At 28.9% G+C, this 57,671-nt stretch carries 56 protein-coding genes, 1 tRNA gene, 3 pseudogenes, 1 riboswitch and 2 other annotated features (2 of these 63 cut by a window edge); of the genes and pseudogenes, 51 read left to right on the plus strand and 9 right to left on the minus strand.

Annotation, left to right across the window (positions count from 1 at the left end; translation table 11 throughout):
- From HF850_RS02350 to HF850_RS02400, 11 genes are all read left to right on the plus strand, one after another.
- Window positions 1–610 carry the 3' portion of an endonuclease/exonuclease/phosphatase family protein gene (locus HF850_RS02350; protein WP_169103879.1) on the plus strand. Its footprint begins 167 nt before the window's first position, so 610 of the gene's 777 nt are visible here — the last part of the coding sequence; its start codon lies off the left edge, out of view; its stop codon occupies window positions 608–610.
- Window positions 611–923: 313 nt separating this feature from the next.
- Window positions 924–1,565 (plus strand): 3D domain-containing protein, encoded by a 642-nt coding sequence (locus tag HF850_RS15475; protein WP_206151565.1) that lies wholly within the window; start codon window positions 924–926, stop codon window positions 1,563–1,565.
- A gap of 241 nt (window positions 1,566–1,806) precedes the next feature.
- The gene (locus HF850_RS02360) at window positions 1,807–2,436 is read left to right on the plus strand and encodes a DUF305 domain-containing protein (protein ID WP_169103880.1); all 630 of its coding nucleotides are present in this window, start codon (window positions 1,807–1,809) and stop codon (window positions 2,434–2,436) included.
- 37 nt (window positions 2,437–2,473) lie between these two features.
- On the plus strand, window positions 2,474–3,043 hold the full coding sequence (locus tag HF850_RS02365) for a nitroreductase family protein (RefSeq protein WP_169103881.1): 570 nt from the start codon (window positions 2,474–2,476) through the stop codon (window positions 3,041–3,043).
- A 229-nt stretch (window positions 3,044–3,272) separates the two neighbouring features.
- A complete protein-coding gene (locus HF850_RS02370; RefSeq protein WP_169103882.1) occupies window positions 3,273–4,073 on the plus strand; it encodes a potassium channel family protein in 801 nt (266 codons plus the stop codon).
- A gap of 74 nt (window positions 4,074–4,147) precedes the next feature.
- Entirely contained in the window at window positions 4,148–4,354 is a 207-nt protein-coding gene (locus tag HF850_RS02375) for a heavy metal-associated domain-containing protein (protein ID WP_169103883.1), read from the plus strand.
- 506 nt (window positions 4,355–4,860) lie between these two features.
- Complete coding sequence (locus HF850_RS02380; RefSeq protein ID WP_169103884.1) at window positions 4,861–5,778, plus strand: ABC transporter permease; 918 nt, start codon at window positions 4,861–4,863, stop codon at window positions 5,776–5,778.
- A 12-nt stretch (window positions 5,779–5,790) separates the two neighbouring features.
- Window positions 5,791–6,732, plus strand: coding sequence for an ABC transporter permease (locus HF850_RS02385; RefSeq protein ID WP_169103885.1), 942 nt, complete (start codon window positions 5,791–5,793; stop codon window positions 6,730–6,732).
- Between the two features lie 12 nt (window positions 6,733–6,744).
- Entirely contained in the window at window positions 6,745–7,752 is a 1,008-nt protein-coding gene (locus HF850_RS02390; protein ID WP_169103886.1) for an ABC transporter ATP-binding protein, read from the plus strand.
- Entirely contained in the window at window positions 7,752–8,750 is a 999-nt protein-coding gene (locus tag HF850_RS02395; protein ID WP_169103887.1) for a dipeptide ABC transporter ATP-binding protein, read from the plus strand. Before HF850_RS02390 ends, HF850_RS02395 begins: the two co-directional genes overlap by 1 nt.
- Before the next feature lie 163 nt (window positions 8,751–8,913).
- The gene (locus tag HF850_RS02400; protein ID WP_169103888.1) at window positions 8,914–10,596 is read left to right on the plus strand and encodes a peptide ABC transporter substrate-binding protein; all 1,683 of its coding nucleotides are present in this window, start codon (window positions 8,914–8,916) and stop codon (window positions 10,594–10,596) included.
- Window positions 10,597–10,809: 213 nt separating this feature from the next.
- On the opposite strand, the gene dapB is transcribed toward HF850_RS02400, so the two are convergent.
- Both dapB and dapA read right to left on the minus strand, forming a co-directional pair.
- Window positions 10,810–11,568 (minus strand): 4-hydroxy-tetrahydrodipicolinate reductase, encoded by a 759-nt coding sequence (dapB, locus tag HF850_RS02405; protein WP_169103889.1) that lies wholly within the window; start codon window positions 11,566–11,568, stop codon window positions 10,810–10,812.
- Between the two features lie 12 nt (window positions 11,569–11,580).
- Window positions 11,581–12,459 (minus strand): 4-hydroxy-tetrahydrodipicolinate synthase, encoded by an 879-nt coding sequence (gene dapA, locus HF850_RS02410; RefSeq protein WP_169103890.1) that lies wholly within the window; start codon window positions 12,457–12,459, stop codon window positions 11,581–11,583.
- Window positions 12,460–12,882: 423 nt separating this feature from the next.
- Between dapA and HF850_RS02415 the strand changes: the two genes are divergently transcribed.
- The 7 genes from HF850_RS02415 to HF850_RS02445 all read left to right on the plus strand — a co-directional run bounded on the left by HF850_RS02415 (window position 12,883) and on the right by HF850_RS02445 (window position 19,726).
- Window positions 12,883–13,149, plus strand: a complete 267-nt coding sequence (locus tag HF850_RS02415; protein ID WP_169103891.1) for an alpha/beta-type small acid-soluble spore protein — start codon at window positions 12,883–12,885, stop codon at window positions 13,147–13,149.
- A gap of 115 nt (window positions 13,150–13,264) precedes the next feature.
- On the plus strand, window positions 13,265–14,002 hold the full coding sequence (locus HF850_RS02420) for a class I SAM-dependent methyltransferase (protein ID WP_169103941.1): 738 nt from the start codon (window positions 13,265–13,267) through the stop codon (window positions 14,000–14,002).
- A gap of 108 nt (window positions 14,003–14,110) precedes the next feature.
- The gene (gene hslO / locus HF850_RS02425) at window positions 14,111–14,989 is read left to right on the plus strand and encodes an Hsp33 family molecular chaperone HslO (protein WP_169103892.1); all 879 of its coding nucleotides are present in this window, start codon (window positions 14,111–14,113) and stop codon (window positions 14,987–14,989) included.
- A gap of 233 nt (window positions 14,990–15,222) precedes the next feature.
- The gene (locus HF850_RS02430; protein ID WP_169103893.1) at window positions 15,223–16,506 is read left to right on the plus strand and encodes a Na+/H+ antiporter NhaC family protein; all 1,284 of its coding nucleotides are present in this window, start codon (window positions 15,223–15,225) and stop codon (window positions 16,504–16,506) included.
- A gap of 347 nt (window positions 16,507–16,853) precedes the next feature.
- Complete coding sequence (locus tag HF850_RS02435; protein WP_206151567.1) at window positions 16,854–17,588, plus strand: hypothetical protein; 735 nt, start codon at window positions 16,854–16,856, stop codon at window positions 17,586–17,588.
- A 261-nt stretch (window positions 17,589–17,849) separates the two neighbouring features.
- Window positions 17,850–18,890 (plus strand): LacI family DNA-binding transcriptional regulator, encoded by a 1,041-nt coding sequence (locus tag HF850_RS02440; RefSeq protein WP_169103895.1) that lies wholly within the window; start codon window positions 17,850–17,852, stop codon window positions 18,888–18,890.
- A gap of 32 nt (window positions 18,891–18,922) precedes the next feature.
- On the plus strand, window positions 18,923–19,726 hold the full coding sequence (locus tag HF850_RS02445) for an AAC(3) family N-acetyltransferase (protein WP_169103896.1): 804 nt from the start codon (window positions 18,923–18,925) through the stop codon (window positions 19,724–19,726).
- Window positions 19,727–19,876: 150 nt separating this feature from the next.
- On the opposite strand, the gene HF850_RS02450 is transcribed toward HF850_RS02445, so the two are convergent.
- Complete coding sequence (locus tag HF850_RS02450) at window positions 19,877–20,752, minus strand: CPBP family intramembrane glutamic endopeptidase (RefSeq protein ID WP_169103897.1); 876 nt, start codon at window positions 20,750–20,752, stop codon at window positions 19,877–19,879.
- 438 nt (window positions 20,753–21,190) lie between these two features.
- Window positions 21,191–21,293: riboswitch (purine riboswitch) on the plus strand.
- Window positions 21,294–21,323: 30 nt separating this feature from the next.
- Between HF850_RS02450 and HF850_RS02455 the strand changes: the two genes are divergently transcribed.
- The 6 genes from HF850_RS02455 to HF850_RS02480 all read left to right on the plus strand — a co-directional run bounded on the left by HF850_RS02455 (window position 21,324) and on the right by HF850_RS02480 (window position 25,646).
- Window positions 21,324–22,754, plus strand: a complete 1,431-nt coding sequence (locus HF850_RS02455; RefSeq protein ID WP_169103898.1) for an FAD-dependent protein — start codon at window positions 21,324–21,326, stop codon at window positions 22,752–22,754.
- Between the two features lie 158 nt (window positions 22,755–22,912).
- Complete coding sequence (locus tag HF850_RS02460) at window positions 22,913–23,176, plus strand: hypothetical protein (RefSeq protein WP_169103899.1); 264 nt, start codon at window positions 22,913–22,915, stop codon at window positions 23,174–23,176.
- Between the two features lie 95 nt (window positions 23,177–23,271).
- Window positions 23,272–23,652, plus strand: coding sequence for a VOC family protein (locus tag HF850_RS02465; protein ID WP_169103900.1), 381 nt, complete (start codon window positions 23,272–23,274; stop codon window positions 23,650–23,652).
- A gap of 141 nt (window positions 23,653–23,793) precedes the next feature.
- Window positions 23,794–24,651 carry a hypothetical protein gene (locus HF850_RS02470; protein WP_169103901.1) on the plus strand — a complete coding sequence of 286 codons (858 nt, stop codon included), beginning with the start codon at window positions 23,794–23,796 and terminating at the stop codon, window positions 24,649–24,651.
- Between the two features lie 93 nt (window positions 24,652–24,744).
- On the plus strand, window positions 24,745–25,308 hold the full coding sequence (locus tag HF850_RS02475; protein ID WP_243159366.1) for a GrpB family protein: 564 nt from the start codon (window positions 24,745–24,747) through the stop codon (window positions 25,306–25,308).
- 32 nt (window positions 25,309–25,340) lie between these two features.
- Window positions 25,341–25,646 carry a GNAT family N-acetyltransferase gene (locus HF850_RS02480; protein ID WP_243159367.1) on the plus strand — a complete coding sequence of 102 codons (306 nt, stop codon included), beginning with the start codon at window positions 25,341–25,343 and terminating at the stop codon, window positions 25,644–25,646.
- A 285-nt stretch (window positions 25,647–25,931) separates the two neighbouring features.
- Here HF850_RS02480 and HF850_RS02485 read toward each other — a convergent pair whose 3' ends face one another.
- Window positions 25,932–27,383, minus strand: coding sequence for a carbon starvation protein A (locus tag HF850_RS02485; protein ID WP_169103902.1), 1,452 nt, complete (start codon window positions 27,381–27,383; stop codon window positions 25,932–25,934).
- 348 nt (window positions 27,384–27,731) lie between these two features.
- Here HF850_RS02485 and HF850_RS02490 point away from each other — a divergent pair.
- The 9 genes and pseudogenes from HF850_RS02490 to HF850_RS02525 all read left to right on the plus strand — a co-directional run.
- A pseudogene (locus HF850_RS02490) lies at window positions 27,732–27,917 on the plus strand (DUF4097 family beta strand repeat-containing protein); the annotation flags it as partial.
- A 465-nt stretch (window positions 27,918–28,382) separates the two neighbouring features.
- The gene (locus tag HF850_RS15965; RefSeq protein WP_279285824.1) at window positions 28,383–28,508 is read left to right on the plus strand and encodes a hypothetical protein; all 126 of its coding nucleotides are present in this window, start codon (window positions 28,383–28,385) and stop codon (window positions 28,506–28,508) included.
- Window positions 28,509–28,797: 289 nt separating this feature from the next.
- On the plus strand, window positions 28,798–29,646 hold the full coding sequence (locus HF850_RS02495; protein WP_169103904.1) for an AraC family transcriptional regulator: 849 nt from the start codon (window positions 28,798–28,800) through the stop codon (window positions 29,644–29,646).
- 88 nt (window positions 29,647–29,734) lie between these two features.
- Window positions 29,735–32,080, plus strand: a complete 2,346-nt coding sequence (gene yicI / locus HF850_RS02500; RefSeq protein WP_169103905.1) for an alpha-xylosidase — start codon at window positions 29,735–29,737, stop codon at window positions 32,078–32,080.
- 32 nt (window positions 32,081–32,112) lie between these two features.
- Window positions 32,113–33,859: pseudogene (locus HF850_RS02505) on the plus strand (glycoside hydrolase family 3 C-terminal domain-containing protein).
- Between the two features lie 225 nt (window positions 33,860–34,084).
- Window positions 34,085–34,360, plus strand: a complete 276-nt coding sequence (locus tag HF850_RS02510; protein ID WP_169103906.1) for a hypothetical protein — start codon at window positions 34,085–34,087, stop codon at window positions 34,358–34,360.
- Between the two features lie 242 nt (window positions 34,361–34,602).
- Complete coding sequence (locus HF850_RS02515) at window positions 34,603–35,235, plus strand: TetR/AcrR family transcriptional regulator (RefSeq protein ID WP_169103907.1); 633 nt, start codon at window positions 34,603–34,605, stop codon at window positions 35,233–35,235.
- Between the two features lie 15 nt (window positions 35,236–35,250).
- A complete protein-coding gene (locus tag HF850_RS02520) occupies window positions 35,251–35,517 on the plus strand; it encodes a hypothetical protein (RefSeq protein ID WP_169103908.1) in 267 nt (88 codons plus the stop codon).
- 155 nt (window positions 35,518–35,672) lie between these two features.
- Window positions 35,673–36,071 carry an FMN-binding protein gene (locus HF850_RS02525; RefSeq protein ID WP_169103909.1) on the plus strand — a complete coding sequence of 133 codons (399 nt, stop codon included), beginning with the start codon at window positions 35,673–35,675 and terminating at the stop codon, window positions 36,069–36,071.
- 236 nt (window positions 36,072–36,307) lie between these two features.
- Here the strand turns inward: HF850_RS02525 and HF850_RS02530 are convergent, their stop codons facing one another.
- Window positions 36,308–36,742: a hypothetical protein gene (locus tag HF850_RS02530; protein WP_169103910.1), complete on the minus strand. Its 435-nt coding sequence runs from the start codon at window positions 36,740–36,742 to the stop codon at window positions 36,308–36,310.
- 420 nt (window positions 36,743–37,162) lie between these two features.
- Here HF850_RS02530 and modA point away from each other — a divergent pair, with 420 nt between their 5' ends.
- Genes modA through HF850_RS02545 form a run of 3 tightly spaced genes read left to right on the plus strand, consistent with a single transcriptional unit; the run spans window position 37,163 to window position 39,690 of the window.
- A complete protein-coding gene (modA, locus tag HF850_RS02535; RefSeq protein WP_347564384.1) occupies window positions 37,163–37,858 on the plus strand; it encodes a molybdate ABC transporter substrate-binding protein in 696 nt (231 codons plus the stop codon).
- 18 nt (window positions 37,859–37,876) lie between these two features.
- A complete protein-coding gene (gene modB / locus HF850_RS02540; RefSeq protein WP_243159368.1) occupies window positions 37,877–38,566 on the plus strand; it encodes a molybdate ABC transporter permease subunit in 690 nt (229 codons plus the stop codon).
- Window positions 38,566–39,690, plus strand: a complete 1,125-nt coding sequence (locus tag HF850_RS02545) for an ATP-binding cassette domain-containing protein (RefSeq protein WP_169103913.1) — start codon at window positions 38,566–38,568, stop codon at window positions 39,688–39,690. The genes modB and HF850_RS02545 overlap by 1 nt, the downstream gene beginning before the upstream one ends.
- Window positions 39,691–39,797: 107 nt before the next feature.
- On the opposite strand, the gene HF850_RS02550 is transcribed toward HF850_RS02545, so the two are convergent.
- From HF850_RS02550 to HF850_RS02560, 3 genes are all read right to left on the minus strand, one after another.
- A tRNA-Cys gene (locus HF850_RS02550) sits at window positions 39,798–39,872 on the minus strand.
- A 117-nt stretch (window positions 39,873–39,989) separates the two neighbouring features.
- Window positions 39,990–41,042 carry a calcium/proton exchanger gene (gene cax, locus HF850_RS02555; RefSeq protein WP_169103914.1) on the minus strand — a complete coding sequence of 351 codons (1,053 nt, stop codon included), beginning with the start codon at window positions 41,040–41,042 and terminating at the stop codon, window positions 39,990–39,992.
- Between the two features lie 158 nt (window positions 41,043–41,200).
- Window positions 41,201–41,905, minus strand: a complete 705-nt coding sequence (locus HF850_RS02560; protein ID WP_169103915.1) for a DUF6873 family GME fold protein — start codon at window positions 41,903–41,905, stop codon at window positions 41,201–41,203.
- A 175-nt stretch (window positions 41,906–42,080) separates the two neighbouring features.
- On the opposite strand from HF850_RS02560, the gene ytxC reads away from it, so the two are divergent.
- From ytxC to HF850_RS02595, 7 genes are all read left to right on the plus strand, one after another.
- The gene (gene ytxC / locus HF850_RS02565; RefSeq protein ID WP_169103916.1) at window positions 42,081–42,989 is read left to right on the plus strand and encodes a putative sporulation protein YtxC; all 909 of its coding nucleotides are present in this window, start codon (window positions 42,081–42,083) and stop codon (window positions 42,987–42,989) included.
- A gap of 19 nt (window positions 42,990–43,008) precedes the next feature.
- Window positions 43,009–43,138: a sequence feature (ribosomal protein L20 leader region), on the plus strand.
- Between the two features lie 15 nt (window positions 43,139–43,153).
- Window positions 43,154–43,675, plus strand: coding sequence for a translation initiation factor IF-3 (infC, locus tag HF850_RS02570; protein ID WP_169103917.1), 522 nt, complete (start codon window positions 43,154–43,156; stop codon window positions 43,673–43,675).
- A gap of 21 nt (window positions 43,676–43,696) precedes the next feature.
- Window positions 43,697–43,894 (plus strand): 50S ribosomal protein L35, encoded by a 198-nt coding sequence (gene rpmI / locus HF850_RS02575; protein WP_169103918.1) that lies wholly within the window; start codon window positions 43,697–43,699, stop codon window positions 43,892–43,894.
- A 31-nt stretch (window positions 43,895–43,925) separates the two neighbouring features.
- A complete protein-coding gene (gene rplT / locus HF850_RS02580) occupies window positions 43,926–44,285 on the plus strand; it encodes a 50S ribosomal protein L20 (RefSeq protein WP_169103919.1) in 360 nt (119 codons plus the stop codon).
- A 190-nt stretch (window positions 44,286–44,475) separates the two neighbouring features.
- On the plus strand, window positions 44,476–45,822 hold the full coding sequence (locus HF850_RS02585) for a TrkH family potassium uptake protein (protein ID WP_169103920.1): 1,347 nt from the start codon (window positions 44,476–44,478) through the stop codon (window positions 45,820–45,822).
- Window positions 45,823–45,845: 23 nt separating this feature from the next.
- Window positions 45,846–46,508 (plus strand): TrkA family potassium uptake protein, encoded by a 663-nt coding sequence (locus tag HF850_RS02590; RefSeq protein ID WP_169103921.1) that lies wholly within the window; start codon window positions 45,846–45,848, stop codon window positions 46,506–46,508.
- Window positions 46,509–46,527: 19 nt separating this feature from the next.
- Window positions 46,528–47,322: an RNA methyltransferase gene (locus HF850_RS02595; protein ID WP_169103942.1), complete on the plus strand. Its 795-nt coding sequence runs from the start codon at window positions 46,528–46,530 to the stop codon at window positions 47,320–47,322.
- A gap of 121 nt (window positions 47,323–47,443) precedes the next feature.
- On the opposite strand, the gene trpB is transcribed toward HF850_RS02595, so the two are convergent.
- The gene (trpB, locus tag HF850_RS02600; protein ID WP_169103922.1) at window positions 47,444–48,622 is read right to left on the minus strand and encodes a tryptophan synthase subunit beta; all 1,179 of its coding nucleotides are present in this window, start codon (window positions 48,620–48,622) and stop codon (window positions 47,444–47,446) included.
- 251 nt (window positions 48,623–48,873) lie between these two features.
- Here trpB and HF850_RS02605 point away from each other — a divergent pair, with 251 nt between their 5' ends.
- The 8 genes and pseudogenes from HF850_RS02605 to HF850_RS02635 form a co-directional block, all read left to right on the plus strand.
- Entirely contained in the window at window positions 48,874–50,178 is a 1,305-nt protein-coding gene (locus HF850_RS02605; RefSeq protein WP_169103923.1) for an MATE family efflux transporter, read from the plus strand.
- Between the two features lie 10 nt (window positions 50,179–50,188).
- Window positions 50,189–51,019 carry a MerR family transcriptional regulator gene (locus tag HF850_RS02610; protein WP_347564382.1) on the plus strand — a complete coding sequence of 277 codons (831 nt, stop codon included), beginning with the start codon at window positions 50,189–50,191 and terminating at the stop codon, window positions 51,017–51,019.
- Between the two features lie 98 nt (window positions 51,020–51,117).
- Window positions 51,118–51,341 (plus strand) — a binding site (T-box leader).
- Window positions 51,342–51,494: 153 nt separating this feature from the next.
- Window positions 51,495–52,514 carry a phenylalanine--tRNA ligase subunit alpha gene (gene pheS, locus HF850_RS02615; RefSeq protein WP_169103925.1) on the plus strand — a complete coding sequence of 340 codons (1,020 nt, stop codon included), beginning with the start codon at window positions 51,495–51,497 and terminating at the stop codon, window positions 52,512–52,514.
- Window positions 52,515–52,765: 251 nt separating this feature from the next.
- A complete protein-coding gene (gene pheT, locus HF850_RS02620) occupies window positions 52,766–55,144 on the plus strand; it encodes a phenylalanine--tRNA ligase subunit beta (protein WP_169103926.1) in 2,379 nt (792 codons plus the stop codon).
- A 603-nt stretch (window positions 55,145–55,747) separates the two neighbouring features.
- Window positions 55,748–56,032, plus strand: a complete 285-nt coding sequence (locus HF850_RS02625; RefSeq protein ID WP_169103927.1) for a hypothetical protein — start codon at window positions 55,748–55,750, stop codon at window positions 56,030–56,032.
- A 231-nt stretch (window positions 56,033–56,263) separates the two neighbouring features.
- Window positions 56,264–56,542, plus strand: a pseudogene (locus HF850_RS15560) (cell division/cell wall cluster transcriptional repressor MraZ); the annotation flags it as partial.
- 79 nt (window positions 56,543–56,621) lie between these two features.
- The gene (gene rsmH, locus HF850_RS02630) at window positions 56,622–57,554 is read left to right on the plus strand and encodes a 16S rRNA (cytosine(1402)-N(4))-methyltransferase RsmH (protein ID WP_169103928.1); all 933 of its coding nucleotides are present in this window, start codon (window positions 56,622–56,624) and stop codon (window positions 57,552–57,554) included.
- 33 nt (window positions 57,555–57,587) lie between these two features.
- Window positions 57,588–57,671: the 5' end (the start) of a cell division protein FtsL gene (locus HF850_RS02635; protein ID WP_169103929.1), read on the plus strand. The gene runs 417 nt beyond the window's last position; only the first 84 of its 501 coding nucleotides appear in the window; its start codon is at window positions 57,588–57,590; its stop codon lies off the right edge, out of view.

The raw sequence follows: 57,671 nt of genomic DNA on the forward strand, positions 1-57,671 counted from the left end.
AGAAAATTATAATATAGTGGGAATGCCTAGAAGTAAAAAGGTATCTGATGAAAGAAATGATATACTCATAAGTAAGCAATATGAAATTGAAGAATATAAGACATTTTGGTTGTCTGATACTCCAGAAAAAATAGGTAGTTCTAAGTGGTATTCTCTATATCCTAGAATATGTACTACAGCTGTTATAAACGTTGAGAAAGGTAAAAAGGCACGAGTATGTAATTCACATTTGGACTGCTTTTTACCTCAAGCACGTGAATATGGACTAAAAAAGCTTATTGAAGTTATAAAAAAGGAGCAGGAAAAAGAAGAAATGCCATTAATAATAATGGGAGATTTTAATGCTACACCTAACAGTAAACTGATACAGAATTTTAGAAATGGAGTATACACAGATAAAAAGATGGTAGCAGTTCAAGACTTTAATGCTTCAATATACCGAGAGAGAACTAGAGGGAATTTTAAGGGGAGAAAAAGAGGGCTACATATTGACTATATATTTGTAAGTGAAGAATTTGAGATACTTCATGCAGAAATAATAAAGTATAATCAAAATGGCAGGTATCCCTCAGATCATTATCCTGTATTTGCAGAGATAAAGCTTAAATAAATTATAGGAATAATATTTAGAATGTATATTTTTGATAAATTATAATTTAAAAAATAAATCACTATTTTTAGAATTTTTCAAGAAAAAAATAATACAAATTTGCTGAAAATTTATTGGATTTGAGGTAAATAATATGGTGATTTTGCTTGGACTACTACATAAATATTTCATATTATAGAATGGTTTTATTTATTATGAAAATACTGACTTTGAAATGATAAAATCTATCTCGTATAATAGCCTCATGCCATATCGCAAACGAACAATAAGCATAAGGTTATGTTTATGCTTAAAGTAAACGAGGAGTGGTTTTTTGAAAAATTTTAAACAGTATTTATTTGAAGCATGTGCGGTACTTGGAATTTGTAGTACCATACTTGTGAACAGATATGTAATAGTTCAAGCGAAGACTATAAATGAAAATAATGCAAATAGCATTGAAAATACTATTGTAGAAGAAGAATCAGCAGAATTAGTTGTGTTAAAAGAAATGAATGATATAAGCAGTGATATGGTGAAAACAGCTGATTTAAATGTTGTAACAAATGATGATTCTAAAGAATATATAAAAAATGAAGAAGCATCAGAGTCACAAGAAGTACAGGAGAATACAGCTAGTGAAAGTTCTAAAATAAATGGAACTCCTATAAAAGTGGAACTTACAGCATATTGCAGTGATGAAGAGTGTTCAGGTAGCTGGGGAAACCAGACGGCTATGGGAACTAAGGTAAGAAAAGGTGTTGTTGCAGCACCATCAAATATAAAACTTGGAAGCAAATTATATATTCCAGAGTTAGAATACTATAAATCAGATGGTATTTTTGATGTAGAAGACAGAGGGGGAGCTGTTAAAGTCAAAGAAGATGGAACATATGTTATTGATGTATGGTTTCCCACCCATGAAGAGACAATTGAGTTTGGAAGAAAGAAGACTATAGTATATTTAATGGAATAATGAATATATGTAAAAAGTCATATGTCACTAAAATAATGATGTATGGCTTTTTATATTTTCTGAGATTTTATTATGCAGAAATTTTTTACTGAAGGATTTTATGAAAAGTATAAATTTATTAATTTACATTGTAGTAAAGTTAAATAAATTACCTATATTATATTTTAGCTTTTTGTATAAAACATAAAAGTAATTCTAATAATAAATTTGATTTATTATTTAAGGAGTGAATTAATATATTATGAAAAAGTTTATACAAAAACTATTATGTATTATCGTAACTATAGTTACTTTTACTTCACTATCTATTAATGCTTCTGCAAAAGCAGATTCAAAAAAGGCAGAATTTATACATAATCATTCTGAAGTTTTAGAATCACTAAAAGAATGTAATAAGTGTTGGAAGAAAAATGGTGATGTAAGAATGGACTTCTTAGAGCAGATAATTCATCATAATGAAATAGAAATATGTATGTGTGAAAATATAATAAAATATACAGATAATAAGGATGTTATGAATTTAGCTAAGAAGTTTATAAAAGCTTCTATGGAATGTAATTCAGAGCTCAATGAATTGTTGGATGAAATAAGAAAAGAGCCAATGAAAGATAAAAATAATGAAGAAAAATATGCTGTAGAATATGATCAGAAATATGGAAGTATGTTATTGCAGTTGCAGATAGATAGAGATGATGATAATATAGATAAGATATTTTTATGTTCATCTAAAAAACATCATGAATACATGGCAAGTATATGTGAAATTATAAATAAATATACTAAAGATGAAAAAATTAATAAGCTTTCAAAAGATATAAGTGAAAGAATGAAAAAGGAAATAAAAAAATTAAATAGAACTTATAAAATGTAAGCTGATTTTTTAACTTAATTAGAAAAGGGGGATTTTTGTGGTTAAAGATCTTGTAATTAAAAATAGATCCTATAGGAGATTTTTTGGAGATAGGGATATATCTAGAGAAACTTTATGTGAGCTAATAGATATTGCAAGACTGTGTCCAAGTGGAAGAAATATTCAAGGATTAAGATATATGATTTTTAATGATAAAGAAGAAAATATGAAAGTCTTTGAAAACTTATTCTGGGCAGGATATCTTAAAGAATGGAATGGACCTTGTGATGGGGAAAGACCAAGTGGATATATAATAATGCTTAAAGATAACAGTCTTGGAGCAGTTTCACCTATAGATGAGGGGATTGCGGCTCAAAGTATTCTTCTTGGAGCAGTTGAAAAGAGATTAGGCGGATGTATTATTGCTAATATAAATAGAAAAAGCCTTAAGGAATATTTAAAGCTTGATGATAAATATGACATAGAATTAGTCATTGCATTAGGTTATCCTAAAGAAGAAGTTATTATAGATGAACTTAAGGATGATGGTGATATAAAATATTGGAGAGATGAAAATAAAGTACATCATGTTCCTAAAAGAAAGCTAGAAGATATATTGATAAAATAAATATTAATATGATAAAAAAGATGATTCTAAGCTTTTATGCTGAAATCATCTTTTTACTTTATATAAAATTATATTTGTAAAGAATTTATGGATTATCTCTATATACTTAACAAAATTATATGTTAAAAATATGGTTTAAACAAAAGTTTTAATGAATTATGAGTAAATATTAAAATTTTGGATAATATCGATAAGAGAAGTATTTTTATAATTGGAGCGATATTTTATTATGAGGGATATAGAGTTTTTTAAAAGTGAAAAAGTAGAATTTATTTATGATGTATGTGCAGGCATAATGTCTATAATAGCAGTTATAATAGTCATGGTTGGATATTCAGCAGGATTATCTAATAGAGATTCTAGAATTATAAGGACATTAGATTGTATGGTGTACTGGATCTTTGTAGCTGACTATATTGTTAGATTCATATTCTGTAAAGATAAAAAGAAATTTTTAAAATATAATATTATTGATTTGATTGCAATAATGCCCTTGATGTATATATCCTCATTAAAATATGGAAATGCATTCAAGCTTATAAGGGTTATAACCTATGTAATAAGATTGTTATCTGATATGAAAGAAATACTATTTACCAATGGATTTATATATGCATTGAGTATAATTACTATTATTACACTGCTTGGAGCTATAGGAGTGTATTTCTGTGAAGTTAATGTAAATGAAGGCATAAGTAAGTTTGAAGATGCTCTTTGGTGGAGTATAGTGACAGTTACTACAGTAGGATATGGAGATGTTATAGTGATTACTAGAATGGGAAGGGTAATAGCAATTATGCTTATGTTTACAGGGGTAGGTTTTATAAGTATGTTTACAAGTACTATGTCAACATATTTCTTTGCAAAATTAAAGGAATATGACAATAGGAAAGTAATTGTTTTAGATAATTGTAGTTGCAAAGATGATATTGATTTGTCAAAGCTTACTGAAGAAAAGAGAAAGAGCGTAATTAATTATTATAAATTTTTATTAAGTTCAAAAGAGGAAAATGATAAGAAAAATAGTTGAGCTTCAAAAAGGGTAAAAAATAATTTTTTTGAACATACTATATTTGTAATTTAATTACGAAAGGAAGAGTATGTATGGAAAGAGATCATTATTTAGTAGATGGAATAGGAAATTCAAATATGAAAACTCAAATAAAAAATGCCCTTGAAAATATAGAAGGAGTAAACAATGTATGTGTTGATATGGCGAGAGGTAGTGTTGAAGTAATATATAATAACCCTGCAACAAGTTCTGAAATAAGGAGCTGCATTGAAAATACCGGACATAGAATAAGAGAATAAAAGTAATGTATTTTCTTATATAGTAAAAACAATATCTGTAAAAATCTCATGTATTACGTGGATACATGAGATTTTTTTATTTCTATAATATAATATTTGTTTTTTATTTTTTTAGTATATAAATTCATAAATCTAATAATAAGATATGGTGGAATAAAGTTGATGAAAAATCATAATAATTAAATATTCATGCTAATTATTAAAAAAATAGCCAAATATAATTTAGTGAAATATGGAGAGATTATATAATATTAAAGTTGTATACGAGTAAAATACATTTGTGTTTTGAGAAAAGATAGCAAAATATAGATGTAAACGATTGTAAAAACTTTTTAATTATCTTATTTATAAAAAAATATCAATTTGCTTGATAAATTGTTAAAAAAATTAAGGCGAAAAAGTTGAGTTGATAAATCTATATTTTGACAAAAAAGAGTAAAAAGTGTAATATGTATAAAAAGTTTAAAAATGTAAAAAAATTAAAATGTAGTTGGGGGAGAAATCATATGATAAGGTATATTGGAAAAAGACTAGTAGCAAGTGTACTAACAATATGGGTTGTAATTACATTGACATTTTTCTTAATGAGACTTATGCCGGGCGGACCATTTGATAGTGAAAAATTAACGCCTCAAGCAAAAGCAAATATGGAAGCTAAGTATGGAATAGATAAACCGCTTAGTGAACAATACACAATGTATTTAAAAAATGTTTTACATGCAGATTTTGGTGAGTCAATGGTATTCCCAGGAAGAAGTGTAACAGATACTATAAAAACTTCGTTTCCAGCATCTGCAAAAGTTGGACTAGCTAGTGTATGTACATCTGTTTTTGTCGGTGTGGTATTAGGAATAATATCTGCATTGAAAAAAGGAAAGTGGGCTGATTCATTAATAATATTTGTTGTAACATTGGGAATAACAATTCCTAGCTTTGTAACCAGTGCAGTTCTTATTTATGTATTAACTGTTCAATTAGGATTATTACCTGCAACTGGGCTTTCAGGACCAGAAAACTATGTTATGCCTGTAATTGCTCTTTCTATGGCATCAACAGCGTTTATTACAAGATTAACAAGAAATAAATTGCTAGATGTATTGAAATCGGATTATATAAGAACAGCAAAAGCAAAAGGGCTTGGAAGAGGAAAAATAGTATTTAAACATGCACTTAGAAATTCAATGATTCCTATTGTGACTTATATAGGGCCATTAATAGCAAGTATTTTAACAGGAAGCTTTATTATAGAAAAAATATTTGCAATACCAGGTTTAGGTAATGAATTTGTACAATCAGTAACAAATAGAGATTATTCAATGCTTCTTGGAGTTACAGCATTCTACTGTACAATGCTTGTTATATTAGCATTTATTGTAGATTTATTATACGTAGTAATAGACCCAAGAATTAAGTTAGATAAATAGGAGGAACGTAAAATGGAAAAGTTAGCAATAGATAAAAGTAAATTTACGCCTCTAAGTGCTGAAGAAAAAAGAGTTGAAGTAGCAGTAAGACCAAGTATTGGTTACTGGAAAGATGTTTGGAACAGACTTAAGAGCAATAAGATGGCTATAGGAGGACTTGTAGTAATTATAGCAATAGTACTTGCAGCAATATTTGTGCCTATATTTTCATCTTATACATATGATTTAAATGATTTAAGTATGGCAAATTCAAGGCCTTCAAGTGAACATTGGTTTGGAACAGACCAACTTGGAAGAGATATATTTGTAAGAGTATTCTTTGGAGCTAGATATTCTTTAATTATAGCTGTTGTTGCAGCAATAATTAATTTAATTATTGGTGTAGCTTATGGAGGAATTGCAGGATATTTTGGAGGAACAGTAGATAATATCTTAATGAGATTAGTAGATATTATTTCTTCTATACCATTAACTATATATGTAATTATTTTCATGGCTATCCTTTCTAAGCCAGGTGAAGGCGGAAGTGGTCTAGGTACCATAATTTTAGCATTGTCAATTTCTTATTGGATTAGCATGGCTAGAATAGTAAGAGGAGATGTTCTTCAATTAAAACAACAAGAATTTGTACTTGCAGCTAAATCTTTAGGTGTATCAGATTTCAAAATTTTAATAAAGCATCTTATACCAAACTGTGTAGGCTCAATAATGGTAACACTTACATTATTAATACCTGAAGCAGTATTTACAGAAGCATTTTTAAGCTTCATAGGATTAGGACTTACACCACCAATTGCTTCTCTAGGAACATTAGCAAATGATGCAATGAATTCTATATACACTTATCCATATCAGTTAGTTCCACCAGCAGCTGCAATTTGTTTAATAATCCTAGCATTCAATTTATTCAGTGATGGATTAAGTGATGCATTAGATCCTAAGAACAAAAGATAGGAGTTGGAGTTTGTGGAAAAGATATTAGAAGTAAAAAATTTAGAAACTTCCTTTAAAACTAATGTTGGTGAAGTACATTCAGTAAGAGGAGTATCATTTTATTTAAATCAAGGAGAAGCTTTAGGAATAGTTGGTGAGTCTGGATGTGGTAAAAGTGTAACTATGATGTCCATAATGAGACTTATAGATAGTAATGGGAAGATAGTCAATGGAGATATAATCTTTGATGGCAAAGATATTTCAAAAGCAAAAGATTCAGAAATGAATAGTATCAGAGGAAATGATATCGGAATGATATTCCAAGATCCTATGACATCTTTAAATCCAGTATACACTATTGGAGATCAGCTTATGGAACCTTTACTTAAACATAAAGGAATGAGCAAAGAAGAAGCTAGAAAAGAAGCTATAAAAATGCTTGGATTAGTAGGAATACCAAGCCCTGAAAAGAGAATGAAACAATATCCTCATGAATTTTCAGGAGGTATGAGACAAAGAGCTATGATAGCAATGAGTCTTATTTGTAAGCCAAAGCTTATTATTGCTGATGAACCTACAACAGCACTAGATGTTACAATTCAAGCACAAATACTTGATTTAATGAAGGATTTAAAGAATAAATTAAATACATCAATAATTCTTATAACTCATGATTTAGGGGTAGTAGCAGATCTTTGTACAAGAATTAATGTAATGTACGGTGGAATAATCGTTGAAACAGGAACAACAGAAGACATTTTCTATAGAGGAAAACATCCTTATACATGGGGACTACTTGCTAGTGTTCCAAATCCAAAGGCTGATATTAAGGAAAAGCTAAAGCCTATAGAAGGACAACCACCAGATTTATTAAAACCACCAGTTGGATGCCCATTTGCAGCAAGATGTGATTATGCAATGAAAATATGTATAGAAAAGCAACCTCCTCAATTTGAAGTAGGAGAAAACCATAAATGTGCATGTTGGTTATGCCATGAAGATGCACCTAAAGTTGAATCACCTATAGGGAGGGACAAGTAATGCAAAAGAATAATGAAGAAAAGTTAGAAAATGATGTAATACTGGAAGTTAAAGATCTTTGTAAGTACTTCCCTGCAAAATCAGGACTGTTTGGAAAAAAGAGCTACGTTAAAGCAGTTGATAAAGTTTCATTCACATTAAAGAAAGGTGAAACTTTAGGATTAGTAGGTGAATCTGGATGTGGGAAGACTACAACAGGAAGAACAGTATTAAAATTGTACGAACCAACTTCAGGAAAGATAATTTTTAAAGGAAAAGATATTACTAATTATTCTGAAAAGCAGATGGTTCCATTAAGAAAGAATTTACAGATGATTTTCCAAGATCCATATGCTTCTCTAGATCCAAGAATGACAGTTGGTGATATTATTGGTGAAGCAATTGATGTTCATAAATTGTTTGTAGGAGAAGAAAGAACTAAAAGAATACAAAGTCTTTTAGCAAGGGTTGGACTTATGCCTGACCATATAAATAGATATCCACATGAGTTTTCAGGTGGTCAAAGGCAAAGAATTGGTATTGCAAGAGCATTAGCAGTTGAACCAGATTTAATAGTCTGTGATGAACCTATTTCTGCACTTGATGTATCTATTCAAGCACAGGTTATAAATATGCTTGAAGAGTTACAGGAAGAATTAGGACTAACATATTTATTTATTGCTCATGACCTTTCAATGGTTAAACATATCTCAACTAAAATTGGAGTTATGTACTTAGGAAGAATGGTTGAACTTGGTGGAAGTAATGAGGTATATAGTGAAGCACTTCATCCATATACACAGGCACTTTTATCAGCTGTTCCAATACCAGATCCAGATGAAGCGAAAAAGAATCAAAGAATAGTTCTTGAAGGAGATATACCATCACCTATAGATCCACCACCAGGATGTAGATTTAAGGGGAGATGTAGATGTGCTAAGCCAATCTGTGGTGAAGTAGATCCAGAATTAAAGGAAGTAAAACCTGGACATTTTGTAGCATGTCATTTATTTGACTAATAAAAGCAGGAATTAAAGGTTGATTAATATTAATTAATGAGATTTAAAAGATTTGTTTAATAGGGGATTATATATTTATATATGATCAATTATATATGTAAATTGTTAGCTTTACATAAGCACATGTAAATAGCTTCAATAGATAAAAAGGGGGAAATAAAATATGAAAACTAGTAAAATTAAAAAGCTATGTGCAGTTGTTATGGCAGCTACACTAGCAATGTCAACATTAGTTGGTTGTGGGGCTTCAAAAAACGTGGGGGCTGGAAAGACAGCTAATATTCAAGAAATAACTTTTAACTTAGGGGCAGATCCTAAAACAATGGACCCAGCCTTAAACCAAGCTGTAGATGCTGGTACATTAATTTCAAACTGCTTTGATGGTCTTTATAAGTTAGATGAAAATGGAAAGCCACAACCAGCAGTAGCAGAAAGTTACGATTTATCTGAAGATAAAACAGAATATACTTTCCATTTAAGAAGCGATGCAAAATGGACAAATGGAAATCCAGTAAAAGCAAGTGACTTTGAATATGCTTGGAAAAGAGTATTAAATCCAGAAACTGCAGCAGAATATGCATATCAAATGATGTATTTAAAGGGTGCAAAAGAATATAATGCAGCTAAAGGTACACCAGAAGAAATTAAAGCTAAAGAAGATGAAGTTGGGGTTAAAGCAATAGATGATAAGACATTAAAAGTTACATTAATTGCACCATGTCCTTATTTCTTAGATTTAACTGCATTCCCATGCTACTTCCCAGTAGATCAAAGTGTAGTTGAAGGAAATCCTAACTGGACAAATGACCCTAAAACTTATGTTTCTAATGGAGCATTTAAATTAACTGATTACAAGATTAAAGATGGTTGTACATTAGAAAAGAATGATAATTATTATAATAAGGATCAAGTTACTCTTGATAAATTAAATGTTAAATTTGCTACACAAGATACTTCATCTTGGGCAAACTTAAAAACTGGTCAATTTGATGTTACTGATTTAGTTCCATTATCAGAAATTCAAAGTGGAGTTAAAGAAGGGTTAGTAACAATACATCCACAAATTGGAACATATTTCTATTCGGTTAATGTATCAGAAAAAGCTAAAGATGTTAATCCAGAAGCAGCTAAAGCTTTAAGTGATGCTAGAGTAAGAAAAGCATTAAACTTAGCAATTGATAGAGTATCTATAGTTGAAAATGTTACAAAGGGTGGACAAACACCAGCAACAGCTTTCGTTTCTACAGGAATTAAAGATGAAAATGGAAATGAATTTGCAGGAAAAGAATATTTTCCAGCAAAAGGTGATGTGGAACAAGCTAAGAAATTATTAGCAGAAGCAGGATATCCAGATGGACAAGGATTCCCTTCATTAGTATTATTATTTAATCCAGAATCGGGACATGGTAATATGGCTCAAGCTATACAAGATATGTGGAAAAATAATTTAGGTATTAATGTAGAACTTCAAAGTCAAGAATGGAAAGTATTCCAACAAACTAGAAATAATAAACAATACCAAATTGCTAGAGATGGATGGGTAGGTGATTACTCAGATCCAATGACATTCCTTGATATGCTTGAAAAAGTATCTGGTCAAAATAACTGTGGTTATGCAAGTGATAAATTTGATGCTTTAGTTGATGCAGCAAAAGTTGAAACAGATACAAATAAGAGATTAGAATTACTACATCAAGCAGAAGATCAGTTAATGGAAGATATGCCTGTAATTCCACTTTACTACTATACTAAAGCAGTAGGTATGAACAGTAATGTTAAGGGCTTAAGAGTAACTAACTTAGGATTCTACTTCTTTGATAAAGTTACTAATGAAAAAACAAAATAGTTTATTAAATTAAGAATAGAATAATAATATTTAAGACTACAAGTATAATAAGCTTGTGGTCTTTTTTGGTTATATGAAAATTAGAGCAGGGGATTTTTGGTGAATTAATATAAGTTTTTTAGGACAAATTCTAAGTTTTTGAGAATAAAAAATAAGCTTCAAGTAAAAATCAAGGTAGTGATTCTTATTGAAGCTTATTTTTGTTAATTAAAATTAGATATTAAGATTTATAACATCATCCATATCATATAGTCCTGGTTTAGTTACTGTTCCCATGAATTCACATGCTTTTAATGCACCTACAGCAAATACTTCTCTAGATATTGCTTTATGGCTAAGTTCAATTACTTCGCCAGTTCCAGCAAAGATTACATCGTGGTCACCAACAATTCCGCCGCCTCTTACTGCATGGATACCAATTTCATTTTCTTCTCTCTTAGCATGACCTTGTCTGCCATAAACATACTTAGTTTCGTCTTTAAGAGAATCTTTAATTGTATCAGCAAGTAATAGTGCAGTACCACTTGGAGCATCTACTTTTTGATTATGATGTTTTTCAATTATTTCAATATCATAATTTCCATAAAGTATTGGTGCAACTTTTCTAAGTAATGCATTAATTAAATTGATTCCGACAGACATGTTTCCTGATCTGAATAAAGGAAGAGTTTTACTCTTTTCTTTTATTAATTCTACTTGTTCATCTGAGAAACCAGTTGAGCATATTACTAGTGGCTTTTTAGTTTTTTCAGTTAATGCTAATAAGTCGTCTAAAGCATCAGCTCTTGAAAAGTCCAATAAGACATCATATTCAACATTTAATTCATCTGTAGATTTGAATACTGGGTATGAAGATTCGCATCCAAATTTATCGATACCAGCAACGATTTCTACATTTTTAAAATTTTTGGCGCATTCAGTAACCATTTTACCCATCTTACCACCGCAGCCATTTAAAACTATTCTAATCATATCTATATCACCTTACATTAATTTATTTGCTTTTAATACATCCTTTAATGCATTTTCATTTTTATCTTCCATTTCACAAAGTGGAAGTCTTAGTGGTCCAACTTCCATTCCCATAAGATTCATAGCTGTCTTTACAGGAATAGGATTTGTTTCTATGAATAAAGTATTTGATAAAGCTAAAGTATCAAGCTGAATTTGAAGAGCATCTTGGAAATTACCATCTAAGCAGTCTTTAGCCATTTTATGAACTTCTGCTGGAATTACATTAGCTAAAACAGAAATAACTCCTTTTGCACCAAGTGACATTATAGCAACTGTTTGATCATCATTACCTGAGTAGATATCTATAGAATTTCTAAGTAAGGCTTTGATTTCAGCAATTTGGCTTATATCTCCACTAGCTTCTTTAATTGCTACAACGTTATTTAATTTAGCAATTTCAACAAGTGTAGATGGTTTAATATTTACACCTGTTCTTGAAGGTACATTATAAAGTATTATAGGAGTTTTTACTTCATTGTTAATAGCTTCAAAATGCTTTACAAGTCCCTTTTGTGTAGTCTTATTATAATATGGAGTTATTACAAGTAATCCATCAACTCCAACACTTTCAGCATATTTACTCATTTCTATGGCAGAAGAAGTGTTGTTAGAACCTGTTCCTGCAATTACAGGAATTCTTTTATTAACTACATCAACTGTAAATTTAATTGTTTCCTTCTTTTCTTTTTCTGTCATTGTAGTAGCTTCACCAGTTGTTCCACAGATTATTATCGCATCTGTGCCTTGTTCAATATGCCACTCTAATAAAGTTCTTAGCCTTTCAAAATTAACACCATTTTCATTAAAAGGTGTCACTAATGCAACACCAGAACCTTCAAATATTGACATTTTAATTCCTCCAATATAACTATTAATTTCATGCATTACTGTTGTTTAATGATTTATAGAGCATATACCTATTATTATCATATACATAAATAGGTTTAGTGTTTCTAAATATTAATACTGCTTTATAAATTTAAAAATCAGCTAAGCATATATAAATGTGCAGTGTCCCCAAAATTTTATTATAGCCCCCCCTTAAAATTTTAATTATTAATACATCTATTACTTATACATATAACTTTATAGGATACATTATGACAAGTAATAGTATATACAATAACTATAGATAAATATTTAAGAAATATCAAGTAACTAATCTAAATATAAGAAAAAATCAACTGTAAATAAATTCAGAATACTAAATTATTAATTGGAAATAATAAAAATAATTGATAGTGTATTAACAAAAAGAAAGAGTGATTAAATATGAGCAATACTCCGTTAAAAAAGATAATCAAATCTAAGCTAAAAGGAAATAAAGAACTTACGGAAGCTGAAAAGGTAAGAGAAAAGATGAAATATGAAATAGCAGAAGAGCTTGGATTAAGTGATAAAGTAAAAAAGGATGGCTGGGGAGGTCTTTCAGCAGAAGAAACAGGAAGAATAGGAGGTCTTATGACAAAGCGTAAAAAACTATTAAAAATGCCTTCAAACAATGAAATATTAGGAAGAGTAGATAAAGATAAAAACTAGTAATTTGCACTGTCTCTTATTAATGTATACTAAAATATTTGACTAAGTTAAGTTTAAGATATAATATATAATGTAATACAAATTAAAAGTACATATTAAGGGCGTGGTAAAGTACATGGCATATGGTGAATTTGCAAATATATATGATGACTTAATTCATGAAGATATAAATTATGAAAAAGTTGCAGAAAAAATTATTAACATATGTAAGGAAAACAACATAAATTTTGATGATTACTTAGATTTAGCGTGTGGTACTGGTAATGTGGCAATAGAAGTATGTAAGCATTTCAAGAGTACTTATGCAGTAGACTTATCAGATGATATGCTTAACATTGCATTTGAAAAATTTAAAGCACACAGAGTTAAAGCTAAGGTTATATGTCAAGATATGTGTGAATTAAGCTTAAACAGAAAGTTTGACCTTATTACATCAGTTTTAGATTCAACAAACTATGTTACAGAAGATGAAGATTTATTATCATACTTCAAAAAGGTTAATGAGCATTTAAAAGATGATGGAATATTTATTTTTGATATTAACTCATATTATAAACTTTCAGAAGTTATGGGAAATAATATCTATACATATAGTACAGAAGATATTTTTTATACTTGGGAAAATACCTTTGAAGATGAAATACTAAATATGTTCCTTACGTTTTTTGTAAAGCAAAATAATGGCTTATATGAAAGATTTGAAGAAGAACACTTTGAAAGAGCATATACAGAGGAAAATATAGAACAAGCTTTAGAAGAATGTGGGTTTAAGCTTTTAGGCAAATTTGCAGGATATACTGATGACAAAGTAAAAGAAGATACGGAAAGAATTTTATATATTGTAAAGAAATAATCATTTAAAATGAATGATTGCTAAATAATATAATTATTGTTGTAAAATACATTATATTATTTATAATTAGTTATATTAACATGAAATTATTATTAGGAGATGATATACATGCAAGATAAGATAGTAAGAGCGACAGCTAAAAATGATATGGTTAGAATTATAGCAGGCATTACTACTAATTTAGTAAATGAAGGAGCTAAACTTCATGATACTACTCCAGTAGCATCAGCTGCATTTGGAAGAATGCTTACAGCTGGAGCTTTAATGGGTACTACATTAAAAAGTGAAAAAGAAGTTCTTACATTAAAGATAAATGGTGGCGGAGAAATTAATGGAATAACAGTAACTGCTCATGAAAATGGTATTGTTAAAGGTGTTATAGGAAATCCATACATAGATAGACCATTAAATGAAAAGGGAAAATTAGATGTAGGCGGAGCTGTTGGTACAGATGGTATGCTTTATGTTATAAAGGATTTAGGATTAAGAGATCCATATGTAGGACAGGTAAAAATTCAAACTGGTGAAATTGCAGAAGATTTTGCTTATTACTTCACAGTTTCAGAACAAACTCCATCAGCTGTAGCATTAGGAGTTTTAGTAGATAGAGATTTATCTATAAAAGCAGCAGGAGGATTTATAATTCAAATGCTTCCAGGTGCAGATGAACTTCTTGCAGATGCTATTACTTATAGACTTCAAGAAATACCACCAATAACTACATTAATAAGTGAAGGAAAAACTATAGAAGAAATATTAGAATACATATTCGAAGGAATGGATTTAAAAATATTAGAATCTGTAGAGCCTGCATATAGATGTGATTGCTCAAGAGAAAGAGTAGAAAAAGCATTAATATCAATAGGTAAAGATGATCTTCAAGAATTATATGATGATGGAAAAACAGAAGAAATAGTATGTAATTTCTGTAACAAGAAATACGAATTTACTCACGAAGATATTGGTGAAATATTAAAAAATAAATAAGGTTTATAAATACAAAAAAAGCTTCACATGTGTGGAGCTTTTTTTCTGAGTAATTTTACTTATTAAAATATTATAAATATAAAAATTTATAATAAACATTATAATTATTTATAATAAATGGAATTTTAGTGAAAAAATATTTGGATTTTTTTATGTTTTTGTGAAAAAATATTAAATTTATGCGATAATATAAATTGTAAATTTGAACAATAAATAAAAAGAGGAGAAGATTAATGAAAAAACAAGGAAGTTTAAAGGCATTGCTTCCATTACTTGTGTTTTTAATTGTATACATAGGTACTTCAGCAATAGCCGGCGACATGTATGCAGTATCTGTTATAATACCTTTTTCAGCAGCAGCAATTACTGCGCTTATAATGAATAAAAATAAATCATTAAATGAAAAGTTAGATATATTCTGTACTGGAGCAGGTGATAATAATGTTATTTTAATGGTATTAATATTTATTTTAGCAGGAGCATTTGCTCAAGTAGCAAAAGATATGGGTGCTGTTGATTCAACAGTAAATCTTGGCTTATCTGTACTTCCAAGTGGATTGCTTGTTGTAGGATTATTTTTAATAGCATGTTTTATTGCATTATCTGTTGGTACATCTGTAGGAACAATAGTTGCGCTAGTACCTATTGCAGTAGCAGTTGCAGAAAAGACAGGAGTTCTTTTACCAATTGTAGTAGGAGCAGTTGTAGGTGGTGCAATGTTTGGAGATAACTTATCAATTATTTCAGATACGACAATTGCAGCAACAAGAACTCAAGGCTGTGATATGAAGGACAAGTTCAAAATGAATTTTAGAATAGTTCTTCCAGCAGCAATTCTAACAACAATAATATTTTGGGCTATTACTTTAAATTCAGGAACTGTAGTTATGGAACAGCTGGATTTTAGTCTCATAAAAATAATTCCTTATTTAGTTGTAATTATTGCAGCATTATGTGGAATGAATGTTGTGGTAATACTTCTTTTAGGAATAATTTTGGCAGGAGGAATAGGCTTATACTATGGAGCATTTGATATAATAAGCTTATGTCAATCCATGGCAAATGGTATTTCGGGAATGAGTGAATTAATTGTTGTTACATTATTAATGGCTGGAACTATATCACTTATAAAAGAAAATGGTGGTATAGAATTTATATTACATAAAGGATTTAAAAAATTTAAAAATAAGAGAAATGCAGAACTTGGTATTGGTGCTCTTGTAAGCTTTGTTGATGTATGTACAGCAAATAATACTATAGCAATAGTAACAGTAGGACCTATAGCAAAGGATATTTCAGATGAGTTTGATTTAGAACCTAAGAGAGTTGCAGGGATTATGGATATGTTCTCGTGCGTATTCCAAGGTCTTATTCCATATGGTGCACAGCTTATTTCAGCAGCTGGTATTGCAGCGATTTCACCATTCGCTATTATGAAATATTTATATTATCCATATTTAATGGGTATATGCGCAATAATATCTATATTCTGGTATCATAGAAAAGAAGCTAAATAGTTAGAAAAGATCATTTAATATTAAGATGTTAAATGGTCTTTTTATTTTTATAAAGTTTTAGATTTTAACCCAAGTAATAACTAAAAATACAATGGTCAGTTAATAGCATTAATAAAATAAGTGAGTTATTTCCGTATATAAAATTTAATTTTAACATGTACATATATAAAGTAATATATTAAAAGTATATATTCTAAAAAGGGGAAAAATCAGTGTCACATAAACATAAGAAAAGGAAGAAAGAATGTAGCTTTGATTTTAGTAATATTTCTAAAGATGATATTGATGAACTAAATCTGATATATTTTCAAGTGAATACAGTTTGATTACTTGTATATGCAGATTTGATGTATTATTTTGCAGTAATTACGGCAATTAGTGATGTTATGACCGAAAATGGAAGCCAAAGAAATGGTTTTAAAAGTGATAGATTGCTGATTAAGTATTCAATATTAGGTGTTTGGGTGTATATATATTTAACTATGATAAATATTATTAGGTATAAAACTTTGCAAATTCGCAAAGCATACGGTAAATTTAAATTTTCTCTTATGCCTAATTTATTTATAATTACAGGTTCTATATTAAATATTGTTACTTATTTATATTTTTATCAAGGAGCAAATGAATTCTTAAGTAGGGATGTCGGTGGCCTTTCTTTTTCAAATGATAATAATAAAAATCACATATTAGCTTTGTTAAATGCTCAGAAGAATACTATGATTATAAGATTTTATGCTGATTATTTATTTTTTAAAGCATCAATTGAGAGTATGGTTGTTATTGAAAGTAAATATAATAAAGAAATGAAAGAATCTGAAATTCCTAATCCAGATATAACAGCAATAAATTCGCAATTTTTATATTTGGTTTCTAGAACAATAATATGGCAGATTGCAGTAAAACGTTTGGAGATTGTAATTAATAGTATTGATGCTGAGACCAGTTACAGTAGTTTTCTAAATGGAGAAATATTAGCTGGACGAGGAAATTTTTATGGAATTATTGCTAATATATTTGCGTTTATAGGTTTTTCTGAAATATCTAATAGAAATAATATTCAGCCTATATTTGGAGGTTAATAAGAAATTTATATATGGTTAATAATAAAGAATACAGTATATTTTTGTATACTGTATTTTTTATTTTCTAGAAAATTATATTTAATAAAAAACTAAGAACAATTTCTAAGGGTAGCAGAGATACATAATTACAAAGAAGAATTCTATGCGAGAAAAAGTACATGAAGGTTATGCGATTAACCTTTGAATTTATATTAGGCGTGTGTTAATATCAAATTAAAGATACATTTTTTGGAAGTATTTTAATGGAGGAGTGATAAATTGGAGGAAGAACGGAAAAATAGAGTTAGGATAATTGATATAGCAGAAGAACTAGGGGTAAGCACCGCAACTGTATCTAATGTGATAAATGGTAAAACTAAAAAAATATCTGATAAAACAATTGAAAGAGTTCAAAAGAAGCTAGAAGAGAGGAATTATATACCTAATATGGCTGCGGTTCTTTTAGCACAAAACAGTTCCCAAATAGTATGTGTTATCATATCTGACCATGACAAATATGAAGGAAGTGTAATGCAGGATCCTTTTGTTTCATCATTAATAGATAAACTTGAGCATGAAGTAGAAAAAAATAATTATTTTATGATGATAAAGAAAACTAGAAATATAAATGAAGTAGTAAAATATGCTTCAATGTGGAATATGGCAGGACTTATTTTAATAGGCTTTTGTGCTCAAGAATACGATAATCTAAGAAAAAGAATACATGTTCCATTTGTTGTTATGGATGGTTTTTTTGAGCCAAAGGAGAAGTGCGCTAATATAGGAATTGATGATTTTATAGGCGGTTATATTATGGGGCAATACTTAATTAAGAAAGGTCATAAAAGGGTGATGTATGTTTCTGATAATGATATGTGTATGGATCATAACAGGTATATTGGGTTGAAACAAGCTTTTAAAGATAATAATGTTGAAAAATATAATATAAACTTAGAAATTATCCCAATGATGAAGGAGCAGCGTTTTTTACATTATAAGAAAATTACAGAAAAATTAAGATCATTTACTGCTATTTTTTGTGCTTCAGATGCTTATGCAATAGAGCTTATGAATTATCTTATGGATAATGGATACAACATTCCAGAAGATATATCCATAGTGGGATTTGATGATATACATGAAGCTACAATAGTAAGGCCAGCTCTTACAACTATAAAGCAGGATGTTGGATTAAGAGCAGAAAAGGCTATGAAATTATTAACTGAACTTATAAATGGAGATATTGAAGAAAATAATATAGTACTACCAGTTAAACTTGTTATAAGAGACAGTGTTAAGTCTTTAAAAAATCTAGATTAATTTAATTATTAATATCTATGGGAGGATGAATTATGGTTAATATAGAAAAAGAAAGACAGATAGTATTAAAAGAAGACTTAATTAAAGGATTTAAAAAAGTAGGATTAAAAGAAGGACAATCTATAATGGTTCATACATCATTAAGCAGTTTAGGTTTTGTTTGTGGAGGACCGCAGATTGTAATTGAAGCACTTATAGAATGCGTAGGAAAAGAGGGGACTATAATGATGCCTGCTCAAAGTTGGAAGAACCTAGACCCAGAGACTGGTGTCCATTGGGAAGAACCTAAAGAATGGTGGCAGATTATAAGAGATAATTGGCCAGCATACAATAAAGATATTACTCCAACAAATACTATGGGGGTTGTTGCAGAAATGTTTAGAAAATGGCCTGGTACAAAAAGAAGTGACCATCCAGCAAGATCAGTTGCAGCATTGGGGAAATATGCAGATTATTTAACTGAAAATCATGATTTATGCAATATATTTGGTGAAGATTCTCCTATAGATAGGCTGTATAAATTGGATGGATACGTTCTTTTAATTGGAGTTGGATATGATAAGAATACATCTATACATTTAGCTGATGCAAAAGCAGAATATCCAGGGAAACATAACATTAAAGAAAGTAGTGCTGTAATGGTTAATGGAGTGAGAAAATGGATATCTTATGAAACTCTTGCTGTAGATGGAGAAGATTTTATTGAAATTGGAGCAGATTTTGAGAAGGAATATAATGTTAATGAGGTTGATATAGGGAATGCAGTAGTAAAGTTTATGAGACAGAGAGATATTGTTGATTATGCTGTTAAGTGGATTGAAAATAATAGAAAGTAAGAATAATATTATTGCTAATTAAATTTATGTGTTGATTATAATATAGTAAAAAGTTATTAGCTGGATAAATTGGATGTGTATAAGATACATTGACCATTTATCCAGCTTTTTTATATAAGAAAATTCTGTGAAGTTTAGTAGAATGTAATTTTAATCTATATTTTGTATTTCTTTAGAAGTAAATGAAAATTTAGAACTTTTATTTTTAAATACTCCATAAATCCATACAATGAATAAAGATAAGAACTGTGCAAACATAACCCTTACAATTTGCAGGCTATCAGTTTGTATTGGAGTTATTACATGAAGAAGATTTATTATTGAATTATTGAATGTATGAAAGAAGAAACCAGTCCATAGGGCACCAGTATATTTAACTAAAAGACCGAGTTTTATTCCTACTATAAATGATAGCATTATATATCCTATTCCCATGAAAAGAGCAGCATTTAAGCTCATATCACCGTCTAAATAACTTCTTATAGTCATAACTATATGCCAAAGTCCGAAAAAAGCACTTTGTATTAAATTGCTTACAGCAAAAGAGTATTTTTTTAGGCATAGCTTTAAAAATAATCCTCTAAATATGCCTTCTTCCATTAGAGAATTTATTAAGTTAAATACTATAGGGAGAGTAATTAGAAATAAAGAAGTATTTTTTACAGTAGACCCAGTTATGGAAAATCCACTACTATAGAATTCCAACCATATATTTGTATTATTAATTTTTAAAATTATTATTTCAATGAAATATGAAATAGAGAAGGTAATAAGTCCTAATATCATTCCTAAAAGAAATCCATGGAATAATGATTTCCTTTTAAAGCCTATAGAATTCCAGCTAAAGGAATAATATTTTAATCCAAATGCAAGTATTAGAATACCTAAGATTTTATGAATGAAGTTCTCTTGTATGATTGTTTGGTCAGTTCGTATTATAAATGTTTCTATAAGCCTAAAAATAAAGCATATTGAGAAAAGTAAAACTAATGGTTTCATATTAAATGATTTTTTTATGGGAATCATATATTAATCCTCCTTTAATTTTAATATTTATTTTAAATTAATATTAGATTTAATAATATTAGATTTAGTATCAATAAGATTTTCTAGAAGGTTAGATGATAATGTGAGTACTGAATTGTTAAATTTGTTATTGATAATTTTACTGTAAGAGGCATTATTCTTTGGAATATATTATTTTATTAATTCTAATTTTTGTTTTATATACATTTATATTAACATAAAATTCCAAAATAGTAAGATAAAAAATAAGTATTTTTAAATTATTAAACCATACAAAAGGGAAAATTATCGTCATTCAATAATATTATGTGAAAAATATTAATAAAAGTATATAAAAAATAAAGCAATGTTCGTGAAAATAGGCGAAAATTTAAAAAAGTTGTTGATTTTTTCTAAAATATAGGATAAAATGATTTTGAAAATAGAATGATTAAAAAGAAAAACGCTTTATTATTCACTTATATAAGTCTTGCAATATGGGGAGGATGTTTCTACTGAGCTACCGTAAATTGCTCATACTATAAGTGCTTGCGAAAGTTTTATCATTGGTAAACAAAGGGAGATGTATATTATGAAGTATGATTTAATAATAGTAGGTGCAGGTCCAGCTGGAATATTTACAGCTTACGAGCTAAAGAAACATAAACCAGAAGCAGAAATTCTTTTAATTGAAGAGGGCAGAAGTGTAGATAAAAGACAATGTCCTAAAAATAAATTAAAGAAATGTGTTTCTTGTAAGCCTTACTGTAATATAACTTCCGGGGTTTCAGGTGCAGGAGCATTTTCAGATGGAAAATTATCACTTAGCTACGAAGTTGGAGGAGATCTTCCAGAGTTGGTTGGCGCTGATGTAGCACAAGAATATATAGATTATACTGATTCAATTTACTTAGAATTTGGTGCTGATACACATGTTGAAGGTATAGGCAACAATGAAGCAGTAAAAGATATAAGAAAAAAAGCAATACAGGCAGGCTTGAAATTAGTTGACTGTCCAATAAGACATTTAGGAACAGAAAAAGCTCATGAACTATATTTAAAGCTTCAAAATCATTTAATAGATTCTGGTGTTGAGTTAAGATGTGAAACTGTAGTTAAAGATCTTATAATAGAAGATGGTACAATCAAAGGAGTACTTCTTTCAGATTCAATGACTAAATCTAAAGATGAAAGAGTTGAAAGTGAAAAGGTAGTAGTGGCTACAGGTAGAAAAGGAGCAGACTGGCTTAAAGATATGTGTGTTGCACATGATATAGACCATAGAGCAGGAACTGTAGATATTGGAGTAAGAGTAGAGCTTAGAAATGAAATTATGGAAAGTGTTAATAAGGTCCTTTATGAATCAAAGCTTATAGGTCATCCAGCTCCATTTAAGGATCAAGTAAGAACATTCTGCCAAAATCCAGGTGGATTTGTAAGTCAAGAAAACTATGATAATAACCTTGCAGTTGTAAATGGACATTCATATAAGGAAAAGAAATCAAATAATACTAACCTTGCTATATTAAGCTCACATAACTTCTCAAAACCATTCAATGAACCAATTGAATATGGTAGAAAGGTCGCTGAATTAGTAAACATGCTTGGTAACGGAAGTATATTAGTGCAAAGATTCGGTGATATTCTTGATGGAAAAAGAACTTGGGAAAAAGAATTAATACAATCAAATACAAAACATACTTTAGTAGATGCTGTAGCAGGAGATATTACAGCAGCAATACCTTATAGAACTATGACTAACATTATAAATTTCATACAAGCTATGGATGTAGTAGTACCAGGCTTTGCAAGTCCTGAAACTTTACTTTATGGACCAGAAGTTAAATTCTATAGCAATAAGATTATATTAGATGAAAACTTTGAAACAAACATCAAAGGTCTTCACTGCTTAGGAGATTCAAGCGGATGGACAAGAGGATTAATGATGGCTTCAGCTATGGGAGTTATGATGGGAAGAAAACTTTCAAGTTCTGTTAAAGAAAAGGAATTTGCCACAGTATAAAAACAGATGATATTTAAATAAAAGACTGTTGCCCAAAATGGCAATGGTCTTTTTATATGTAAATTTATTATTTATAACTATAAAAGCATATTTTTCATATTGAAATCTTATTATACAAGGTGTATTATGAATTAACAAACAAGTATGAGGTGAGTATTATGAGTAAAAATAGAACTTACAAAGTAGAAGAAAAGAAGAAGAAGAAAAATAAAAGCAAAGTTATAAAAGGTGGATATGTTTCATCATTAACTGGAGTATCACAAAGTGATAGAGCAGAATTATTTAAAGAACAAAGAAGAGGTTCTGGAGTATTTGAAAATAAGAAAAGAAAATCAATGTTAAAGCCAAAGCATAAGAAAGTTAATTATCAAAACGATAATTGCAAATCTTATGCTTATTATTTTGCAAATAATATTGCGTAAATTCTCATATATATTTATAATGGCAAGTATGTTTTAGGTTTGGATATTCAATATACATAGGGGTTAGATATATTAAGGTAGGAGAGTGGACAAAATTGAATTTTAAAGGTATTCATCATATAGCTATAATAGGAAGTAATTATGAAAAATCAAAACACTTCTATGTAGATTTGCTTGGTGCTGAAGTTATTCGTGAAAATTACAGAGAAAATAGAGATGATTATAAAATAGATCTTTTTTTAGCAGGATGTGAAATTGAACTGTTTATTATTAAAGATAGACCAGAACGTCCAAGCTATCCAGAAGCTTTAGGTTTAAGGCATCTAGCTTTTAAGGTAGATAGTGTAGAGGAAACTGTTAAAATATTAAATGAACTTGGAATAGAAACAGAGCCTATTAGAATAGATGAGTTTACAGATAAAAAAATGACTTTCTTTTCAGATCCAGATGGACTTCCTTTAGAAATCCATGAATAAATAAGAGTACATAGTTATAACAGCTTTTACAGTAATAAAAGTTATTGTGAAGGCTGTTATTTATTTGGATAGAGTAATAGAAATATTAATGTAAAAATGGTATAATTGCAAATAAAAGGTAATATTGAGAGGTTAGAACTAATGAAAAATAAGAAATTAATTTATATTATATCTGTGATTGTAATAATTTTAAGTTTTATAGCATCTGTGAAAGGTGTATTTAGTAATGAAGTACATGTTTATCCTAATGTTATTACAGCATTCGGTGAAGAGGTTGAACTATATCAAAAAGGAATATATGCAAGAGATTCTGTATCTATGGCGACTCAGGCTATTGCGCAAGATACAATTACATTAGTAATTGGAATTCCTATGGCTATAATTTCATTGTTTCTTATTATGAAAGATAATAAGAAAGGAATATTCCTTTTAACTGGAACAATTGGGTATATCCTATATACTTATGCTTCTTATTCTTTTCTAACATTTTTTAATGGCTTTTATTTAGTGTACATTGCTATTATGACATTATCCTTTTATGATTTTATACTTTGTATTTGTGAGTTAAATAGATATAACTTAAAGGATGAATTTACAGGTGAGTTTCCACGTAAGGGATTAAGCAGATTTTTATGGATTACTGGTGTAGTTATTGGGTTAATGTGGCTTGGAAGAATTGCACCAGCTATTATAAATAATAGTGCGCCTTTTGGATTAGAACACTACTCAACATTGTCTATTCAGACCCTTGATTTGGGAGTTGTTGTACCTGCATGTTTTGTTACTGGATATCTTTTGAGAAAGGAAAAACAAATGGGATATCTATTTTCAATTGTTTTGGTCGTTAAAGCTGTTACAATGGCAGCAGCAGTAAGTGCTATGGCTATTTCTATGAAATTGCATGCTATTGAGATAAGTTATGGTGAGCTTATTATATTTCCAGTTATATTCTGTATCTGTACTTTTTTCATGATGAGAATATTGAAAGAAATAAGATAATAATGTTATTAACACATATATAAGATGATTTGAGAAATGGGGCATATATAAATGAAAGAATTAAATGAAATGACATTAGAATAGTTATGGCAGTTGTTTCCTATTATATTAAAGGAACATAATCCAGAATATAAGAACTGGTATGAAGAGGAAAAAGCCAGTCTTCTTGAAAATTTCTCTAATATTATTCTAAGGATAAATCATATAGGAAGTACATCAGTGGAAAATCTTATGGCCAAGCCAACAGTTGATATACTTATGGAAATTTCAAAAGACAGCAATGTTGAAGAAATTAAAGATAAATTGATTTCAATGGGATGGTTGTTGATGCATTCAAGTAAAGAACCAGAATTTAGACAAGTTTATAATAAAGGATACACTAAAATGGGATTTGCAGAAAAAGTATATCACTTACATGTGAGATACAAGGAAGATTGGAATGAGTTATATTTTAGAGATTATTTAATAGATCATCCTGAAACAGCAGAGAAATATGGAGAGCTAAAGCTAAGTATATGGAAAGAGTTTGAACATAATAGAGATGGATATACAGAAGCAAAGACAGAATTTATATTAAAAGTGGTAGATAAGGCAAGAAGTGAATATGGCAATAGACATAGATTAAATGAAAGAAATCAGTTAAAAAATAATAACTAAAAAAGTTTTTATAAGAAAAGAAGAGGGGCAACATGCTGGTTATAGAACATTTAGGTGAACATAAGGAATATATAGAAGATGTAATACAATTAATCTGTAAGGAATTCGGGTATGAAGATAACTATGATTTCTGGGAGAGTATAGTTAAACATAGTTTGGAGAAAGATAAAATACCTGTAACATTTGTTGCAATAAAAGATAATAAATTTGCTGGAACAGTAGGTTTATGGAGAGGCGATTTACTAAGCAGACAGGATTTATTTCCATGGCTTTCTGCCTTAGCAGTTAAAGATAAGTTTAGGAATCAAAATATAGGACGAGTTTGCAGAAGTTTTTAATCAATTATACTAGAAACAAGGGCTATAAAGAATTATATCTTTACACCGACTTAGAAAATTATTATGAGAAAACTGGTTGGATACATTTTGATGATGGTATTGAATTTACTGGTGGAAGGAGAAAGCTATATAAAAAATCATTAACTAGGGTTTGAATTGATGGAAGTTAGAAAAGAACTTCAAAGAATTTATGAAAATAATAGCATAATAGGAAATTAAAAAAATAAATAAGATAATAAGGACCAAAGTAATAAAAATACTTTAGTCCTTTTTTACATTATATTTCTAGTTTGCCATATTATTTGTATTTAGGTCATTTGATACTGTTTCAGATTTTTTTAAGCCTTTCATATTAATAACGAAAGTAGCTATACATCCAACTGTAACAACAGATGAAATTATATTTGAAATAGTAAGGTTTAATTGGAATCCTTCTTTTGCTTGAAGAATATAAGTTATGCTTACCATTGTCATAAATATTGCAGGAATTATAGCAACAAAGTAGTTCTTTTTATTTTTGTATAAATAAACTGAGGCTGCCCACAAAGTAACCATTGCAAATGCTTGTGTAAGCCATGTCATATATCTCCATAAAATAGGGAAGTCAACAAAGGTAAAGAATATTGCAACTATAAATAATGGAATAGCAATAATAAGTCTGTTCTTAATCTTATCTTGTGGATAGTTAAGTATTTCAGCAAGATTAATTCTAGCACTTCTAAATGAAGTATCACCAGTACTTATAGGACAAACAACTATTCCTAATATTGCAATTACACTTCCTATTGGTCCTAGAAGTTCTTTAGTTATTTCAAATACAGCACCAGATGGACCTGCTTTTCCTAAAACTACAGCTGCAAGATTAGCTTCACTTCCATAGAAACCTAAACCTGCTGCTATCCATACTAATGCAACTACACCTTCAACAATCATTGCACCATAAAATACGCTTCTTCCAGCCTTCTCATTTTTCAAACATCTTGCAGTTAATGGAGACTGAGTAGCATGGTAACCAGATACAGCACCACATGCAATTGTAACGAACATATTAGGCCACATTGCTACATTGTTAGGATGTAAATTTGCAAGTGAAACCTCTGGAATAGTATATCCTTGGAATAATATTGCACCACCTACACCAACAGCCATAAACAATAGTGTTGCACCAAATATAGGATATAGTTTTCCGATAATTACATCAATAGGAAGCATTGTAGCTAAGAAATAATAAGCGATTATAGCGAAAACCCAAAATGTTTTATTAAATTGTTCTGGAGTTAAAGCTGCTAAAAGTGTTGCTGGACTTGTTATAAATACAATACCAACAATCATACAGAAAAATACTGTAGTTACTCTCATAACTTTTTTTACTATGCTACCTAAATACATTCCATGGATTTCAGAAAGACTTTCACCATTATGTCTTAATGAAATCATTCCTGATAGATAGTCGTGAACTGCACCTCCAAGGACACATCCAAAGATTACCCATAGAAATGCAACTGGTCCGAATAATGCTCCTTGAATAGCACCAAATACAGGACCTAATCCAGCTATATTTAAAAATTGTATTAAGTGAAGCTTCCATGTTGGCATAGGAATATAGTCTACACCATCTTCATATACATATGCAGGTGTCTTTTTATTTTCATCTACACCAAATATTTTTTCAATATATTTAGAGTAGAATAAAAAGCCACATAATAAAATAATAAGTCCTCCTATAAAAGTATACATTTTAATCCCCCCAAAAAAAATAAAAAATTATTGCTTTAATACTTATTATAAATATTTTTGATAAAAAGTTAAATAATTATCAAAATTATTATTAATATAATATAATTTAAAGGCAAAAGTAAATAAAATGACAATTTAGAAGTGTTTGTAAATGTTGTCATGTGAAAGAAATTTATTATTGTAGCTAGAAGATGTATAAAACTTTTTCATAGATGATATACATTTAAGGTTAAATAAAGTTATATAGCATTAAAATTCTATATATTATGAATTAAGAGAATAATATTCAAAATATTGAAATCAAAGTTAAGGTAAATATAATTTTTATTTTTTGATTTTGGAAATCATAAATTAATTAAAATAAGAATATATGTGCCAGAAGATAAAATTAATGAAATTAATATGGATATGGGCAGTGGGAATTCTAAAATTGAATCTATAAGTGCAGATAAGATAAAAATTGACTGTGGATCAGGTAATGTAGAAATAGAGAATGCAGATTATAATAAGATGAATATTGAAATGGGTAGTTGAAATTTTGATGGAGATAAGATTAAAGGTGATGAAATGAATGTAAAAAGCAGTTCAGGTATTATTTCTTGTAATTCTTTAAGAAACAAATATGTTAAACATAGAAACAAGTTCTGGAAATATTGACTTAGAAGGTCAATTAACTAGTGGTGATATAAATATTAGATTCTAATTATAGATTTACCCATATTTTATAGTTTGGAGAACTTGATAATACAGAAATGTATTATTGAGTTTTTTACATATCTAAAAATAGTATTTTAGCTACTTACTAAAAAGTGAGTACTTGTCAATTAAAATATTTAGATATATATTAAGGATGTGCTATGGATAAATAAAATTAAAAAAGCAGTGACAACGAAAAATCCCTTAAATAATCAAGTATTACAAAATTAAGATAGCGATAGGCCGATATATATGAATACTTTAAAGGCTTAACGTAGATAATATTGAAAGTGAGGAATTAAAATGAGTACAAATGAAAACAAGCATAATACTCAGTATTTAGAAAAATATTTTGGACTTTTTGATGAATCAAGAGTAAGCAAAGAATCAAGAGAAGAATTAATAAATCTTTTCACCTCGTATAAATAATAAAATATATTATTACTCAAAACACACAGGTATAGAAAATAAGTACTTTTTATAAAAAAGTGTTTATTATATAGATTTATAAGTCACTACAAAAAATTATATACATGTAGAAAATAACCTTAGGTAATTAGTTTAATTGCTTAAGGTTATTTTTGGTTGAAAAAATCTTATGAAATTTTGCAGGTTGATGGCTATGAGTAGATAGTTTAAAATAACTTTATCTATATGGATTTTTTTGGATAAAAATATCTAAATTAGTGAAATAAAATTCTAAGAAGGATTGATACATATGAAATTTTATAAGGAAACAGTCGAAATAAACTCACTTATACCTGCAAAGATTTATTTTGGAAATACTAAGGGAGAAAATACTCATTACCCTATGCATTGGCACAACAATATAGAAATAGTATTTGTTATATCTGGAGAAGTAAAAGCAAAGATAAATAATTTAGAATTTGTTGTACATAAAGGTGAAATATTATTTGTAAATAGTAATGAACTTCATGAGACAGAAGCAAATAATAAGAACGAAATAGAAGCTATAACTATACTATTGTCCTATGATTTTATGAAGCAGTATTATCCGCAGATTGATTCATATTACTTTGAACTTGAAGGAAGAGAAGAGGAAAGTAAAAAGATAAAAGAGCTTATGGTTAAGTGTGCAGATGAATATAAGGAGAAGGGTGAGGTATATGAATTAAAGATATCTATTTTATTAATGGAATTATGTAAAATTTTAATTGAAAATTGCAAGGTTAAAAGAGATAGAGAAAATATTGTTATCCAAGATGAAAAGAATATACAAAATGTAAAAAGAGCTATTGCATATATGGAAGAGAATTATGAGCTTAATCTATGTTTGAAAGATATAGCATATGAAATTGGAATGGCTCCAACATATTTTGAAAGATTTTTTAAGAAAAATACTGGTGAAACTTTTTATAGTTATTTAAATAAGATAAGATTGTACTATTCATATAAGGAACTTATAAATACTGATTTATCAATAACAGAAATTGCACTAAATAATGGATTTGCTAATGTAAAATCATTTATTGAGTTATTTAAGAGAACTTATAATATGACTCCAGGAAAATATAGAAGCAGTTTATTGAAAAAAGATAAGAATTGACAATTTTAAGTAAAGAATTAACAATACTCATTAATAAATCAATGTTAATATGACAGTATACTTAAGGAATATGGGAGGGCATATTAATATGAGATTTAGTAATGGATGTTGGTTGAATAAGACAGGAGTACAGGTATTTAGTCCACAGGAAATTTATAGTGTCAGTGTAGAGAATAATATTTTAACTTTATATGCACCTTGTGATAAGGTTTTCGATAGAGGATGTACACTTGGAGGTCCTGTTATAACATATAAAATTTCTTCGCCTATGGAAAATGTAATAAGAGTAATGGCATATCACTATATGGGACAGAAAGAAAATACGCCTGAATTTGAGATTCAGCAAAATAAAAATGTTGGTGTATTAATTAATGATGATGATAAAAATGTTGTATTTCAATCTGGAAATCTAAAAATGGAGTTCAATAAAGAAAATTTAGAAATGAGCTTTTTTAGAGGGCATGAAAAATTAACATCTAGTAAATATAGAGGAATGGGATATGTTAAGACTGGAAAGGAAGAATTTTTAGAACAGTCAGAAAAAACATATATGAGAGAGCAATTAGAACTTAGTGTTGGTGAACTTGTATATGGACTTGGAGAAAAGTTTACTCCTTTTGTTAAGAATGGGCAAACCGTTGAAATATGGAATGAAGATGGTGGTACAAGTACAGACCAGTCATATAAAAGTATTCCATTTTATTTAACTAATAAGGGATATGGAGTATTTGTAAATCATCCTGAAAAAGTATCCTTTGAAATAGGTTCAGAAAGAGTTACTAAGGTTCAGTTCAGTGTACCTGGGGAATACTTAGATTACTTTATAATTGGTGGAAATTCAATGAAAGAAGTAATTGAAAATTATACTTCTCTTACAGGGAAACCAGCTATGCCTCCAGCATGGTCATTTGGTTTGTGGCTTTCAACATCATTTACTACTAATTATGATGAAAAGACAGTTAATGAGTTTGTAAATGGAATGAGAGATAGAGATATTCCTCTTAGAGTATTTCACTTTGATTGCTTTTGGATGAAGGAATTTAATTGGTGTGATTTTCAGTGGGATAAGAGAGTATTCCCAGATCCAAAGGGAATGCTTCAAAGACTTAAAGCAAAGGATTTAAATATATGTGTATGGATAAATCCATATATAGCTCAAGAGTCTATATTATTTCAAGAAGGAAAAGAAAAGGGATATTTTATAAAAAAGACTAATGGTGATGTATGGCAGTATGATATGTGGCAGCCAGGAATGGCAATAGTGGACTTTACTAATCCAGAAGCATGTAAATGGTACAGCAGTAAGCTTAAAGAATTAATGGCTATGGGAGTAGATTGTTTCAAGACTGATTTTGGTGAACGTATTCCAGTAGAAGGAGTGAAGTATTTCAATGGTTCAGATCCTTATAAAATGCATAATTATTATACTGAATTGTATAACAGTGTAGTATTTAATACTATTAAAGAAATAAAGGGTGAAAATGAAGCAGTTGTATTTGCAAGGTCAGCAACAGCAGGAGGACAAAAGTTCCCTGTACATTGGGGTGGAGATTGTGAGTCAAATTATGAATCAATGGCTGAAAGCTTAAGAGGTGGATTATCACTTTGCATGTCTGGATTTGGATTCTGGAGCCATGATATTGGTGGTTTTGAAAACACTTCAACTGCTGATGTTTATAAGAGATGGGTGGCATTTGGATTATTATCCTCTCACAGTAGATTACATGGAAGTACTTCGTATAGAGTTCCATGGGCTTATGATGAAGATGCTTCAGAAGTAGTTAGATTCTTTAGTAAATTAAAATGCAGTATTATGCCATACTTATTTAAAACTGCAGATGAAGCTAATAAAATAGGTATTCCAGTAATGAGATCGATGGTATTGGAATTTACAGATGATGATATGTGTTCTTATCTAGATAAACAGTATATGCTTGGAGATTCGATTTTAGTTGCTCCAATATTTAATGATAAGGGAATGGCAAAATATTATCTTCCAGAAGGAAAGTGGACTAATTTCATAAGTGGAAAGAAATATGAAGGTGGAAGATATATTAAGGAGTATCATGATTATTTAAGTATTCCAATGATGGTTAAGGAAAATAGTCTTATAGCTATAGGTGGAGATTGTACACGACCTGATTATGACTATAGAGAAAATGTATCAGTATTAGCTTATGAATTACTTGACAAGGTTGAAACTAATACTAAAGTACTTAATATGAAGAGAAAAGAAGTATTAGCAGTAAGCGTATTAAAGGATGGAAATATAATAAAAATTAAAGCTTCTGGTGAAGATAAACCATGGAAATTTGTATTAAAGAATGTAACTAATATTGAAAGTATATATAATGGTGCATTCAATATTAATGGAAATGATACTGAAATAGAATTATTAAGTGGAAATTGTGAACTTACATGCATATTAAAATAGTTGATATTCTGTAGAATGGAGAGGGGCATATTATGAATTCAGAAATTATAGAAGAAGTGATTTTAAAGTTAACCGTAGAAGAAAAGTCTGCAATGATTCATGGTGCAGGGTTATTTAGAACTGATGGGGTAAAGAGATTTAATATTCCGCCACTAAAAATGTCTGATGGGCCACTAGGTGTAAGAAATGATTTTCGAAGGATATGCTTCATCTATAATGAGTGCTTACAATAAAATCTGGGGATATCACTGTTCTCATAATAAGAGATTATTACAGGAAATATTAAGAGATGAATGGGGATTTGAAGGTATAGTAATATCAGACTGGAGTGCTGTAAGTAATACTGAGCTAGCAGCCAATGCAGGCCTTGATATTGAAATGAGTGTAACTTATAACTTTGATGAATATTATTATGCAAAGCCACTAGTTAATGCTGTAAAGGAAGGCAAAATAAAAGAAGAAGTAATAGATAATAAAATAAGAAGAATTTTAAGATTAATGGATAAGTTAAATATGTTTTCTGATGATAGAAAAAAAGGTGAATATAACGCTCCAGAACATAGAAATGTAACTCTTGAAACTGCAAGGGAATCTATTGTTCTTTTAAAGAATGATAATGATCTTCTTCCATTAAATGAAAGGGAAATAAAGAAGCTTGTTGTATTAGGTGAGAATGCTAATATAACTCATTCAAATGGTGGTGGAAGTGCTGAAATAAAATCATTATATGAAATAACACCACTTTTGGGTATAAAAATGAGACTAGGTGGAAATACAGAAGTTAAATATGTAAAAGGATATGATGCTAATAAAGAAAAATCTGAAGAGTTGTATTTAGAAGCTTTAAGAGAAGCTGAAAATGCTGATGCTGTTATTTTTATTGGTGGATTAAAACATGTAGCTGAAGAACTTCAATTAAAAGATAATGCATTAGGTGTAAATAAAGATGAAGAAATAAAGCGTAGAATTGATAGTGAAGGATATGACAGAGCAGATATGAAGCTTCCTTATAATCAAGATGAACTTATACAAGAGCTACTTAAAGTAAATAAGAATACAGTTATAGTTATATCAAGTGGTTCACCAGTAGATATGGCAGAGTGGGTTGATGATGCACATACAGTAGTACAGATTTGGTACAATGGTATGGAAGGTGGAAAAGCTCTTGCAGAAGTTATTTTTGGTGATGTTAATCCATCTGGAAAACTTACAGTTACATTCCCTAAAAAATTAGAAGATAGTCCTGCTCATAAACTGGGGGACTTTGGAAAAGGAGATACTGTGAATTATGGAGAAGGAGTATTTGTAGGTTATAGATATTTTTCAACTTATGATGTTAAGCCGTTATTCTGCTTTGGCCATGGACTTTCGTATACAAGCTTTAAATATGATGATTTAAAAGTTAAAGTTAAGGAAGAAGATGAGGATATATATGCTGAAATTAGCTTTAAAGTAATTAATACTGGTAAGTGTGAAGGCAAAGAAACTGTACAAGTTTATATAGAAGATGAAGTATCAAGTGTAAATAGACCTGAACTTGAACTTAAAGGATTTGAAAAAATATCTCTTGAAAAAGGAGAGACTAAAGAGGTTAATATAAAATTAGATAAAAGAGCATTTGCTTTTTATAGTACTGACAAGAAAGCTTGGGTTATCGAAAAGGGAAAATTCTTTATATATGTAGGTAGCTCAGTAGAAGATATACGATTATCTAATGAAATATGTTTAAATAGAGAGTATGTTTTTATTTTTGTTTTAGTAAGGGAAATTCTTAAATAGAGGTATTAGTTTGATTGTACAATATGAACATTAAAATATAATATGTATTGATATATTGAAAAAACTATTTTTGTTAGTTTTAACGAAATAATTATGCAACGGAATATTTATAGTGGAAGAACCTATATTTATTATAGGTCTGAAAATTATATATTTTAGAAGTAATAAAAAACTGTAATAAAACTTAAAGATATAAATGAATATTAATATGTTAAGGAGTATTACATGAAGTTAAAGGAAATGACATTACAGCAAGTTTTAAATGGATTAAAGTTTGAATATAGAGGTATTAATACTGTAGTAATTGGAAATGATGATAATAAAACACTCTATATTAAAAACATAACAAAAGATGAATTTAATGATATTGTCAGCTTTGATATAAATAACTTAAAATCAAGAAATAAGCGAAATAATATTTCATTTAAAAATTTACGAGCAGCAGAAAACATAGAAAGATATATAATACCTAAATTAGAACAAGCTAAGAATGAAAAATAAGTAATGTACACGTAGTTATTTACTTTTAAAAGTATTTAATTTTCAGATCTTTATTGCCTAGGAGATTAAGTGTGTTTGTGTTTAAATAAAAGTTAAATCTAAATAATCATATTAATTAATTTAACTGCACTTATTAGTGTGGTTTTTTTTATTGGTAAAAAATATAAAAAAAGTAATTGGATTCGAAGTAAACTAGTAGTATAATAATCGTACCAATAGTTCGATAAAAGAGGTTTTTATTTATGAAAGAGAGTAAAAAAGAATTACTTATAAAATTTAATAAAGATAATATAATCAAAAGTGCTAAAGAATTATTTAGTGAAAAAGGCATAGAAAAAACAACTATGGATGAGATAGCTAAAAGATCAGGATATAGTAAATCTACAATATATGTTTATTTTAAGAGTAAGGATGAGATTTATAATTATATTATTTATGGAAGTATGTATTGCTTTAAAGAAACAATAGAAAAGAGTATAAGTGGAGCAAAAGATTTTAAAAATAGGTTTTTTTCTGTATGTTCTAGCATAGCTAAATTTCAAGAAGATTATCCTAGATATTTTGAGGATATTATTGGACAGATAGAAGTTGGAGATGAACAGATGAATGAAATGCCTATTTTGAATGATATTTTTAAAGTAGGAGAAGAAATTAATAAAATTATAATGAGCTTTCTTAAAGAAGGCATGGATGAAAAGATAATTAGAGATGATATAGAATTATTACCTACAGTGTTCAGTGTATGGGGAAGTATATGTGGGAATATTATTATGTCATACAAAAAAGAACAGTATATAAATAAAGTTATGAATAAAACTCGAAAAGAGTTTCTAGATTATAATTTTAATTTAATATATAAATCTATTGCAAAATAAATTAAGGAGAAGGAAATGTCATATGAAGTAAGTGAAAACTTGAATATGAGTAGTGTTACAATTCAGAGTATAAGTAATAAAGGTACATTAAATAAAACTGAAAATATTTCTGAAGAGGTAAAAGAATTTCTTAGGTATATTGAAAAAAAGATGAGTTTTTATTTAAAGAATAGTGATGTATCTAAGACAAATGATAGCAGTGTAAGGGAATATGTGAAAGTATGCAGTGATACGATAATGAAGTATTGGTTACAAAAGATATTATTTATGATTTCTATTTAGATGAAAATTCAGAATATAAGATAAAAATAGTTTAATAGCAATTTATAACTATATTCAATTTTCTGAATGGTGCTTACTCAAGAAAAATAATCTAATCTATGATTAGAGTTCTATAATATTTAATATTTTATTTAAAATGAGGAGTGAACTTATTTATGAAATCATATCTTATAAAATCTATTATTACAGTTTGTGTGGCTGTTGCTGTAGCATGGGGAGGATATTATTTGTATAACATATCAAAGTATCAAAAGACAGTAAAAGCATTGCAGATTCAAGAAGTTAATTTGAATAATATACAAGATGGAAAGTATAAAGGCAGTTTTGATGCTAATGTAATAAGTGCTGAAGTTGAAGTGGCAGTAAAGAATCATAAGATAGAGAATATTAATCTTATTAATCATAAAACTGATAGAGGAAAAAAAGCTGAAGTGATTATAGATGATGTAATTAAAAAACAGACAGTTAAAGTAGACACTATATCAGGAGCAACAAATAGCAGTAAAGTAATATTAAAAGCAATACAAAATGCTTTAGATAAAAAAATACATTAGTATAAGCTATCATAATTGTAGTGAGGAAGGTTATAATGTATGAAGTTTTCAGCATTATGCATGTATTCTTATGTTAGTGTTTCATATTATTTAATGATAATATTAGAGTAGAGAATCAGTGAAAGAGTATTTATTTAAAATAAAAAATATTATTTGGAGATATAAGTAAATATAACAAAAGCAGATAGGTATTGATAAGAATGCCTATCTGCTTTTTGACTAATATATGCTTATATTTAATTATCATAGTAACTAGATAAGAATTTTCTTACAGCTGGTGCAATGAGAAATATAATCCAAGATATATCCCATATTTCTAAAGTGAAACTTAATAAAAAATAAACTGCAACTACAGTTGGCCAGTATGAACTTAAAATTGCTCTAATAATTCTTTCTTTTTTTTCGGAATTAATATTATTGATGGTAATTTCATTATTATATGAAGAATTATTTATATTATGATTATTTATCTGCTCGTTTATAAGCTCGCTTATATTGCTGAATTCTGAAATTATAATTCCTGTGCTTTCGTTATCATTTTTTCCTTCACTTTTTAATTCATTATATCTATATAACATTCTATTTAAAATTTCTGCTTTTAATTTTTTTATTTCCTCTGTTTGAGGAACGGCAGAAAAAGTATTATTAACATAAGTCGTTAGGCTATCCATAAAGTTCATCTCCTAATACATTTAATTTTGTGTAAACTATAATTATTATAACTTTTATGGATAAAAATTACAATTAATTGAAAGTTTTATCCATAAGAGTTACAATGGAAACAAATGGTACAAAATAATTGTGCTATATATTAGGTTAAAATTAAAATCTATAGCTCTAAAGATGTATATTATTCTATTAACCATAATATACGTTATATAGAGAATAAGTAATATGAAAATTGGGGGATTATTGTGAAAAAGAGATTTTTAAGTATGATGTTATTAACATTAGTTGGTGTATGACTTTTAGCAGGATGTAATGCCGCAACTAAATCTTCTACAGGAAGTGATGCAGATAAGACTACAGCGGAAAGTAATAAAAGTAGCGAAGCTAAAGAAAAGGATGTTTTTTTAGAAGCAACATTAAATATAGATGTAGCTGCAAGCTTGAAAAATTCTATGACAGAAATAGTAGAACTTTATAACAAAAAGCAGCCTAATATTACTATAAGAATAAATGCAGATAGTTCTGGAACTTTGCAAAATCAAATTGAAGAATCTGCAGGAACTGATGTGGATATGTTTTTCTCAGCATCAACAAAGCAGATGAATAAATTAAAAGAAGAAGGATATATAAATGAAGATTCAGTTTCAAATTTATTAAAGAATGAAGTTGTATTAATATCTGCTAAGGGAAGTGGTACAAAAGTAACTGGATTTGATAATATTACTGAAGCAAAAAGTTTTGCACTAGCTGGAGAGAGTGTTCCAGTTGGACAATATTCAAGACAGATATTTAATAAACTTGGAATAAATGAAGCTATTAATAAAATGGAAATTAATCAATGTGATAATGTAAGTGCAGTTAAAGATGCTGTAGCTGAAGGATCTAATGAAGTGGGTACTGTATACTATTCGGATTATTATTCTGTAAAAGATAAAGTGGATTTAATAGCTAGAGCAGATGAATCATGGTGTGATCCAATAGTATATCCTGTAGGTTTAGTTAATAATAAAAATGCTGATGATAATCAAAGGAAAGCAGCAGAGGATTTTATTAATTTCTTAAATACAGATGAAGCAAAAACAGTATTTGAAAAATATATGTTTATGATTAGTAAGTAATAGAGTATGGTACTGGATATGCTAGGGACAATGGATTGGAGTCCATTATTTATTTCAGTGAAAACAGCATTATTTGCAACTATAATATCTTTTTTTATTGGTATATTTGCAGCTGCTAAAGTAATGAAAGTAAATCCTAAAATCAAAGCTTTAGTAGATGGAATTTTAACATTACCTATGGTTTTACCTCCTACAGTAATGGGATATGTTTTATTACTGTTGTTTAGTTTGAGAAGACCTTTTGGAGCTTTTTTATATGAAAATTATAATATAAAGATAGTGCAAACGTGGACAGGCTGCGTAATTGCAGCAGTTGTTGTGTCTTTTCCTCTTATGTATAGAAGTACAAGAGGTGCTTTTGAACAGATTGAAATGAATATAATTTATGCAGCACAAACTCTTGGCATGTCTAATAGGAAAATATTTTGGAAGATAATCATACCATCAGCAAAGCCAGGAATTTTGTCAGGAATTATTTTGACATTTGCAAGGGCATTAGGCGAATATGGAGCTACATCTATGCTTGCAGGGAATATATCTGGAAAAACAAGTACTATATCTCAGGTGATAGCTATGGTAATGAAAGATGGCGATTATTTAAAAGCAGGAATATGGGTTATCATAATAATGATTTTTGCATTTTGCATTGTTTCAGTTATGAACCTTCTTCCTGAAAAGAAAAAAGCAGTACAGATGAGGTGGAAGTAATGTCATTATATGTTGATATGGAAAAGAAATTAAGCAATTTCACTTTGAGGGTCAAGTTTAATGCTGAAAATGAAATCTTTGCATTGCTTGGTGCCTCTGGTTGTGGTAAGAGCATGACGTTAAAGTGTATAGCAGGAATTGAGAATCCTGATTCGGGGAAGATAATATTAAATGGTAGGATATTATTTGATTCGAATAAAAGTATATGCATTCCTCCTCAAGAAAGAAGGGTGGGATACATGTTTCAAGATTATGCATTATTTCCAACTATGACAGTAGAAAAAAACATATTACAAGGAATAAATAGAAAATCCATTGGAAGAATCAGTGGATTTTTTTCTGAAGATAAAAAGTTGCAAAAAGAGAATGACAATAGAAGAATAAAAGATATTATAAAAAATTTTCAATTAGAAGGATTAGAAAATCAATATCCAGATAAATTATCAGGTGGTCAGAAACAACGTGTAGCAATGGCAAGGATGATAATATCAAATCCAGAAATAATTCTTTTAGATGAACCATTTTCAGCACTAGACAGCTATTTAAAGTGGAAGATGATAAATGAAATGGAAGATGAATTGAATAAATTAAAAACTACTGTTTTATTTGTATCCCACGATAGAGATGAAGTTTACAGATTGAGTAATATAATTGGTTCAATGAATAATGGAATTATTGAAGTCATAGAAGAGAAAAAAGAGTTTTTTGATAATCCTAAGACTGTAAATGCAGCAATACTTTCAGGGTGTAAGAATGTTGTGAAGGCTGAGAAGAAAGATGATCATCATATAAATGTGCCTGAATGGAATATGGAGCTTTTTACTGAAAAACAAGTTCCCAATAATATTACTGCAGTAGGTATTCGTGCACATGATTTTATACCATATAAATTAGATGAAGAAAAAAATAAAAACTATCCAATATGTAAGGATAATATTTTTAACATTATTCATGATGAATATTATATAGAAGAAAATCAGTTTGAATGGACTATTTATTTTAAATGTTATAAACATATGAATGATAAAATTCAATGGAAGATAAGTAAAGCTGTATTTTCAAAAGATGATATGGTTAATAAACTTTATGTAATGCCTGATAAAATATTGTGCCTTACAGATTAATTGAATAAATCAAGAATATATCGTATATGTTTAAATGATGGTGTTAAAATATTAGAAATAAATAAAAAGTCAGTAAGCAAGGGAATACCCAAGTTTACTGACTTTTATGGAGGCACCACCCAGATTTGAACTGGGGAATAAAGGTTTTGCAGACCTCTGCCTTACCACTTGGCTATAGTGCCATATGAATCAACTGTTATATTATAATATATATATAAAAATCATAAAATTATTCATATATTTTAAAAAATATTTCATGTACCATTTAATTATTATTTTAAATGGTACATGTTTTTTTATTATAGTATAAAAAATCCTACAGCTATGATTATGTATACTGCAACCAATTGAGCACCTTCTAGCCAGTTTGATTCTCCATCAGATGCGACTTTATCGGCAATTAGTACAGCAGCTAAAAGTGCTATGAGTTCAAACTCATTAAATATAATGCTCATTGGAGTAAATAAAAGGCTTAAAAAAACTAAAATAGGAGCTACAAATAATAGGATTTGAAGGCTGGAACCTAATGCTATTTCAATAGCAACATCCATCTTATCCTTTAGGGCCATAGTAACAGCAGTACTATGTTCAGCAGCATTTCCTATTACAGGGATGAGTATTATTCCTACAAAATATTCACTTAAGCCCATAGTTGTAGTTATAGATTCTATACCACCAACAAGAAATTCACTTTCAATAGCAATAAGAACGGTAGAAGCTAATAAAACAATTAGAGATTTTTTAAGAGACCATTTTGCTTTTTCAGCACATTCTTCACCTTCAGCGCTTGTGCTATATAGGTGTTTATGTGTAAAGAAAGAGAAAATAAGACTTAATATGTAAAGTATAAACATTACAACTGCTACAGCAATACTAAAACCTTCATATTTTGTATTTAATAATTCAGGAGATATTGTATGCGTAAATAGTGCTGGAACACTGACTCCTATCACTGAAAATAACAGCATACTAGAAGTAACATTTGCAACATTACGATTAAATTTTTGTGTTTTATGTTTTAAACCACCTGCAAACATGCTTAATCCTAAAACTAAGAGTACATTACCGATTAGTGATCCAGTAATAGAGAATTTTACAACATCAAATAATCCTGCTTTTAATGCAAAAAATGAAATTATAAGTTCTGTTGCATTTCCAAAAGTGGCATTTAAGAAGCCACCAATTTTAGGACCTGTATAAAAGGATATTTCCTCAGTTCCTTCACCCATAAGTCCAGCAAGAGGGACTATTGATAAACATGAAAGTACAAACATTATGCTTGATGATACATTCATAAACTTAGCCACTATGCTTATGGGAATAAATATAAGAAGAAATTTTAAAATTTTCATATATAATAACATTCCTTTCTTTTGTTTCTTATCTATTTAGTTTAAACAATATTTTATTAATTATTTGGAAAAGAATAATTCAATATAATTATGATTATTTGATTACTTAAACTTGGAGTAACATAAAATTTTATTAATCATATTATATAGTGACATGACTAAAGGGTTAGTAAACTGCCTCTGTCAATTAGCTTGCCTTTTCTGAGAGAAACAGGTTTCACGTCATACTTGTATAAGAAGTTTTTGACTTCTTTTCCATATCTGTAATGCTCTAATTCACCAAAGAAGGCCATCCTGTCATTGTTAATCATACCGCCAACTCCGCCAATAAAACCATAATTTAAGGAAGGCAATAGTATATCTTCAGGAGGAATTAATAAAATATCAAAGTTATATTCTTTTAATGAATTTACAATACCTTTATCACTTGTAATAAGTGCATTTTCTCTTACAGGAAGAACTGAACATTTTGAATAACCTTGAGGTACATTTATTAAAGTTTTTGATTCTTGAGATTTTAATAGATTTTCATCTGTGTGTGTTAAGGTATGAATGAAATAATTATCTAATATTAAAGCATTTAAAATAATATCTCCGGGATATGTATTAGACAAGGAATTTTTTGAAAGAATATATTTTATGTGGTTTCTATTTAGAATATCTTTAAAGTCATCACATATATCTTTGTGAATTATAAGTTGATCTGAAGAATTATTTTTTAGTATATTTAGCTGAATATCAGGATGTCCGTTTATGGCATCATATACTTTTGATGTTTTTGGAACACATATAGTGTTTATATTTAGTTTTTCAAGATTTTTTAGCTCTTCGAGAGTGAGTCTATAATCAACAAAAGCGTGCATAGTATCCTCCTTAAAATATATATTATAAATTTAAGTCAAAAAATATAAAAAATAATTTATATTTATATATTTTGAACCTAAGCTGAATCTATGTCAACAAATAACTAAAATAAATAATCATCTGCATATAAGATAATTTTTCATACATACTAATATTAAGAAGGGAGTGAAATCCATGCTTATTTTGAAATTAGCTTATAATGAAGAACTTAATTTTGGTCGAGACTTGCAGGAGCTAAGAGAAACACTTAAGAAAAAAAATATTTTAATAGGACTCGTAGAAAGCATTGAAGGAAAAACCCATATAATTAAAGTCATATGTGATGAAAATTCTTATAGTGAAGAGATAAAAGATATTATTAACCTATATGTTAGTAATATATTATATAAAATAGTAATAGAAAACTATAGACAAAAAGAAATGTTAGAGTTTTTAATTGATAATTATTTTTTCTTAAAGCAGAATGAAATATTAGAAATTGAAGAAGCTGTATTAGATGTTTTAAGCTTTAAAAAGGATCTTAGTGAAGAAAATTCTATTTACTGTTTAAATATAGTAAATTCAATTATAGAAAAAATACGAGACTGCATTTGTGAAAAGCAGGAGATAAATGTTGATGGGTTTATAACATTTAGAATGCGAAAACTCAGAGAAGATATTGAAAAAATCATAGATAAAGTTGTAGAAAAGTACATGGTAGATAAAGAATACGAAGAATTTGTGAAGCTTTTAAAATATTTTGTTGATATTCAGGAATCTAAAATAGAAGAAATAAAAATTTATATAGATGAAGTAAGTAATTATACTGTCAAAGATGGAGTTGGAAAGGATTTATTTAAAGATTTTTTAATTCAGCTGGCAGGAGATATGAGTAATCTCAATGTTAATGTTGAAGATATACTTATAAGCGGATTAATAACAAGTTCTCCAAAGAAAATAACAATCTATGGAGTAAAAAATTGTAACAATAAAGAATTTATAAATACAATAAACAGTGTATTCGGAGATAAGGTAAGATTATATGAACAATGTGATGAAATAGGTGATAAAAAAATTTTGACGAAAAATATTGACATGTATTAGTTATAGTGATATACTTGGCTTTGTTAAGAAGAAACAGCCGTTTCTCACCTTACAATGTCGAGTGATTATTAGTTGGGTTTTTTATGGATATCTATGCATTATGTATTGATAATATGAGACGGCTAATAAGGCCGTCTTTTTATTATGTATAGAGTTTTTCGGAGGTGAAAAATATTAGTAAAGATTTTTCAATAAATGAAGAAATAAGAGAAAAGGAAGTTAGATTGATCGGTAATGACGGATCTCAATTAGGAGTTATGTCAGCAAACGAAGCAAGAAGACTTGCCGAAGAAAGCGACTTAGATTTAGTTATGATTTCTCCAAATGCAAAACCACCAGTTTGTAAAATTATGGACTATGGTAAGTTTGTATATGAGCAATCAAAGAAAGAAAAAGAAGCTAAGAAAAAGCAAAAAGTTGTTAATATTAAAGAAATTAGAGTTAGTCTAACTATTGAGGAACACGACATTGACATAAAAGCAAAAAATGCAAGAAAGTTCCTATTAGATGGAGATAAAGTTAAAATCACTGTTAGATTTAGAGGTAGAGAAATGGAACTTGGCCATATGGGTCAAAGAATTCTAGATATGTTTGCTTCTAAACTAGAAGATGTTTGCCTAATAGAGAAAAATGCTAAAAGAGAAGGTAGAAACATGACAATGGTTTTAGGGCCTAAAAAGGCATAACTTGAGAGGAGGATTTTAATCATGCCAAAAATGAAGAGTCATAGAGGTGCAGCAAAGAGATTTAGAAAGACAGGAACAGGTAAGCTTAAGAGAGCTAAAGCTTTCAAGAGTCATATCTTAACTAAGAAGAGCTCAAAAACTAAGAGAAATCTTAGAAAAGCTGGATACGTTTCTAAAGCACAAGAAAAAGTAATGAAGAAATTATTACCATACCTATAAGATAGAGTATTTGGTACAGGAGGTTTAAGTAATGGCAAGAGTAAAGAGAGCAAAGAATTCTCGTAAAAATCATAAAAAAGTTTTAAAACTTGCAAAAGGATACTACGGTGGAAAGAGTAAGTTATTTAAAACTGCTAACGAATCAGTAATAAGAGCATTAAGAAATGCTTATGTTGGAAGAAAGAACAAGAAGAGAGACTACAGAAGTCTTTGGATAGCAAGAATTAACGCTGCTGCAAGGATGAACGATATGTCTTATTCTAAATTCATGAACGGAATTAAAGTAGCAGGAATCGACATAAACAGAAAGATGTTATCTGAAATAGCTATCAACGATCCAAAAGCATTCGCTGAATTAGTAGAAGTTGCTAAAAAAGCATTAAACGCTTAATACATAAAATGCGGTCTAGACCGCATTTTATTTTTATATGAAAAAATATATTATATAATAAATAACATTATAGCTATTAAGTTATTATTTGAAAGTTGATATATTAAAATGGAACAAGCCTATATTATATCAATTATTAAGTGTTAATTTTATTTTGACTTTAAAAAATGCTTATTTGAGGTGGAGAACAATGAAAGATTCATTAAAAGCTAAAAGAATGAGTGCTGTAAGAATACTTGCATTGGGTTTTGCAATTACCATTTTAATAGGAGGAGTAATTCTAAGTCTTCCAATATGCAGTAGTCAAGGAACATATACAAATCTTTTGGATTATATATTTACAGCAACATCAGCAGTATGTGTAACTGGACTTGTGACTGTTGATACTGGAACTCACTGGAGTACATTTGGCCAAGTTGTAATAATGATTCTGATTGAAATAGGCGGACTTGGTTTTATGTCTGTAGGGACATTTATAGCTGTTCTATTAGGTAGAAAAATAACTCTTAGAGACAGGCTTGTAATGCAAGAAGCAATGAATGCTTTTAAAATTCAAGGTGTTGTAAATATGCTACGTTATGTTATTGGGCTTACTATAACAATACAGTTAATTGGGGCAGTATTGTTATCAACTGTATTTATTCCTCGATATGGAGTGGCAAAAGGTATATTTTATAGTATTTTTCATTCTGTTTCAGCATTCTGTAATGCAGGGTTTGATTTGATGGGAAATTTTTCGGGTTTAACTACCTATAATAAGAATTATTTGGTGATAATAGTTTTAGGATTGCTTATAATAATAGGTGGAATAGGCTTTACTGTTTTAATTGAACTTATCAATTATCCTACTAGTAAAAAATTAAGTACACATTCAAAGATGGCTTTACTAGTAACTGGAGTATTAATATTGTGGGGGACTATAAATATATTAGTATTAGAATATCATAATCCAGGTACTTTAAAAGATATGACCTTAGGGCAAAAAATACTTAATTCATTTTTTTCTTCAGTTACACCGAGAACTGCAGGATTTAATAGTATATCTAATGGAGATATGACTAACGCTGGTAAATTCACCACTATAATTCTTATGTTTATAGGCGGATCACCAGGGTCAACGGCAGGAGGACTTAAAACAGTAACATTTGGTGTGTTAATCTTAACAGTTGTTGCAGCTATGGAAGGAAGAGAAGATACTGAAGTTTTTGGAAGAAGATTTCCAAAAGAAACGGTGTATAAATCATTTGCTTTATTTTGTATAGCTATGATACTTGTATTTGCAGTTACTATGATTTTGACAGTTACAGAACCATCGATGAACTTTATAGATTTACTTTATGAAGCAACATCAGCATTTAGTACAGCAGGACTTACTACAGGAGTGACTCAACAACTTACTAATTGGTTGAGTAAAGTTATTTTAATAATAACAATGTATTGTGGAAGAGTGGGACCAATGACTGTTATATTAGCTATTGTAAATAAGAAGAAAAAAAGAGGAATTAAGTATCCAGAAGGAAAAATATTAATAGGTTAAAATTGAAATGGAGATAATAGAGTATGAATAAAAAGCAATTTGTTGTAATAGGATTGGGGAGATTTGGGTGCTCTCTTGCTAAAACAATATCTCAATTGGGAAATGATGTACTTGCTATAGATAAAGATGAAGAAAGAGTTCAAGAGATTGCAGATCATGTTACCCATGCAATTCAAATGGATGCTACAGATGAAGCTGTACTACAAAATATTGGAATAAGAAATTTTGATGTTGCAGTAGTTTCTATTTCTGATGTGCAAGAAAATATAATGTCAGCACTTCTAATTAAAGAAATGGGAGTAAAGTATATAATAGCAACAGCTCATAATGAGAAGCATAAAAGAGTTCTATCTAAAATAGGCGTAGATAAAGTTATACTTGCAGAACAAGATATGGGAATAAGAGTTGCACATAATCTCGTATCTTCAAATATCTTGGATTATATTGAATTATCATCTGAATATAGTATTATGGAAGTTGAAGCTTTAGATGATTGGATAGGGAAAACTCTTAAAGATTTAGCACTTAGAAAAAAATATGGAATAAATGTTGTTGCTATGAAAAATAGTAAAAGTGTTAATATATCTCCTAGTGCTGATGATATAGTACATGAAGGAGATATTATAGTTGCACTTGGAGCAGTAAAAACTTTAAGAAATTTTGAAAAATTATTATTACAAAGATAAAGGTTTTGAGGTGAAAGCTTTGATTTTTATTGAAAGTAAAGGGAATAACTTATTTAAAGAAACAAAGAAACTTAAAGAACGAAAGAACAGAATAAAGAGTGGAAAATATATAATAGAAGGATTTAGACTTGTTCAAGAAGCCTTTAAAGCAGGGATTGATGTTGATTATTTGATAGTTACAAGTGATGGAAAAGAAAAGCTTGATTCATATTTAGGTGAATATTTAAATGAGAAAAGCAATATTTATGAAATGACAGATACACTTTTTAAAGAATTGATTTCTACTGAACAGCCACAAGGAATAGTTGCAGTTATTAATATGAATGAAAAGCCATTAGATTTAAACGGTAGTTTTTATCTTTTATGTGACAAGGTTCAAGATCCAGGCAACTTAGGAACAATAATAAGAACAGCTCATGCAGTAGGTGTTCAAGGGATAATATTAACTAAAGGAACTGTAGATATTTATAACGAAAAAACTATACGTTCAACAATGGGATCTATTTTCTATGTTCCAATTCATTATGATGATGAAAATTTTACTCTTGTAAAGCAGCTTAAAAGTGAAGGATTTAAGACTGTTGTTACATCACTAGATACAGATAAAAATTTCTTTGAGGAAGATATAAGAGGAAAAGTGCTTTTAACTGTTGGAAATGAGGGTAATGGGGTAAGTGATGAAGTTTACGAGCTTGCTGATATAAAGGTTAAGATACCTATGCCAGGAAATGCAGAGTCCTTAAATGTTGCAATTGCTACATCTGTTATTATGTATGAAAAAATAAGACAGGATTCTTTTAATAAAAGTTTATAAAAATTTGTGATATAAGATTAGAACAGTTATTTAAATAGAAAATAAAAAAGCGTTACCAAAAGTGGCAACGCTTTTTTAGAATTAGGAATAGGTATAAATTTACTTTGAAACCTAGATAATTTTATTTTGCTTGCATATCTAGGTATGCTATTATAGCATCCATATCTTTATCGCCTCTACCAGAAAGATTTACAATTATGATTTTGTCTTTGTCAAGTTGAGGTGCTAATTTTATGGCTTGAGCAATGGCATGTGATGATTCTATTGCAGGAATTATACCTTCTACCTTTGTAAGATATAAAAAAGCAGATACTGCTTCATCATCAGTTATTGCTGTATATTTAGCTCGTTTTATATCTGCTAAATATGCATGTTCAGGGCCTACACCAGGATAATCAAGACCAGCTGAAACAGAATATGCTTCAGCTATATTACCATCTTTATCATGAAGTACATATGTATTCATTCCATGAATTATTCCTGTTTCACCTTTAGTTATTGTTGCGGCGGTAAGTTCAGTATCTACACCTTTTCCAGCAGCTTCAACACCAATTAAATTTACATCTTTATCTTCAATAAATGGATAGAAAATACCTATGGAATTACTTCCACCGCCAACAGCAGCAAGTATATAATTTGGGAGACGTCCTTCTAACTCCATTATTTGCTTTTTAGCTTCATCGCCTATTATTCTTTGAAAATCTCTAACTATAGTTGGATATGGATGTGGTCCTACAGCAGATCCTAAAAGATAGAACGTTTCACTACAATTACTAGACCAATAGTCAAGTGCTTCATTTACAGCATCATTAAGAGTTCTTGTCCCACTCATTGCAGGAACTACTTCTGCACCTAGAAGCTCCATTTTTTTAACATTAAGAGCCTGCCTTTTCATATCTTCTTCACCCATGAATACTTTACATTTTAATCCGAATTTTGCAGCAACAGTAGCAGTAGCAACGCCATGCTGACCAGCCCCTGTTTCAGCTATAACTTTCTTTTTACCCATTCTTTTGGCTAATAGAACTTGGCCAATAGCATTATTTATTTTATGTGCCCCAGTGTGATTTAAATCTTCTCTTTTTAAATAAATTTTTGCTCCACCTAAGTCTTTAGTCATGTTTTCTGCAAAGTACAATGGACTTGGTCTTCCTGTGTAATAATTTAAATAATATTTGTATTCATCCCAGAAGGTTTTGTCATTTTTAGCTTTTTCGTATTCTGCCTCTAATTCATTTAATGCTTTTAGTATTTTTTCAGGAACATATTGTCCGCCATAATCATTAAATCTACAACCCATTTTTACTCTCCTTATTGCTTATTATTTTGATTTTTGTAAAAATTATACCATAAATATATTTGAATAGTAAAATATAACCTGAAAATATAATAAAAAAATAAAAAGATAAAGTTTTGTTTAAAAAAATGATTTTGATAAAATTAGACTTTATTTTTGAGAAGTATAAAAATAGTATTGACTTTATACTTACTATAAACTTTATACTATCTTGAGAAACAACAAATAATATTTAAGAGAGAGAGGTTTTACAAATGATAAAAAAATTTTTAGGTTATGCTATTCCCTCAGCTCTTGCAATGTTTGTTTCATCTTTATATACAGTTATTGATGGAATATTTGTTGGGCGAGGTGTTGGAGATATGGCTCTTGCAGCCGTAAATATAGTAATGCCACTTACAATTATGTTTTTTGGTATTGGTACAATGTTTGCTGTAGGAGGAGGAACTTTAGTATCAAAAAACTTTGGTGCTGGTAAAGATGAAGAAGGTGTTACTGTATTTAGGCAGGTATTTAAGTTTCTTTTAATAATAAGTACATTAATAAGTTTGATTTTTTCAATATTTTCTAATCAGGTGGTTGCAGTACTTGGAGCGACTGATAATATAAAATCATTGGCGGGAGAATATTTAAAGTATTACTCTATTTTCTGTATACCTAATTTAATTGGAATAGCCCTTAATAGTTTTGTTAGAAATGATGGAAGACCAAAACTGGCAATGGTATCGACAATTTCTGGAGCAATAACTAATATTATTCTTGATTATGTATTTATTTTTATATTAGGAATGGGGATTAAAGGTGCAGCAATAGCTACTGGATTAGGTCAAATTATTACTGTGATGATACTAGTTCCTCATTTTACATTAAAAAGAGGAAAACTTACTTTTGGAAATGCATCATTAGATGTGAAAGTAATAAAATCATTTATTACTGTTGGAATACCATCATTTTTAGCAGAAGCAGCATTTTCTGTTATAATATATGTTCAAAATATTGCATTAGTCAATTTTATAGGGAATAGTGGATTGGCAGCATTTAGTATTATAAATTATATAACTACAAATATATATATGGTTCTTTTAGGTGTTACATTTGGTGCACAACCACTTATAAGTTATAATTTTGGAGCTAAGAATGCAAAAAATATGATTGATGTGTATAAAATTTCTAATATAACATCATTAATTATAACAACTATATTTACAGGAATGTGTTTTTTATTTGGAAGAGAACTTGTAGGAGTATTTACTTCAGATGTAGAAATTATAAATATTGCTTATAATGGATTAAATTTTACTAATCTAGGCTTTTTTGCGGTAGGAATGAATCTTACTACGACAGTATACTATCAATCTGTTGAAGTGCCTAAGTATTCAAATTTACTTTGTATATTTAGATCAATAGTATTTTTGCCAGTAAGTGTATTTGTTCTTGGTAAGATTTTTGGGATAGATGGAATTTGGTTAGGTTTTCTTGTTTCTGAATTATTATCTATGATATCATGTGCGTTTATTGCATATGTTCCAAGATATACACTAAAAAATATAGCTCAATAAATTATAGGAGGTGGGATTTATATCTAAATATTTTTCTATTGGAGAAATTGCTAAAATGTTTAACATATCTACTCAAACCTTGAGACTTTATGACAAAATTGATCTGTTGAAACCAGCACACATAAATACAGATAGTGGATATAGATATTATTCAATAGAACAGTTTGTAAAACTGGACTGTATAAAGATGTGCAAAACTATGGGATTATCACTGGAAGATATTAAAGAACTTATTGGAAATGATAGTTCTGTAGAATCAATGCTTGAAATAACAAGACAGCAGAAAAAGGCATTAGAAGCTAAAATAATTGAATTAGAAAATATGAAATCTCATCTTAATAATTTTGAAAGCAGAATAGATAATGCAGTAAGTATAGGATTTAATAATATAGTTCTAATTGACAATGAAGAAAGATATGTAATTAAATATAATTATATATCGAAGACACCAGAAGAGCTAGAAGTGAATCTTAGAAAAGTTATTATAGATGCAGAAGAAAAGTTTGGTATATTAAATAGTGATATTGGATTTACTGTTTCTTATGACGATATAGTTAACAAAAATAAGGTTGTATTTAAGAATTTAACAATTCATATTTACAATAATAGAGAAAATATAACTTTAGGTAATATATCTGTACTTCAAAAAGGTACTTATATCACTATGTATATAGATGACAGCTCTTTTGATAATAGAAATTATTATAATGAAATCTTAAAGTTTGCAGAAGCAAATAATATTAGAGTCACTAGTGATTTTATAGAAACTGAAATAATAGCCAGAGTTAACAAAGAAGGTAAAGGTAATAATCTTGCAAAGATTGAATTGCTTTGTAGGTAAAGTTAAAGTTTTTATAATATATTATTGTTACGTAAAGTGAAAAAACTATTGTAATTTCAAAACTTTATTTGTATAATTAGATGTATTAATCAAATAAGTTAAAAATTATGATTGAGAGAGTAGTTTTTACGGAGTTTTCAGGGAGAAAGGGCCTGTAGACTGAAAGCCTTTTTAAGCAAAGTAATTATGAAGTTCACTCAGGAGTTCTAGCTATGAAATAATAGTAGTAGCTAGCGGCATGGAAATGTCGTTAATAAAATTAAGTTGGGTAGCTTTTTTAAAGCACCAATTAGGGTGGTAACGCGGATAATTCGTCCCTTGTTTTAAGGGGCGATTTTTTTATGCTAAAAAGTTGGTAAATTAATAATTAAGAGGATAATATTCTTAATATTAACTAAACGGCTTAATCAAATTTTTAATGGATTAGATAAGCTTTACTTTGAGCGAAGAATAAGCTATTGAAAGGAGAAGAATAATGAAAGAAAAACTACAAGAGCTACAAGAATTAGCTTTAAAGCAAATTGAAGCTGCAACTAAAAGTTCAGAATTAGAAGAAATAAGAGTTAAATTCCTTGGAAAGAAGGGAGAACTTACTACAATACTAAGAGGTATGGGATCTGTAGCACCAGAAGAAAGACCTTTAGTAGGTAAAATGGTTAATGAAGCTAAGGCGACAGTTGAAGCTAAATTAGAAGAAGTTATGACAGTAATAAAAAATAAGGAAAAAGCTGAAAAGCTTGCAAGTGAAACTATAGATATTTCACTTCCAGGAAAGAAGAAGGTTATAGGAAAAAGACATCCTCTTGATTTAACGTTACAAACTATGGAAGATATCTTTGTATCAATGGGATTCACTATAGAAGAAGGTCCAGAAGTAGAATATGACCACTATAACTTTGAAGCTTTAAATATTCCAAAGAACCATCCAGCTAGAAGTGAACAAGATACTTTATACATCAACGATAATATAGTACTTAGAACTCAAACTTCACCAGTTCAAGCTAGAGTTATGGAAAACCAAAAGCCACCAATAAAGATGATTTCACCTGGTAAAGTTTATAGAGCTGATTCAGTTGATGCAACTCACTCACCTATATTCTATCAAATGGAAGGTCTTGTTATAGACAAGGGAGTCACATTCGCAGACTTAAAAGGAACATTAGAATTATTTGCTAAGAAAATGTTTGGAGAAAAAGTTAAGACTAAATTCAGACCTCACCACTTCCCATTCACAGAACCATCAGCAGAAATGGATGCTACTTGCTTTGTATGTGGAGGAGAAGGATGCAGAGTATGTAAAAACAGTGGTTGGATAGAAATCTTAGGATGCGGTATGGTTCATCCTGACGTTTTAAGAAACTGTGGAATAGATCCAGAAGTATACAGTGGATTTGCATTCGGATTTGGTGTAGATAGAATGGTTATGCTTAAATATGGAATAGATGATATAAGATTATTATACGAAAGTGATATGAGATTCTTAGACCAATTTTAATCAGTTGAGAGTTGAAAGTGGAAAGTTTAAGTAAGAAAAGCTTGCAGCTTTTTGGAATTATATTTTTTGTTGAGCAATTTTTAAATTTAAGGTTATTATAGATTAAGGTTTAAGAAATAAATCAAAGTAATAATGAAAGAAATTCAAAGAAATTCCGCAGGAATTTCCACATAAAATTGTCAATTGCACACAAGGTGTACCCAAAAGGGGCATCGATTATTAACTGTCAATTGATCTAAGGAGGAGATATTATGAAAGTACCATTCAGTTGGTTACAAGATTACGTTGATATAAATGTAAGCCCTAAAGAATTAGGAGATAAATTAACATTAACAGGATCACAATTAGAAGAATTAATAATTCAAGGTGATACTATAGATAAAGTAGTAACAGGAAAGATTACTCAAATAGAAAAACATCCAGATGCAGATAAATTAAGCATCTGTCAAGTTGATATTGGAACTGAAACTATTCAAATAGTTACAGCAGCAACAAACATGAAGGAACAAGATGTAGTTCCTGTAGCTTTACATGGTTCAACACTTGCAGATGGAACTAAAATTAAAAAAGGTAAATTAAGAGGTGTACCATCAAACGGTATGTTCTGTTCAGAAGAAGAACTTGGAATTGCTGGAGATGAACCAGTACATGGATTATTAATATTACCTTCAGACACTGTTTTAGGTGCTGATATAAAAGAAGTATTAAAGTTAAACAAAGCTATCTTAGACTTTGAAATAACTTCAAACAGACCAGACTGTTTAAGTATGGTTGGTATGGCTAGAGAAACAGCTGCTGCATTAAGAACTACATATAAGATGCCAAACATGGAATATAAGGTAACTGGTAGTGGAAATGTAGAAGATGAATTAAAAGTAGAAGTTAAAGATGACTTATGCTTAAGATACATGGCAAGAAAAATTAAGAACGTAAAAGTTCAACCATCACCAGGATGGATGCAAGAAAGACTTCTTGAAGCTGGTATAAGACCAATAGATAATATAGTTGATATTACTAACTTCGTTATGCTTGAATTAGGTCAACCAATGCATGCCTATGATGCAAGAGAAATATCAACTAACAAAATAGTAGTTGAAAGAGCTAAAGAAGGAGAAAAGTTTACTACATTAGATGAAGTTGAAAGAAATTTAGATGATTCTATGCTTTGCATTAAAGACAGTGATACTATAGTAGGTCTTGCTGGAATAATGGGTGGATTAAACTCAGAAATTAAAGAAGATACTACAGAAGTTATATTCGAATCTGCAAACTTTGATGGAACTAACATAAGAGTTAACTCTAAGAAATTAGGTTTAAGAAGTGAAGCTTCAAGCAGATTTGAAAAAGATATAGATCCAAACTTAGCTAAATTAGCATTAGATAGAGCTTGCGCTTTAGTATGTGAATTAGGTTGTGGTGAAGTTGTAGATGGAACTATAGATATATACAATAAAGTTAAGGAAGCTGGAAAAGTTGTAGTAGATTCTAAGTGGGTAAATGCATTCCTTGGAACTAACTTAAGTAAGGAAGAAATGAAGAGATGCTTAGACAGCGTTGATTTGCCAACAGAAATAGATGGAGATAACTTAGTTGTAACAGCTTCAACATTTAGAATTGATATTAAAATAAGAGAAGATATAGCAGAAGAAATTGCAAGAATTTATGGATATGATGTTATTCCTGCTACAACATTCAGCGTATCTACTGGAAGAGAACCAAAATACAGAAAGAGAATATTAGATGATAAAGTTATAATGCTTGCTACAGGAAGCGGATTAAATCAATCTATCAGCTACTCATTTGTATCTCCAAAGGTATTTGATAAAATATGCCTTCCAGAAGATAGTGAATTAAGAAATGTAGTTAAGATAAAGAATCCATTAGGTGAAGATTATAGTGTAATGAGAACTACTACTTTACCATCAATGATGGAATCATTAAGCAGAAACTACTCAAGAAACAATGAATATGTAAGATTATTCGAAATGGGTAAAGTTTACATTAAGAATGAAGATGAAAATAAACTTCCGACAGAAAGACATATATTAACTATAGGTATGTATGGAGATTGTGATTACTTAGATCTTAAGGGTGCAGTTGAAAACATTACTGATGGATTAGGAATTAAAAATGTTAAGTATGAAAGAGAAAGTGAAAATGTAAGCTACCATCCAGGAAAAACAGCTAAGGTTGTAATTGGAAAAAATGTGGTTGCTACTTTAGGAGAAGTTCACTTAGATGTAACTGAAAACTATGGAGTAGATGTACCTTGCTATGTAGCTGAAATTAATTTAGATGCTCTTTATGAAGCTGCTGATATGGATAGAAAGTATAAACCACTTCCAAAATTCCCAGCAGTAACTAGAGATATTGCATTATTAGTTGATGATGTTATATTAGTTCAAGAAATTGAAGATACTATAAGAAGAGCTGGTGGAAACTTAGTAGAAAAAGTTGAATTATTCGATATTTATAAAGGTAAACAAATACCAGAAGGTAAGAAGAGTATAGCTTATGCAATTGCATACAGAGATACAAACAAGACATTACAAGATAAAGATGTAAATAAGGTTCACGATAAGATATTAAGAGCTTTAGAACATAAGTTAGGTGCAACATTAAGAGATTAATATATGATTTACATTATATATTAAAATATATTTAATGTAACATAATTTGGAAACGAGGGTGTTAAAATCCTCGTTTTTTATATTGTTATTTTTAAGTGAAAATATAGAGAATTTAAAAAAATAGATGAGAATAATAGTGAGATTAAACCAAAATATTTAAATATAGTTATGATTTTCCTGCTATTGTTTTGAATAGAGTTATAATTATACTAATTATACAAGCACCTATAGAAGCATATATTAATAAGTCGTACATGATATGTATTCCTCCCTTTTAAACTTAGTGTTAATACTATTATATCTAATTAATGAATAATCTTACAACATTTAAATTAAAAGGGATTTAATGTTAATGCAAATTTATTTAAAAATAGAAGTGAGTTTTAAGAAAAGTTATAAGAAAATTAAAACTATAAGTTTATATTTAGAATTACTTAAGTTTTGTGTTTATGGTAAAATTTATATATAAAATCTTTTTATCAAAGTTAAAGCATATACAATAAAATAAATTACAAATTTTATTGTTTATTTAAAAAAGTATTTTTTATTGGATGAAAAAATAACATTAATAATAAATATTAAAAGTAAAGCAGGTGATTACAAATGGGTATTATAATAATTGCTTTAATTACAGCTATAGTAATATGGAAAAGTCTTTATACAATAGGACTTATAAGAACATTTGCAAAAGAAAATAATACTAAGCACAAGTGGATAAATATTATTTTTATGGGGAATTATATTATTTATTTTTATTTCTTAATTAAAGCTGCAATGGGATTATTAAAGTCACCTCTTGAAGGGCCTTTATGGCTTATAATATTATTTGTGATTCTTATTTTGATGAATATATATTACGATCTTAAAAATTGTAAATTTATAGAATAATATATTATATTATTTGTAAAATGTAAAAAAATATAGTTAAATATTTCTAAAATAATAAAAATATAATTTTATTCAATAATGAGGAGGAAATAAAGAACTGATATAGAATATAGATATAGGATATAGACATTTAAAGTGGTTAGAAGTGGTTAGAATTAAGCCAATTTTTTATTTAAGCGAAGCTGAGAATATTTTTGGCATATGAATATTTAATTAAATTTTAAGGCAGGAATGATTTTATCAGTTGAGTTTAAAATAAAATCTATAAACCAATGGTTATATGATTATCCACTTAGAAAATTGAAAATACTAGAAAATAAATTAAAAACTTTGCCTTTAACTAATAGGGATGCGTGAGCATTTCACAGATTCTTTTTTCAGGAGCATTTGAAAAAATAGTTCACAAAGTTGATTCTGTAAAATTTAAAAGAATATGCTTGAATAGAAAAGGACATAGTAAATATAGGAGTATTATCTAGAGTTGAAATTTGTAGTAAAGAAAAGTGGACTTAATATAATAGCTCAGATGTAAGTTTTAATGCTATAACGGAAAAAATGAATGATTTGGGAAATATAAGGAGTTTTTATTATGGAATTTAAACATGTATCGGTTTTGTTAAATGAATGTATTGATGCATTAAACATTAAAGAAGATGGGATTTATGTTGACTGTACATTAGGGGGAGCAGGACATTCATCACATATTTTAAAGCATTTATCAAAAGATGGAATGCTTATCGGAATTGATCAAGATAGGGATGCTTTAAAAGCAGCAAAAGAAAGATTAAAGGATTATGATAATGTAAGATACGTTCATAGTAATTTTTATAATATAGATAATATACTAACAGAACTTGATGTAGATAAAGTAGACGGTATATTAATGGATCTTGGAGTATCATCATATCAGCTTGATGAAGCTTCTAGAGGCTTCAGTTATATGCAAGATGCTCAATTAGATATGAGAATGAATAGAGATAATGATTTTTCAGCCTATGATGTTGTAAATAATTATAGTGAAGATGACCTTTACAGAATAATAAGAGATTATGGTGAAGAAAAATTTGCTAAGAGAATAGCTAACTTTATAGTTAATAAGAGAAGTATAAAGCCAATAGAAACAACTTTTGAGCTTGTAGATATAATAAAAGCTGCAATTCCAGCCAAAGCTAGAAGAGAAGGCCCACATCCAGCAAAGAGAACTTTTCAGGCTATAAGAATAGAAGTTAATTCTGAATTGAAGATATTAAATAAAACTATTGAAGATGGAATTAACAGACTTAATAAAGGTGGAAGAATGGCTATTATTACATTCCATTCATTAGAAGACAGAATAGTAAAATTAAAATTTAGAGAATTAGAAAATCCATGTACATGTCCAAAAGAATTTCCAGTGTGTGTATGTGGGAAAAAGCCATTAGTAAAAGTATTAAGCAAAAAGGGAATTGCGCCTACAAAGCAGGAAGTAGAAGAGAATCCAAGAAGTAGAAGTGCAAAAGTGAGAGTTGTTGAGAAAATATAGAATATTGTATAATGGATGGGGAAGTGAAGTGTAATGCAGGGAAGAGAGTATGGATATATAAAAGGAAATACAGCAGTAGCTCCTGTTAGAAAACCTAAGATAAGTAAAAATAATAAA

This window comes from Clostridium sp. SM-530-WT-3G (assembly GCF_012843905.1).
In the GTDB taxonomy this organism is placed as follows: domain Bacteria; phylum Bacillota; class Clostridia; order Clostridiales; family Clostridiaceae; genus Clostridium.

Bases quoted from the DNA above. Each gene is read 5' to 3' on its own strand.
- HF850_RS02495 (WP_169103904.1), top strand. From the start codon at position 28,798: ATGAAATTTTATAAGGAAACAGTCGAAATAAACTCACTTATACCTGCA.
- HF850_RS02625 (WP_169103927.1), top strand. From the start codon at position 55,748: ATGGGTATTATAATAATTGCTTTAATTACAGCTATAGTAATATGGAAA.
- rplT (WP_169103919.1), top strand. From the start codon at position 43,926: ATGGCAAGAGTAAAGAGAGCAAAGAATTCTCGTAAAAATCATAAAAAA.
- HF850_RS02430 (WP_169103893.1), top strand. From the start codon at position 15,223: ATGAAAAAACAAGGAAGTTTAAAGGCATTGCTTCCATTACTTGTGTTT.
- pheT (WP_169103926.1), top strand. From the start codon at position 52,766: ATGAAAGTACCATTCAGTTGGTTACAAGATTACGTTGATATAAATGTA.
- rsmH (WP_169103928.1), top strand. From the start codon at position 56,622: ATGGAATTTAAACATGTATCGGTTTTGTTAAATGAATGTATTGATGCA.
- yicI (WP_169103905.1), top strand. From the start codon at position 29,735: ATGAGATTTAGTAATGGATGTTGGTTGAATAAGACAGGAGTACAGGTA.
- HF850_RS15965 (WP_279285824.1), top strand. From the start codon at position 28,383: ATGAGTACAAATGAAAACAAGCATAATACTCAGTATTTAGAAAAATAT.
- HF850_RS02400 (WP_169103888.1), top strand. From the start codon at position 8,914: ATGAAAACTAGTAAAATTAAAAAGCTATGTGCAGTTGTTATGGCAGCT.
- dapA (WP_169103890.1), bottom strand. From the start codon at position 12,459: ATGTCAATATTTGAAGGTTCTGGTGTTGCATTAGTGACACCTTTTAAT.
- HF850_RS02585 (WP_169103920.1), top strand. From the start codon at position 44,476: ATGAAAGATTCATTAAAAGCTAAAAGAATGAGTGCTGTAAGAATACTT.
- HF850_RS02450 (WP_169103897.1), bottom strand. From the start codon at position 20,752: ATGATTCCCATAAAAAAATCATTTAATATGAAACCATTAGTTTTACTT.
- HF850_RS02455 (WP_169103898.1), top strand. From the start codon at position 21,324: ATGAAGTATGATTTAATAATAGTAGGTGCAGGTCCAGCTGGAATATTT.
- HF850_RS02590 (WP_169103921.1), top strand. From the start codon at position 45,846: ATGAATAAAAAGCAATTTGTTGTAATAGGATTGGGGAGATTTGGGTGC.
- HF850_RS02605 (WP_169103923.1), top strand. From the start codon at position 48,874: ATGATAAAAAAATTTTTAGGTTATGCTATTCCCTCAGCTCTTGCAATG.
- HF850_RS02360 (WP_169103880.1), top strand. From the start codon at position 1,807: ATGAAAAAGTTTATACAAAAACTATTATGTATTATCGTAACTATAGTT.
- dapB (WP_169103889.1), bottom strand. From the start codon at position 11,568: ATGATTAGAATAGTTTTAAATGGCTGCGGTGGTAAGATGGGTAAAATG.
- HF850_RS02520 (WP_169103908.1), top strand. From the start codon at position 35,251: ATGTCATATGAAGTAAGTGAAAACTTGAATATGAGTAGTGTTACAATT.
- HF850_RS02480 (WP_243159367.1), top strand. From the start codon at position 25,341: ATGCTGGTTATAGAACATTTAGGTGAACATAAGGAATATATAGAAGAT.
- HF850_RS02370 (WP_169103882.1), top strand. From the start codon at position 3,273: ATGAGGGATATAGAGTTTTTTAAAAGTGAAAAAGTAGAATTTATTTAT.
- HF850_RS02470 (WP_169103901.1), top strand. From the start codon at position 23,794: ATGAAAAATAAGAAATTAATTTATATTATATCTGTGATTGTAATAATT.
- HF850_RS02515 (WP_169103907.1), top strand. From the start codon at position 34,603: ATGAAAGAGAGTAAAAAAGAATTACTTATAAAATTTAATAAAGATAAT.
- modB (WP_243159368.1), top strand. From the start codon at position 37,877: ATGCTAGGGACAATGGATTGGAGTCCATTATTTATTTCAGTGAAAACA.
- HF850_RS02420 (WP_169103941.1), top strand. From the start codon at position 13,265: ATGGCATATGGTGAATTTGCAAATATATATGATGACTTAATTCATGAA.
- trpB (WP_169103922.1), bottom strand. From the start codon at position 48,622: ATGGGTTGTAGATTTAATGATTATGGCGGACAATATGTTCCTGAAAAA.
- HF850_RS02460 (WP_169103899.1), top strand. From the start codon at position 22,913: ATGAGTAAAAATAGAACTTACAAAGTAGAAGAAAAGAAGAAGAAGAAA.
- HF850_RS02525 (WP_169103909.1), top strand. From the start codon at position 35,673: ATGAAATCATATCTTATAAAATCTATTATTACAGTTTGTGTGGCTGTT.
- HF850_RS02380 (WP_169103884.1), top strand. From the start codon at position 4,861: ATGATAAGGTATATTGGAAAAAGACTAGTAGCAAGTGTACTAACAATA.
- HF850_RS02375 (WP_169103883.1), top strand. From the start codon at position 4,148: ATGGAAAGAGATCATTATTTAGTAGATGGAATAGGAAATTCAAATATG.
- HF850_RS02545 (WP_169103913.1), top strand. From the start codon at position 38,566: ATGTCATTATATGTTGATATGGAAAAGAAATTAAGCAATTTCACTTTG.
- HF850_RS02510 (WP_169103906.1), top strand. From the start codon at position 34,085: ATGAAGTTAAAGGAAATGACATTACAGCAAGTTTTAAATGGATTAAAG.
- ytxC (WP_169103916.1), top strand. From the start codon at position 42,081: ATGCTTATTTTGAAATTAGCTTATAATGAAGAACTTAATTTTGGTCGA.
- HF850_RS02415 (WP_169103891.1), top strand. From the start codon at position 12,883: ATGAGCAATACTCCGTTAAAAAAGATAATCAAATCTAAGCTAAAAGGA.
- HF850_RS02445 (WP_169103896.1), top strand. From the start codon at position 18,923: ATGGTTAATATAGAAAAAGAAAGACAGATAGTATTAAAAGAAGACTTA.
- HF850_RS02560 (WP_169103915.1), bottom strand. From the start codon at position 41,905: ATGCACGCTTTTGTTGATTATAGACTCACTCTCGAAGAGCTAAAAAAT.
- rpmI (WP_169103918.1), top strand. From the start codon at position 43,697: ATGCCAAAAATGAAGAGTCATAGAGGTGCAGCAAAGAGATTTAGAAAG.
- HF850_RS02530 (WP_169103910.1), bottom strand. From the start codon at position 36,742: ATGGATAGCCTAACGACTTATGTTAATAATACTTTTTCTGCCGTTCCT.
- HF850_RS02395 (WP_169103887.1), top strand. From the start codon at position 7,752: ATGCAAAAGAATAATGAAGAAAAGTTAGAAAATGATGTAATACTGGAA.
- HF850_RS02435 (WP_206151567.1), top strand. From the start codon at position 16,854: ATGTATTATTTTGCAGTAATTACGGCAATTAGTGATGTTATGACCGAA.
- HF850_RS02485 (WP_169103902.1), bottom strand. From the start codon at position 27,383: ATGTATACTTTTATAGGAGGACTTATTATTTTATTATGTGGCTTTTTA.
- HF850_RS02385 (WP_169103885.1), top strand. From the start codon at position 5,791: ATGGAAAAGTTAGCAATAGATAAAAGTAAATTTACGCCTCTAAGTGCT.
- cax (WP_169103914.1), bottom strand. From the start codon at position 41,042: ATGAAAATTTTAAAATTTCTTCTTATATTTATTCCCATAAGCATAGTG.
- hslO (WP_169103892.1), top strand. From the start codon at position 14,111: ATGCAAGATAAGATAGTAAGAGCGACAGCTAAAAATGATATGGTTAGA.
- pheS (WP_169103925.1), top strand. From the start codon at position 51,495: ATGAAAGAAAAACTACAAGAGCTACAAGAATTAGCTTTAAAGCAAATT.